This is a genomic window from Pseudomonas fluorescens (assembly GCF_018614775.1).
In the GTDB taxonomy this organism is placed as follows: Bacteria; Pseudomonadota; Gammaproteobacteria; order Pseudomonadales; family Pseudomonadaceae; genus Aquipseudomonas; species Aquipseudomonas fluorescens_BY.
In genome coordinates this window covers 1-42,217 of the sequence record NZ_JAGGOF010000039.1, presented here as the reverse complement: position 1 = coordinate 42,217, position 42,217 = coordinate 1, and the positions used below count along the sequence as shown (strand labels likewise).

At 62.5% G+C, this 42,217-nt stretch carries 34 protein-coding genes and 2 tRNA genes; 9 read left to right on the top strand and 27 right to left on the bottom strand.

The window, feature by feature from the left end:
* Nucleotides 1-33: 33 nt before the first annotated feature.
* The 11 genes from J7E36_RS10910 to rnr all read right to left on the bottom strand — a co-directional run bounded on the left by J7E36_RS10910 (nucleotide 34) and on the right by rnr (nucleotide 14,758).
* Complete coding sequence (locus J7E36_RS10910; RefSeq protein WP_215002684.1) at nucleotides 34-3,330, bottom strand: DUF2126 domain-containing protein; 3,297 nt, start codon at nucleotides 3,328-3,330, stop codon at nucleotides 34-36.
* 176 nt (nucleotides 3,331-3,506) lie between these two features.
* Nucleotides 3,507-3,965 (bottom strand): hypothetical protein, encoded by a 459-nt coding sequence (locus J7E36_RS10905; protein ID WP_215002682.1) that lies wholly within the window; start codon nucleotides 3,963-3,965, stop codon nucleotides 3,507-3,509.
* Nucleotides 3,965-4,885, bottom strand: coding sequence for an NAD synthetase (locus J7E36_RS10900; RefSeq protein ID WP_215002680.1), 921 nt, complete (start codon nucleotides 4,883-4,885; stop codon nucleotides 3,965-3,967). Before J7E36_RS10900 ends, J7E36_RS10905 begins: the two co-directional genes overlap by 1 nt.
* 131 nt (nucleotides 4,886-5,016) lie before the next feature.
* Nucleotides 5,017-7,317, bottom strand: coding sequence for a YgiQ family radical SAM protein (locus J7E36_RS10895; RefSeq protein ID WP_215002678.1), 2,301 nt, complete (start codon nucleotides 7,315-7,317; stop codon nucleotides 5,017-5,019).
* Nucleotides 7,318-7,547: 230 nt separating this feature from the next.
* Nucleotides 7,548-8,945, bottom strand: a complete 1,398-nt coding sequence (dnaB, locus tag J7E36_RS10890; RefSeq protein ID WP_135843431.1) for a replicative DNA helicase — start codon at nucleotides 8,943-8,945, stop codon at nucleotides 7,548-7,550.
* Between the two features lie 130 nt (nucleotides 8,946-9,075).
* Nucleotides 9,076-9,522 (bottom strand): 50S ribosomal protein L9, encoded by a 447-nt coding sequence (rplI, locus tag J7E36_RS10885; protein WP_215002676.1) that lies wholly within the window; start codon nucleotides 9,520-9,522, stop codon nucleotides 9,076-9,078.
* 18 nt (nucleotides 9,523-9,540) lie between these two features.
* Nucleotides 9,541-10,434, bottom strand: coding sequence for a hypothetical protein (locus J7E36_RS10880; protein WP_215002674.1), 894 nt, complete (start codon nucleotides 10,432-10,434; stop codon nucleotides 9,541-9,543).
* Nucleotides 10,435-10,471: 37 nt separating this feature from the next.
* Nucleotides 10,472-10,702: a 30S ribosomal protein S18 gene (rpsR, locus tag J7E36_RS10875; protein ID WP_002551829.1), complete on the bottom strand. Its 231-nt coding sequence runs from the start codon at nucleotides 10,700-10,702 to the stop codon at nucleotides 10,472-10,474.
* Between the two features lie 28 nt (nucleotides 10,703-10,730).
* Nucleotides 10,731-11,159 (bottom strand): 30S ribosomal protein S6, encoded by a 429-nt coding sequence (gene rpsF, locus J7E36_RS10870; RefSeq protein ID WP_003186395.1) that lies wholly within the window; start codon nucleotides 11,157-11,159, stop codon nucleotides 10,731-10,733.
* 237 nt (nucleotides 11,160-11,396) lie between these two features.
* Nucleotides 11,397-12,155: a 23S rRNA (guanosine(2251)-2'-O)-methyltransferase RlmB gene (gene rlmB, locus J7E36_RS10865; protein ID WP_215002672.1), complete on the bottom strand. Its 759-nt coding sequence runs from the start codon at nucleotides 12,153-12,155 to the stop codon at nucleotides 11,397-11,399.
* Complete coding sequence (gene rnr, locus J7E36_RS10860; protein WP_215002669.1) at nucleotides 12,152-14,758, bottom strand: ribonuclease R; 2,607 nt, start codon at nucleotides 14,756-14,758, stop codon at nucleotides 12,152-12,154. Before rnr ends, rlmB begins: the two co-directional genes overlap by 4 nt.
* Nucleotides 14,759-14,986: 228 nt before the next feature.
* Here rnr and J7E36_RS10855 point away from each other — a divergent pair.
* From J7E36_RS10855 to J7E36_RS10840, 4 genes are all read left to right on the top strand, one after another.
* Nucleotides 14,987-15,073 (top strand) — tRNA-Leu (locus J7E36_RS10855).
* 175 nt (nucleotides 15,074-15,248) lie between these two features.
* Nucleotides 15,249-15,335: transfer RNA gene (locus J7E36_RS10850), tRNA-Leu, on the top strand.
* A 195-nt stretch (nucleotides 15,336-15,530) separates the two neighbouring features.
* The gene (locus J7E36_RS10845) at nucleotides 15,531-16,541 is read left to right on the top strand and encodes an iron ABC transporter substrate-binding protein (protein ID WP_215002667.1); all 1,011 of its coding nucleotides are present in this window, start codon (nucleotides 15,531-15,533) and stop codon (nucleotides 16,539-16,541) included.
* Complete coding sequence (locus tag J7E36_RS10840; RefSeq protein WP_215002665.1) at nucleotides 16,541-18,106, top strand: ABC transporter permease; 1,566 nt, start codon at nucleotides 16,541-16,543, stop codon at nucleotides 18,104-18,106. The genes J7E36_RS10845 and J7E36_RS10840 overlap by 1 nt, the downstream gene beginning before the upstream one ends.
* A 91-nt stretch (nucleotides 18,107-18,197) precedes the next feature.
* Here J7E36_RS10840 and J7E36_RS10835 read toward each other — a convergent pair whose 3' ends face one another.
* The 12 genes from J7E36_RS10835 to J7E36_RS10780 all read right to left on the bottom strand — a co-directional run bounded on the left by J7E36_RS10835 (nucleotide 18,198) and on the right by J7E36_RS10780 (nucleotide 33,207).
* A complete protein-coding gene (locus tag J7E36_RS10835) occupies nucleotides 18,198-20,132 on the bottom strand; it encodes a methyl-accepting chemotaxis protein (protein ID WP_215002663.1) in 1,935 nt (644 codons plus the stop codon).
* Nucleotides 20,133-20,282: 150 nt separating this feature from the next.
* Nucleotides 20,283-21,575: an adenylosuccinate synthase gene (locus J7E36_RS10830; protein ID WP_215002661.1), complete on the bottom strand. Its 1,293-nt coding sequence runs from the start codon at nucleotides 21,573-21,575 to the stop codon at nucleotides 20,283-20,285.
* A gap of 54 nt (nucleotides 21,576-21,629) precedes the next feature.
* Nucleotides 21,630-22,817: an ATP phosphoribosyltransferase regulatory subunit gene (locus tag J7E36_RS10825; RefSeq protein ID WP_215002659.1), complete on the bottom strand. Its 1,188-nt coding sequence runs from the start codon at nucleotides 22,815-22,817 to the stop codon at nucleotides 21,630-21,632.
* Between the two features lie 324 nt (nucleotides 22,818-23,141).
* Nucleotides 23,142-24,011, bottom strand: coding sequence for a protease modulator HflC (gene hflC, locus J7E36_RS10820; RefSeq protein WP_215002657.1), 870 nt, complete (start codon nucleotides 24,009-24,011; stop codon nucleotides 23,142-23,144).
* Nucleotides 24,011-25,186 carry an FtsH protease activity modulator HflK gene (hflK, locus tag J7E36_RS10815; RefSeq protein ID WP_215002655.1) on the bottom strand — a complete coding sequence of 392 codons (1,176 nt, stop codon included), beginning with the start codon at nucleotides 25,184-25,186 and terminating at the stop codon, nucleotides 24,011-24,013. Before hflK ends, hflC begins: the two co-directional genes overlap by 1 nt.
* Nucleotides 25,187-25,271: 85 nt before the next feature.
* Nucleotides 25,272-26,573 carry a ribosome rescue GTPase HflX gene (hflX, locus tag J7E36_RS10810; RefSeq protein ID WP_215002653.1) on the bottom strand — a complete coding sequence of 434 codons (1,302 nt, stop codon included), beginning with the start codon at nucleotides 26,571-26,573 and terminating at the stop codon, nucleotides 25,272-25,274.
* 12 nt (nucleotides 26,574-26,585) lie between these two features.
* Nucleotides 26,586-26,846, bottom strand: coding sequence for an RNA chaperone Hfq (hfq, locus tag J7E36_RS10805; protein WP_003186419.1), 261 nt, complete (start codon nucleotides 26,844-26,846; stop codon nucleotides 26,586-26,588).
* Nucleotides 26,847-26,937: 91 nt separating this feature from the next.
* Nucleotides 26,938-27,909, bottom strand: coding sequence for a tRNA (adenosine(37)-N6)-dimethylallyltransferase MiaA (gene miaA, locus J7E36_RS10800; RefSeq protein WP_215002651.1), 972 nt, complete (start codon nucleotides 27,907-27,909; stop codon nucleotides 26,938-26,940).
* Nucleotides 27,909-29,822, bottom strand: coding sequence for a DNA mismatch repair endonuclease MutL (gene mutL, locus J7E36_RS10795; RefSeq protein ID WP_215002649.1), 1,914 nt, complete (start codon nucleotides 29,820-29,822; stop codon nucleotides 27,909-27,911). The genes miaA and mutL overlap by 1 nt, the downstream gene beginning before the upstream one ends.
* Nucleotides 29,819-31,249 carry an N-acetylmuramoyl-L-alanine amidase gene (locus J7E36_RS10790; RefSeq protein WP_269216543.1) on the bottom strand — a complete coding sequence of 477 codons (1,431 nt, stop codon included), beginning with the start codon at nucleotides 31,247-31,249 and terminating at the stop codon, nucleotides 29,819-29,821. Before J7E36_RS10790 ends, mutL begins: the two co-directional genes overlap by 4 nt.
* A 3-nt stretch (nucleotides 31,250-31,252) precedes the next feature.
* A complete protein-coding gene (gene tsaE / locus J7E36_RS10785) occupies nucleotides 31,253-31,720 on the bottom strand; it encodes a tRNA (adenosine(37)-N6)-threonylcarbamoyltransferase complex ATPase subunit type 1 TsaE (RefSeq protein WP_215002647.1) in 468 nt (155 codons plus the stop codon).
* Nucleotides 31,708-33,207, bottom strand: a complete 1,500-nt coding sequence (locus tag J7E36_RS10780; RefSeq protein WP_215002645.1) for an NAD(P)H-hydrate dehydratase — start codon at nucleotides 33,205-33,207, stop codon at nucleotides 31,708-31,710. The genes tsaE and J7E36_RS10780 overlap by 13 nt, the downstream gene beginning before the upstream one ends.
* A 63-nt stretch (nucleotides 33,208-33,270) precedes the next feature.
* On the opposite strand from J7E36_RS10780, the gene queG reads away from it, so the two are divergent.
* On the top strand, nucleotides 33,271-34,350 hold the full coding sequence (gene queG / locus J7E36_RS10775; RefSeq protein ID WP_215002643.1) for a tRNA epoxyqueuosine(34) reductase QueG: 1,080 nt from the start codon (nucleotides 33,271-33,273) through the stop codon (nucleotides 34,348-34,350).
* Here the strand turns inward: queG and J7E36_RS10770 are convergent.
* Nucleotides 34,332-34,946: a trimeric intracellular cation channel family protein gene (locus J7E36_RS10770; protein ID WP_215002686.1), complete on the bottom strand. Its 615-nt coding sequence runs from the start codon at nucleotides 34,944-34,946 to the stop codon at nucleotides 34,332-34,334. The two genes, queG and J7E36_RS10770, sit on opposite strands and share 19 nt — an antisense overlap.
* 214 nt (nucleotides 34,947-35,160) lie before the next feature.
* A complete protein-coding gene (gene orn, locus J7E36_RS10765; RefSeq protein ID WP_215002642.1) occupies nucleotides 35,161-35,703 on the bottom strand; it encodes an oligoribonuclease in 543 nt (180 codons plus the stop codon).
* 108 nt (nucleotides 35,704-35,811) lie between these two features.
* Here orn and rsgA point away from each other — a divergent pair, with 108 nt between their 5' ends.
* Nucleotides 35,812-36,843: a small ribosomal subunit biogenesis GTPase RsgA gene (rsgA, locus tag J7E36_RS10760; protein ID WP_215002640.1), complete on the top strand. Its 1,032-nt coding sequence runs from the start codon at nucleotides 35,812-35,814 to the stop codon at nucleotides 36,841-36,843.
* Nucleotides 36,844-36,853: 10 nt separating this feature from the next.
* Here rsgA and motB read toward each other — a convergent pair whose 3' ends face one another.
* Nucleotides 36,854-37,888 (bottom strand): flagellar motor protein MotB, encoded by a 1,035-nt coding sequence (gene motB / locus J7E36_RS10755; protein ID WP_215002638.1) that lies wholly within the window; start codon nucleotides 37,886-37,888, stop codon nucleotides 36,854-36,856.
* Nucleotides 37,889-37,891: 3 nt separating this feature from the next.
* Nucleotides 37,892-38,743 (bottom strand): flagellar motor stator protein MotA, encoded by an 852-nt coding sequence (motA, locus tag J7E36_RS10750; protein WP_215002636.1) that lies wholly within the window; start codon nucleotides 38,741-38,743, stop codon nucleotides 37,892-37,894.
* A gap of 166 nt (nucleotides 38,744-38,909) precedes the next feature.
* Here motA and J7E36_RS10745 point away from each other — a divergent pair, with 166 nt between their 5' ends.
* From J7E36_RS10745 to asd, 3 genes are read left to right on the top strand one after another with little or no spacing between them, the layout of a single operon-like run.
* On the top strand, nucleotides 38,910-40,448 hold the full coding sequence (locus tag J7E36_RS10745) for an HDOD domain-containing protein (protein WP_215002633.1): 1,539 nt from the start codon (nucleotides 38,910-38,912) through the stop codon (nucleotides 40,446-40,448).
* A gap of 42 nt (nucleotides 40,449-40,490) precedes the next feature.
* Entirely contained in the window at nucleotides 40,491-41,306 is an 816-nt protein-coding gene (locus J7E36_RS10740; RefSeq protein ID WP_215002631.1) for a rhodanese-like domain-containing protein, read from the top strand.
* A gap of 19 nt (nucleotides 41,307-41,325) precedes the next feature.
* On the top strand, nucleotides 41,326-42,186 hold the full coding sequence (gene asd / locus J7E36_RS10735) for an archaetidylserine decarboxylase (protein WP_215002629.1): 861 nt from the start codon (nucleotides 41,326-41,328) through the stop codon (nucleotides 42,184-42,186).
* Nucleotides 42,187-42,217 lie beyond the last annotated feature (31 nt).

The window sequence follows — 42,217 nt, the reverse complement described above, 5'->3', positions numbered from 1 at the left end:
GCAAGCCTTGCTCCCACAAGCTTTGTTCCAGGTTCAGCTACTGGTCGGGCGTCCCTGAAACCGCCGCAGGTCAAGGGTGAGCGGAAACTCGTCATTTACCGTCAAGACAGGCATCGGCAGTTTTCCTGGCGTGTGCCCGAGACGGAAGAAACGCGCCATTCGCCGGCTCTCGGCTTCGTTGGCATTCACCGGCAGGCTGTCGTAGTTGCGACCGCCCGGATGAGCCACATGATACTGGCAGCCCCCCACGGAACGTTGCGTCCAGGTGTCGAGCAGATCGAAGACCAGCGGCGCATGCACCGGGATGGTCGGTTGCAGACAGTTGGCCGGTTGCCAGGCGCGAAAACGCACGCCGGCGACGAACTCACCGACCCGCCCCGTCGGTTGCAACGGCACCGGCACGCCATTGCAGGTCAGCACATAGCGTTGCGGCGCCAGGCCACTGAGCTTGACCTGCAGGCGTTCCAGGGAGGAGTCCACATAGCGCACGGTGCCACCTACCGCACCCTCCTCCCCCAGTACGTGCCAAGGCTCAAGGGCCTGGCGCAACTGCAGTTCGATGCCGCTGACCGCATAATCGCCCACCTTGGGGAAGCGAAACTCCAGGTGAGCGGCGAACCACTCGGCCCGCAACGGATAACCGGCAACGTTCAGCTCACTGATAACGTCGGCAAAATCCTGCTCGATAAAGTGCGGCAGCAGGAAGCGGTCGTGTAGCTCGGTCCCCCAGCGCGCCAGTTTCGCCGGCGCGTAGGGTTCCCGCCAGAACCGCGCCACCAGCGCCCGCAGCAACAGTTGCTGGGCCAGGCTCATGCGGGCGTGGGGCGGCATCTCGAACGCACGCAACTCCAACAGGCCGAGCCGCCCCGTGGCACCGTCCGGTGAATAAAGCTTGTCGATGCAGAATTCGGCACGGTGCGTATTGCCCGTGACGTCGATCAACAGGTTGCGCAACAACCGGTCGACCAGCCAGGGGGGACATTCCTCGTCCGGCTGGGGCATCTGCGCAAACGCGATTTCCAGTTCATACAACGCATCGTTGCGCGCCTCGTCCACCCGGGGCGCCTGGGAGGTCGGGCCGATGAACAGTCCGGAAAACAGGTAGGACAACGACGGGTGGTTATGCCAGTAGCTGATCAGGCTGCGCAGCAGATCAGGACGTCGCAGGAACGGTGAGTCCGCTGGCGTCGCGCCTCCCAGTACGAAATGGTTGCCGCCACCGGTGCCGGTGTGCCGGCCATCGATCATGAATTTCTCAGTGGTCAGGCGCGTCTGTCGCGCCTCCTCGTAAAGAAACTCGGTGCGTTCGACCAGTTCATCCCAGGTCGCAGACGGCTGCACGTTAACCTCGATCACGCCCGGATCCGGGGTGATACGAAAGTTACTCAGGCGCGGGTCGCTCGGCGGCTCATAGCCTTCCAACAGCACCGGGCAATGCAGCGCCTCGGCCGTCTCTTCAATGGCGCTGACCAGCGCCAGATAATCCTCGACCCGCTCCAGAGGCGGCATGAACAGGTACAGGCGCCCCTCGCGAGCCTCGGCACAAAACGCCGTACGAGTCAGCCAGTCGGCGGATTCATCGATCTGCGGGGCACGGTCCTGCTCGACGGACGACTCGCCGTGATGCGCCAACTGCTCGGTGTCGGGCAGCTTGGGCAAGTCCTGGTTCGGGTCGGTGGGGTGGATGAACGGGTATTCGGCCGCCGTGACCCAAGGCTGGGACGCCAAGGGCAAGCGATAACCCAGCGGCGAATCCCCCGGCACCAGCCGGCAGTGACTATCCCGCAGGTACCAACGACCGCTTTGCCACTGATCGCCCTTGGCAGTGCGGGCCAGTGGCAAGACCTGGCCGATCACTTTGTCCAGGCCCTGGCTAAAGACTTTGCGCAGCCGCGCGCGCTCCAGGGCATCGTCCAGCCGTGGGTCCTGGGCGGTGACATTCGAAGGCAATGCACCTTCGCGCCAGAGGTAATAGAAGTTGTCTTCGTAGGCCGGAAACACGAATCGCGCAGGAATGTTCAGGCGCTCGGCGACGCGGGTCAGGAAACGCCCGGCCAGTTCGCCATCGGCACCATAGTCCTGCTGTTCGTCGGCGATCAAGGCGCTGTTGTGCCAGATCGGCACGCCGTCGCGCCGCCAATAGCAGTTCAGCGACCAGCGCGGCAGTTGTTCGCCGGGGTACCACTTGCCCTGGCCGAAATGCACCAGCCCCTTGGGCGCGTAGTGATTGCGCATGCGCTGGAACAACTCGGCGGAGAGCCGGCGCTTGTCCGGCCCGAGTGCCGCCGTGTTCCACTCGGCGCCGTCGGGGTCATCGATGGACACGAAGGTCGGTTCACCGCCCATGGTCAGGCGCACGTCGCCCTCCAGCAAGTCGACATCAATCTGCCGCCCCAGCGCCTGGATCGCCAGCCATTGTTCGTCGGTGTAGGGCCTGGTGACCCGCGGCGCTTCCCAGACCCGCTCGATGGACATTTCGTGGCTGAACGCACACTCGCATGGTTCCACCAAGCCGCTGATCGGCGCTGCCGAGGACGGATCGGGGCTGCACGCCAAGGGGATATGCCCTTCACCGGCGAACAACCCGGACGTCGCATCGAGGCCGATCCAGCCGGCGCCCGGCAGGTAGACCTCGCACCAGGCATGCAAGTCAGTGAAGTCCACTTCGGTGCCTGACGGGCCGTCGAGGCTTTTCACGTCGGCCGTCAACTGGATCAGGTAGCCGGACACAAACCGGGCCGCCAGGCCGAGGTTGCGCAACAATTGCACCAGCAGCCAGGCCGAGTCGCGGCAGGAGCCGGACGCATGCTCCAGGGTATGTTCCGGGCTCTGGACGCCGGGCTCCATACGGATCAGGTAGTTGATGTCTTCGCTCAGGCGCTGGTTGAGTGCCACGAGGAAATCCACTGCCGGCAGCGGCGTGCGGTCGATGCCGTCCAGGTACGCCTGGAGCCTCGGCGTCAGCGGCAAGGTTTCCAGGTACGGCGCGAGCTCCTTGCGTTCATCGGCGGCGTAGTCGAACGGGATTTTCTCGGCGTAGGGTTCGAGGAAGAAGTCGAACGGGTTGAACACTGCCATCTCCGCCAGCAGGTCGACCTCGATCCGCAGCTCCTCGGTTTTCTCCGGGAACACCAGTCGCGCCAGGTAATTGCCCTGGGGGTCCTGCTGCCAGTTGATGAAGTGCTGGTCGGGGGAAACCTTCAACGCATAGGAAAGAATCCGCGTACGGCTGTGGGGCGCCGGGCGCAGGCGAACGATCTGCGGACCGAGTTCGACAGCGCGGTCATAGCGGTAATGCGTGACGTGATGCAATGCGACATGTATCGACACAGCGTGCCTCCTGCGAGCCTGGGCGTTATTGAAAGCGGCGCAAGACTTATGCCATGCAGGCAGGCCGGACACTTTCTTCGTTTACTCCAGGCAGTAGAGCACTAAAAACGGACGTTGCCCGCTTTCGCGTGCAAAGGGGCGCACATAAATGTGGCGGGAGACGGTAGCGAATCGACTCAGCGACGCGGGCGTGAGGCCTTGGCCGCCTTGATGATGAGCTCGCGTTGGCGGCGGATTTCCACCAGTTGGCTGCGCATTTCGCGGTGGCGTTTGCTGTTGAGTAACAACAAGCCCAATAGCGGGAACAACACCGCCAACGTATAGATGACTTTATGCGGGCGATCCTCGACAGTGGGCAATACGCCCAGCAGGCATAAGACCAGCACCGCGACCAATCCCCAGACCCATTGCGGCCTGCCGCGCACTACCATGAAATTGCAATGCACCACGATCAACGTGACTGCCGCCCCCCCCAGCACCGACCAGGTCGCTTGCTCACCAATTGAGGCCCTGGGCAGATAAGACGTCACCAACAAGGGAGCTGCACAGCCCAGGGACAACAGTGCCGCGAAAATGCCGCCAATGAAGGTCGGGAAATAGCGCACCAGAAAACGCGGCAGACTCGGATCGTCCATTACTCCTCCAGTTCTTCGTACAAGCCGACGGCAATGGTTTTTATATTTCCCGACAAGCTGCTGCCAGTCAGGCCGATCGCAGCCCCCAAAGAATCTTTGATCTGGGTAACCGTAGCGTGCTTCATCTGGGTCGGGGTAAAACGCTTAGGCAACTCCCCGGCAAGCTGTTTGAGCTTGAGCATTTTCGGCGTCAGCCGCGGGTCATTGATGCTCAGCAACTCCTTGGTCAGTTTCGCCCGCTCCTGGCGATTCAGGCCACGCAGGACCTCACGTAGGCTTTTGCCGGTGCTGGCCTTCGCCGCCTTCACCAGTTTTATCGTGGTCAGGGCAGAAGCGCCCACTCCCAGCAAGGAGGCAGCATCGAGACCGATTGAGGCATATTGGTACCATTCCTCACTGTCCAGCTTGTCATTGAGTTGTGGATTGGCCACTTCGGCCGTCGTCCGGATAAGCCCGACAGCACACTGCACGGTACTCGCCGTCGCTGCGGTATAACCCAGAGCCACCACAACGGAACTGGCCCCCGCACTAAAGGGAACGGCAACCGTTCCACTGAACACGACAATCCAGCCCAATACCGCTCCGGCACACGACAAGGTGGTATTGATTGCCTCCCCAACCAGACGCGACTGTCGGGGATTGTCTTGCACCTGCTGGGCAAATTGCGCCGGCGCGATGTACTTCTGGGCCTCGTGCAAAATGACCCGCTTGGGCTTGATGCTGCAGATCGGCTTGAATTCACGCAGGGTCACCACGTTGAATTCGGCATCGACGTACACCACCCCCGCGCCAACGATACCGGGGTCGGCATCAATGGCGGCAAACAGCCGAGGCAGGTTGATCTGGCTTTCGATGCGTTGGCGGGCCATGAACTGGGAGAAAGTGTTGTCCATGCCGATGCCCGGCAGCGGGGTGCTCATGTGAGTCGTCCTTGAGGTCCAGGGGATCAACTGTGGGAGCAAGGCTTGCCCGCGATGAGCGCGCCTCGGCTCCAAGGTAAACCGCACGGCCCCCATCGCGGGCAAGCCTTGCCCCCACTGTCAGTTCAAAACTAGCGTGGCACGACCGGCTTGCGCGCAGGCTTCGGCCCCTTGCCCTTGGCGGCGTCCTTCCGGTCCTTGGCGGCCTGCTGGTTACGGGCGAACGCCGCAGCCTTGGCTTGCTCGCGCTTGTCCCACGCATTGCCGCCGTCGCTGGCGCGCGGCGGCAGGCCGGTGTGCTGGGTCAGGATCTTCGTGGTGTCCTTGCCCACCTTGTGACTGCCGGCCGGTGTCGAGTTCTTGCGCCGGGCACTCTGGTAGCTGTCGGTAGCCGGCTGGTGCAGCGGGATCAACTGGTGCTTGCCCGGCCCGATCAGGTCGGCACGGCCCATGCGGGTCAGTGCTTCACGCAGCATCGGCCAGCCCTTGGGGTCGTGGTAGCGCAGGAAGGCCTTGTGCAGGCGGCGCTGCTCTTCGCTCTTGACGATGGTCACCCCGTCGCTCTTGTAGGTGACCTTGCGCAACGGGTTCTTGCCCGAGTGATACATGGCCGTGGCCGTGGCCATCGGCGACGGGTAGAACGCCTGCACCTGGTCGGCCCGGAAGCCATTGCCCTTGAGCCACAGCGCCAGGTTCATCATGTCTTCATCGGTGGTGCCGGGGTGGGCGGCGATGAAGTACGGAATCAGGTACTGCTCTTTCCCGGCTTCCTTGGTGTACTTCTCGAACATCCGCTTGAACCGGTCATAGCTGCCGATGCCCGGTTTCATCATCTGGTTGAGCGGGCCTTCCTCGGTATGCTCCGGGGCAATCTTCAGGTAACCACCGACGTGGTGGGTCACTAGTTCCTTGACGTACTCCGGCGACTCGACCGCCAGGTCGTAACGCAGGCCGGAGGCAATGAGGATCTTCTTCACCCCAGGCAATGCCCGGGCGCTGCGATACAGCTGGATCAGCGCGGAATGGTCGGTGTTCAGGTTCGGGCAGATGCCGGGGAACACACAGGACGGCTTGCGGCACGCGGATTCGATTTCCGGGGTCTTGCAGGCAATGCGGTACATGTTCGCGGTCGGGCCGCCGAGGTCGGAAATCACCCCGGTGAAGCCGGGTACCTTGTCGCGGATCTCTTCGATCTCGCGAATGATCGACTCTTCGGAACGGTTCTGGATGATCCGGCCTTCGTGCTCGGTGATCGAGCAGAACGTGCAGCCGCCAAAACAGCCACGCATGATGTTCACCGAGAAACGGATCATCTCGTAGGCCGGAATCTTTTCCTTGCCGTAGGCCGGGTGCGGGACACGTGCGTAAGGCATGCCGAAGACGTAGTCCATTTCCTCGGTGGTCATCGGAATGGGCGGCGGGTTGAACCAGACATCGACTTCGCCGTGCTTCTGCACCAGGGCACGGGCGTTACCCGGGTTGGTTTCCAGGTGGAGCACGCGGTTGGCGTGGGCGTAGAGCACCGCGTCATTGCGCACCTTTTCCACCGAAGGCAGGCGGATCACCGTCTTGTCCCGGGTCATTTTCGGGCTCGCCAGAATCTGCACGACCTTGGCTTCGCTCGGGTCTTCGACCGGCCCCTTTTCCTGCTCGATGGCACAGGCGGCGGTGTCCTGGGTGTTCACATATGGATTGATGATCTTGTCGACCTTGCCCGGACGGTCGATGCGCGTGGAATCGACTTCGTACCAGTCCTTGGGCGTGTCACGGCGGATGAACGCGGTGCCGCGCACGTCGGTAATGTCTTCGATCTTATGGCCATAGGACAGGCGTTGGGCGACTTCGACGATCGCCCGCTCGGCATTGCCGTAGAGCAGAATGTCGGCGCAGGCGTCGATCAGGATCGAATTGCGCACCCGGTCCTGCCAGTAATCGTAGTGGGCGATGCGACGCAGGGACGCTTCGATGCCGCCGAGCACGATCGGCACATGCTTGTAGGCTTCCTTGCAGCGCTGGCTGTAGACCAGGCTCGCACGGTCCGGCCGCTTGCCCGCCAGGCCGCCCGGGGTATAGGCGTCATCGGAGCGGATTTTCTTGTCGGCGGTGTAGCGGTTGATCATCGAGTCCATGTTGCCGGCCGCGACACCGAAAAACAGGTTGGGCTCGCCGAGCTTCATGAAGTCGTCCTTGGACTGCCAGTTCGGCTGGGCGATGATCCCCACACGAAAACCCTGGGCTTCCAGCAGACGGCCGATGATCGCCATGCCAAAGGACGGGTGGTCGACGTAGGCATCCCCGGTCACGATGATGATGTCGCACGAATCCCAGCCGAGCTGATCCATCTCCTCCCTGCTCATGGGCAGGAACGGCGCCGGGCCGAAACATTCGGCCCAGTACTTGGGATAGTCAAATAATGGCTTGGCTGCTTGCATGTCGATGACCGGTATAAAGATGAAAAATCGCGGGCGCGGAATATAGCACAAAAAATGATCAAGTCCGACGGCTATGGTCGGAAATCGGCGGCGCTGCCATCGCGAGCAGGCTCGCTCCCACAGGGGAATGCATTCCAGGGTGGGAGCGGGCTTGCTCGCGAAGGCGGTGTGTCAGCCGACGCTAAGGTTGTCTGGCGCGCCGCTTTCGCGAGCAAGCCCGCTCCCACAGATCATTCGTCATCATCAAAGTTATAGCTGCCCGGCGCCAGGTTCTCGAAGCGCGTGTATTTGCCGATGAAGGCCAGGCGAATGAAGCCGATCGGGCCGTTACGCTGCTTGCCGATGATGATTTCGGCGATGCCCTTGTGTTCCGTCTCGGGGTGATACACCTCGTCGCGGTACACGAACATGATCACGTCGGCGTCCTGCTCGATCGCACCGGATTCCCGCAAGTCGGAGTTCACCGGGCGCTTGTTGGGGCGCTGTTCCAGGGAGCGGTTCAACTGGGAGAGCGCCACCACCGGGCAGTTGAATTCCTTGGCCAGGGCCTTGAGGGAACGGGAGATCTCGGAAATCTCGTTGGTCCGGTTATCGCCGCTGGAACCGGGGATCTGCATCAGTTGCAGGTAGTCGATCATGATCAGGCCGACTTCACCGTGCTCACGCACCAGGCGACGGGTCCGGGCGCGCATCTCCGACGGACTGATGCCGGCGGTGTCATCGATGAACAACTTGCGGTCATTGAGCAGGTTGACCGCCGACGTCAGGCGCGGCCAGTCGTCATCTTCCAACTGACCGGAACGGACCTTGGTCTGGTCAATGCGCCCCAGGGACGACAGCATACGCATGATCAACGATTCACCTGGCATCTCGAGGGAATACACCAGGACCGCCTTGTCACTGCGCAGCACGGCGTTTTCCACCAGGTTCATCGCGAAGGTGGTCTTGCCCATCGACGGACGACCGGCGACGATGATCAGGTCGGACGGTTGCAAACCGCTGGTCTTCTCGTCGAGGTCGGTATAGCCGGTGGACAGGCCGGTGATGGCGTTGTCGGTGTTGAACAAGGTGTCGATGCGGTCGATGGCCTTGGTCAGCAAGTCATTGACACTGACCGGGCCACCGGTTTTCGGCCGCGCCTCGGCGATCTGGAAGATCTGCCGCTCGGCTTCGTCGAGGATTTCGGCGGCGGTCCGGCCTTCCGGGTTGAAGGCACTGTCGGCGATTTCGGTGCTGATGCCGATCAACTGGCGCAACGTCGCCCGCTCGCGGACGATTTGCGCATAGGCCTTGATGTTGGCGACAGACGGCGTGTTTTTCGCCAGTTCGCCGAGGTAACCGAGGCCGCCGACCTGGGACGTCTGCCCCTCCTTGTCCAGTTGCTCGGACAGGGTCACGACGTCGATCGGCATGTTCTGATCGGCCAGCTTGGCGATCGCACGGAAAATCAGGCGGTGGTCATGTCGGTAGAAATCGCCGTCGGAGACCTGGTCCAGCACGCGTTCCCAGGCGTTGTTGTCCAGCATCAAGCCACCGAGCACGGCCTGTTCGGCCTCGATGGAATGCGGCGGCACCTTCAGGGCAGCAGTTTGCAGGTCGTATTGCTCGGGAGCGGTGATTTCGTTCATGGCCACTTGATTCTTTGGGAAACGCAGGGGGAAATCGGGAATTGCAGAAAGACAAAGGGCACGACCTGTAAACAGGATCGTGCCCGATGTTACCGACTAGTACCCGAGGGTGCCAGCCGACAGGTGTTGCTTAGGCTGCTACCACGACAACGCGTACGGTGGCTTCAACTTCGGCGTGCAGGTGCACGGCCACGTCGAATTCACCTACGTTGCGGATGGTGCCGTTCGGCAGACGAACTTCGCTTTTCGACACTTCAACGCCGGAGGCGGTCAGTGCGTCAGCGATGTCGTGAGTACCGATCGAACCGAACAGCTTGCCTTCGTCGCCAGCGGTGGCAGTGATGGTCACTTCCAGCTCGGCCAGTTGGGCAGCACGGCTTTCGGCCGAGATCTTGCGGTCTGCTGCAGCTTTTTCCAGCTCAGCGCGACGCTCTTCGAACGCAGCCAGGTTGGCAGCGGTCGCAGCGGTGGCTTTGCCGTAAGGCAGCAGGTAGTTACGACCGTAACCGGCCTTAACGTTTACTTTGTCACCCAGGTTGCCCAGGTTGGTGACTTTTTCCAGAAGGATCAGTTGCATGTGAAAATCCTCTAACTTTTAACCTTCACCGTTCGCGTTGTCGGCGTCTTTCGACGCCATACGACCGCGAAAATCAATCAGGCTGTCGACGATGGCCAGGACCACCAGCAACGGATAGATCAGCTGCATGAACAGCAACAACGTGACGTACAACCCCACCAGCCAGAACCTGGCCAGTCGCTTTTGCGCCACCAGCCCGTGAATCAGGGCCAACGCGGCGAATACCAGCGGTACGCTGCACAACGGCGTGAACATTGCCATCTGCACACCGAAGTTCGGTGCCAGAAGCATGCCTGCCAGCAGCAACATCGCCAGCCCAAGCGGGAAACGGATGGCGCGAAACTCGCGGCCAAAACCACCCGGGTTGTACAACAACGCTTGCCAGTAGCGCCCGATAATCAGGCTCAGCACACTGACGATTTGCAACAAGGCCGCAATCAGGCCAGTCAGGACCGGGGCAATCAGGGACGCGAAACGCGCCTGCTCCTCTACCGACATCTGCTGGTAGAGATCACCGAGGGCCTCGGGCAGGATTTTTATCAAAGCCTGCGAAAGCATCTCGATCTGGGGCGCGAAAGCCACCCCGAGCACCACTGAAAACCCCACTCCCAGCGCTATGCTGACCAGCAGCACGCGGTTCCAGGATTCGCTGGCGCGCAACACCAGCGCCAGCACCGAAGACCCCAGCAGCACCATGAGTGCCCGCGGGTCAGCGGAATACAACCACCAGAACAAGGCCGGCAGCAGTCCCAGAGCAAGAACGCCAAGGGCGTCCTGCAATCCGCGCCGCAGAAGTACAAGACTCCCCGCGGCAGCACCCAACCAATACAACAACGGCAATGCCGCGCATCCAGCCACTGCCAGAGTGGCCTGCATACGACCGCGCATGATGAACTCAGCTAAGGCGCGCATGCATTCAATCCCTTACTTACTCGTCGACGACCTGGTCTCAGCGGCCGTGGCTGTCGGTGTAGGCCAGCAGGGCCAGGAAGCGGGCGCGCTTGATAGCGGTGGCCAGCTGACGCTGATAACGAGCTTTGGTACCGGTGATACGGCTTGGAACGATTTTGCCGGTCTCGGATACGTAGGCTTTCAGAGTGTTGAGATCTTTGTAATCGATCTCTTTCACGTCTTCAGCGGTGAAGCGGCAGAATTTACGACGACGGAAGAAACGTGCCATGTGATTGGCTCCTTAAAAGGTCCGTGGATTACTCGTCAGCGTTATCGCTGTTGTCGCTGTCGCTATCGCTGTCATCGCCATCGGCGCTGTCAGAGTGCTCAGGACGGTCGCGACGCTCACGGCGCTCACTGCGGTTTTCTTCAGCCTTGAGCATCTCGGATTGGCCGGTAACGGCTTCTTCGCGACGGATGACCAGGTTACGGATCACTGCATCGTTGTAGCGGAAGTTGTCTTCCAGCTCGGCCAGGGCCTTGCCGGTGCACTCAACGTTCAGCATCACGTAGTGAGCCTTGTGAACATTGTTGATTGCATAGGCCAGTTGACGACGGCCCCAGTCTTCCAGACGGTGGATTTTGCCGCCGTCTTCTTCGATCAGCTTGGTGTAACGCTCAACCATGCCGCCGACTTGCTCGCTTTGATCCGGGTGGACCAAAAAGATGATTTCGTAATGACGCATGAATGCTCCTTACGGGTTGTAGCCTGCCGCTCAAAAACGGTCAGACAAGGAGTGAATGACACTTATGGACTTGAGGACGCTAGACACATAAGTGCCTGCCATCACAGCAAGGGGCGCAATTGTAGAGAAGGGTCGAGGGCGGCGCAAGGCAATTGGTGATTATTTGAACAACCGCTACAACACAAGACAATGTGGGAGCGAGCCTGNNGCTCGCTCCCACAGGGATTCGCGTACGCCTTATTTCTTCGCGGCAGCCTTGACGCTACGCTGGCGCAGCGCCTCGAACAGGCACACCCCGGTCGCGACCGAGACGTTGAGGCTGCTGACGCTACCAGCCATCGGCAGCTTGACCAGGTAGTCACAATGCTCGCGGGTCAGGCGACGCATGCCTTTGCCTTCGGCGCCCATGATCAGGATCGTCGGGCCGGTGAGGTCCTGTTGGTACAGGTCCTGTTCGGCTTCACCCGCCGTACCGACGACCCACAGACCGCGCTGCTGGAGTTTTTCCAGGGTACGCGCCAGGTTGGTCACGGCCACCAGCGGAATCACTTCCGCGGCACCGCAAGCGACTTTTCGTACCGCCGGCGTCAAGGTTGCCGACTTGTCCTTGGGAACGATTACCGCCAGTGCCCCGGCGGCGTCCGCCGAACGCAGGCAGGCGCCGAGGTTGTGAGGATCGGTCACGCCGTCGAGCACCAGCAGCAAGGGTGCGCCCTCGGTGCGATCGAGCAGCTCGTCGAGCATCGCCTCGCCCCAGACCTGACTCGGGCTGACCTCGGCTACGACGCCCTGGTGGACACCCTCGACCCAGGCATCCATCTCGCGCCGCTCGGCCTGGCCGACCGCCACGCGATTCTCGTTGGCCAGCGCGACCAGGGCCTGCACCCGTGGCTCACTGCGGCTTTCCGCCAGCCAGATCTGCTTGACCCGCTTGGGGTGGTGACGCAACAGCGCTTCCACGGCATGCACGCCGTAGATTTTTTCCAACTGACTCATGACTTGGCCTTGGGTTTACGTGCCCCACCGCTTTTGGCCGGAGCCGAGCCCGCTTTTGGCGGACCTTTACGGTGTTTGCCTGGCTTGCTGGCGCTGTCCGGGGCCGACTTTGACCCCGACGCCGCCTTACCACCTTTCTTGGCTTCCGCCAGCAACGCCTGCTTCATCTCACGGCTCTTGCGCACCTCGGCGTTTTTTGCCGCCGCGTCGCTCGGACGATAGGCTTCACCGGTTTTCTCTTTGGCCGGGCCACGACGCCCGGACTTGGACGAGGCCGGCTCGGCAGCTGGCTTGGCCGCTGGCGCAGGCGTTTCGGCACCGCGTTTCTTGCGACCAATCGGCGCACTGATGGTTTTCTCGGCCATCTCGAAGTCGATCTTGCGCTCGTCGAGGTCGACGCGCATGACCCGCACTTCAACGGTATCACCCAGACGGAAGCTACGACCGGTGCGTTCACCCGCCAGGCGGTGATGCACAGGGTCGAAGTGGTAGTAATCGCCCGGCAGCGCGGTGACATGCACCAGGCCCTCAACGTAGATATCGGTCAGTTCGACGAACAGGCCAAAACCGGTCACGGCAGTGATCACACCCGGGAACGACTCACCGACGCGGTCCTTCATGTATTCGCATTTGAGCCAGTTCACCACGTCACGAGTCGCTTCGTCGGCCCGCCGCTCACTCATCGAGCACTGTTCGCCGAGCTGCTCCAGGGCGGCCTCGTCGTACGGATAGATCCGCGCCTTCGGAATGGTCATCGCACCGGCACGCTTGACGTGCGGGGTGTCCATCTTCGAATGGATCACGCTACGGATGGCCCGGTGCGTGAGCAGGTCGGGATAGCGACGGATTGGCGACGTGAAGTGGGTATAGGCTTCGTAATTCAGGCCGAAGTGGCCCTGGTTATCGGCGCTGTACACCGCCTGGCTCAACGAACGCAGCATCACGGTCTGGATCAGGTGGAAATCCGGACGATCCTTGATGCTGGCCAGCAGGGCCTGGTAATCCTTGGGCGACGGACCTTCCTTGCCTTTGTGCAGGGACAGGCCGAGCTCACCGAGGAACGCGCGCAGTTTTTCCAGGCGCTCCGGCGGCGGACCGTCATGGACCCGGTACAACGCAGGGATCTCGTGTTTCTTCAGGAATTCAGCGGTGGCAACGTTGGCCGCCAGCATGCACTCCTCGATCAACTTGTGTGCATCGTTGCGCACGGTCGGCCGGATTTCGGCGATCTTGCGCTCGGTACCGAAAATGATCCGGGTTTCCTGGGTTTCAAAATCGATCGCACCGCGCACGTGGCGCGCCGCCAGCAGCACCTTGTACAACGCATAGAGCTGCTTGAGATCCGGCAACACTTCGTTGTACTCACCGCGCAGCTTGCGCGATTCGGCCAGCTTCGGTGTTTCCAGCATCGCGCTGACCTTGTTGTAGGTCAGGCGGGCATGGGAATGGATCACCGCTTCGTAGAAGCAGTAGTCGGTCATTTCGCCGGACTTGGAGATGGTCATCTCGCAAACCATGGCCAGGCGATCGACATGCGGGTTGAGCGAGCACAGGCCGTTGGACAATTGCTCGGGCAGCATCGGCACGACGCGCTCGGGGAAGTACACCGAGTTGCCACGCACCTGGGCTTCGGCGTCCAGCGCCGAACCGAGCTTCACGTAGCTGGAAACATCGGCGATCGCCACGTACAGCTTCCAGCCGCCGGAGAACAGGCGCAATTTGCCGGGCCGGGCTTCGCAGTAGACCGCGTCGTCGAAGTCCCGGGCGTCTTCGCCGTCGATGGTGACGAACGGCAGGTGACGCAGGTCGACGCGCTTCTCTTTGTCTTTCTCTTCGACTTCCGGCTTGAGCTTGGCGGCTTCTTTCATGACCGCTTCAGGCCAGACATGCGGAATGTCATAGGTGCGCAAGGCAATGTCGATTTCCATGCCCGGGGCCATGTAGTTGCCGACCACTTCCACCACATCCCCCTGCGGCTGGAAGCGCGGGGTTGGCCAGTGAGTGATCTTCACCTCGACGAACTGACCGACCCTGGCGTCGGCATTACGGCCCGGGGTCACCAGCACTTCCTGCTGGATCTTCGGGTTGTCGGCGACGACAAAGCCGATGCCGCCTTCTTCGAAATAACGACCAACGATGGTTTCGTGGGCGCGGGACACCACTTCGACGATCACGCCTTCACGGCGGCCGCGGCGGTCCAGACCGGAGACACGGGCCAGGGCGCGGTCACCGTCAAACACCAGGCGCATTTGCGCGGGGCTCATGAACAGGTCGTCGCTGCCGTCGTCCGGGATCAGGAAGCCGAAGCCATCGCGATGACCGGCGATGCGGCCCAGGATCAGGTCGAGCTTATCCACCGGCGCGTAGGTGCCACGGCGGGTGTAGATGAGCTGAGCGTCGCGCTCCATGGCGCGCAGGCGGCGGCGCAGGGCTTCGAGCTGGTCCTCGGTGGTCAGGCCGAATTCTTCAACCAGTTGCTCGCGGCTAGCAGGCGAACCCCGATCGGCGAGATGCGCCAGGATCAGTTCGCGGCTAGGAATAGGGTTTTCATATTTTTCCGCTTCACGAGCGGCCTCGGGATCGAGGGACTGCCAATCGGCCATTAGAGAGTTTTCACCTTGTCTATATGCGGGTTAGTTTGGCATAGGCTTAATGAAACGGGAAATTTCAGGCAGCTGAAATTACCTTTCCGAGGTGGTTCGACCGTCCTTTGAAGCCGAAGATCGCGCCGCCGGTGAAATTTCCAGGTTTTTTTGCTCCCAGGGGTTTACAGTTAAAAACACGCTCCGTATAGTGCGCGCCATCGACGACGCACACACGTTGCCGATGCTGCCCAGATGGTGAAATTGGTAGACACGCCAGCTTCAGGTGCTGGTGACCGCAAGGTCGTGGAAGTTCGAGTCTTCTTCTGGGCACCAATTCAAGCTTCAAGGTTCAAGACCTTGAGCTTCACAAAAACCCGCGAAAGCGGGTTTTTGCATTCCTGCCCCCTGCAATTCGGTTTGGCAATTAACAAAACAAAAACAGGGGTTTACAGATCAAAACACGCTCCGTATAGTGCGCCTCATCAACAGCGGCAACGCTGAAGATGCTGCCCAGATGGTGAAATTGGTAGACACGCCAGCTTCAGGTGCTGGTGACCGCAAGGTCGTGGAAGTTCGAGTCTTCTTCTGGGCACCAATTCAAGCTTCAAGGTTCAGACCTTGAGCCTCACAGAAACCCGCGAAAGCGGGTTTTTGCGTTTTCGGGATTGCTTACCAGTTCCCTCGCCCAGGGAACCGCATCTTCTCCACCGGTCATCAAGACGCACATGAGAAACAATATCGTTTATCCTTGTTGCACGTTTTTGCCACACGACAGTGAGGAACCCTGCGAATGCTGTTTCGAACCACCCTGCGCCGCGCACTGACCTGCACCCTGCTCGGCCTGACCCTCGCAACACCCCTCACCCACGCCACCGACAAGGTGGAACTGACCCTGTACAACGGCCAGCACAAGGAAGTCGGCGACGAACTGGCCAAGGCCTTCGAAGCCAAGACCGGTATCCACGTCAAGGTGCGCAAAGGCAGCAGCAACCAGCTTGCCAGCCAGGTGGTGGAAGAAGGCGACCGCTCCCCGGCCGATGTGATCTACACCGAAGAATCGCCGCCTTTGAACAAACTCGGCGAACAAGGCCTGCTGGCAAAAATCGATGACGCCACCTTGAATGTCCTGCCCAAGGACTACGTCGCCGGCAACGGCACCTGGATGGGCGTCACCGCCCGCGTGCGGGTGGTGGCCTACAACCCGAAACTGATCGACGAAAAAGACCTGCCCAAAACCGTCCTCGATTTTGCCCAGCCCCAATGGCAGGGCAAGGTCGGCTTCGTGCCGAGCAGCGGCGCCTTCCAGGAACAGGCCGTCGCCATCATCAAACTGCACGGGATGGAAGCGGCCGAGGAATGGCTCACCGGGCTGCGCGCTTTCGGCAAGGTCTACAGCAACAACATGGTCGCCCTCAAGGCGGTGGAAAACGGCGAAGTGGCGACGGTTCTGGTGAACAACTACTACTGGTTCGCCTTGCAACGGGAAAAAGGCCAGCTCGACTCCAAGCTGCACTATTTCACCGGCGGCGATGCCGGCGGCCTGGTGACCGTGTCCAGCGCCGCCGCGCTGAAGTCGAGCAAACACCCCAAGGAAGCCCAACAACTGCTCGCCTACATGGCCAGCGAAGAAGGCCAGCGGGTGATTACCCAGACCTCCGCCGAGTACCCGCTGCATAAAGGCATGGTGTCGGACCGCGGCCTCAAGCCATTCAGTGAGCTCGATCCGCCGAAAGTCACCCCCGCCGACCTCGGCAACGCCGAAGAGGCGCTGGACCTGGAACGTGAAGTCGGTCTGAACTGATGACACAGTCGCTCAGCGCACTGCGCGCAATCGGGAATAATGTCTCCCGGCGCAGGCGTCCGCCTATCGGCTTGCTGCTGCCCGTTGCGCTGCTGGTGCTACTGAGCGCGTTACCGCTGCTCTACGTCGTCGCCAAGGCTTGGCAGGCCGGCTGGGCCGAGGCGTTGCACCTGCTCTGGCGGCCCTATGTGTTCGGACTGCTGCGCAACACCCTGGCGCTGATGACCGGCGTCACGCTGGCTTGTGGGGTCATTGGCCTGTCCCTGGCTTGGCTGCTGGAGCGCAGCAACCTGCCGGGACGTCGGGTCTGGGGCGTCATTTTGTGCCTGCCGTTCGCGGTACCGGCCTTTGTCAGCAGCTTCACCTGGGTCTCCCTCAGCGCCCGGTTCGAAGGCCTGGGCGGGGCGATCCTGGTGATGACCCTGTCGAAATACCCGCTGATCTTTCTTCCGGTGGCAGCAACGCTGCGCAACCTGGACCCGTCCCTTGAAGAATCCGCTCGCACCCTGGGGCAAAACCGCTGGGGCGTGTTCTTTCGCGTCACCTTGCCGCTGCTCTGGCCGGCACTGTTGGCGGGCTCGTTGCTGATCGCCCTGCACATGCTGGTGGAATTCGGCGCATTGTCGATTATCGGCCTGCAAACCTTCACCACCGCGATCTATCAGCAATTCGAACTGGAATTCAGTAACGCCAATGCGGCCATGCTTTCGGCGGTACTGCTGGCGCTGTGCCTGGTCCTGCTATGGCTGGAGTTGCGGGTGCGCGGCAAGGGTCGGCACGTGCGCACCGGCCAAGGCGCGGCGCGACAGGCCGGACCAGTGCGACTGGGGCCTTGGACCCTGCTCGGCCAGGTGTATTGCCTGGCCCTGACCATCATCGGCAGCGGCATTCCCCTGGGCATGCTGGTGTATTGGCTGGCGGTGGGCTCTTCCGCCGCGTTCCCAGTGGGTGAGATCAGCGAGGCACTGCTGTCGTCGCTGGCGCTGTCACTCGGGGGCGCCGCGCTGTGCCTGGTGCTGGCGGTGCCGGTCGGCTTGCTGGTGGTGCGCCATAAAGGTCGCCTTGCCCTGTGGGCCGAACGCCTGCCGTACTTGCTGCACGCCCTGCCGGGATTGGTGATCGCCCTGAGCCTGGTGTACTTCGCCCTGCACTACGTGCCTGCGCTGTACCAGACTTCCGGCTTGCTGCTGATCGCTTATGCGCTGTTGTTCCTGCCGCTGGCCCAGGCGCCGGTGCGCACCGCGCTGAACAAGGCCGCGCCGCAGCTGGAAGAGGCGGCGCGAACGCTGGGCGCCTCCTCATTCAGTGCGTTTTGCCGGGTGACATTGCCGATCATCTTCCCGGCGCTGGGCGCGGCCTTCGCCCTGGTATTCCTGGATGCAATGAAGGAGCTGACGGCCACGCTGCTGCTGAGCCCCACCGGGCTCAATACGCTGGCAACGGCGGTCTGGGCTCATACGTCGAATGTGGAGTTTGCCGCGGCAGCGCCTTATGCGGCGCTACTGATCGTGGTGTCGGGGTTGCCGGTTTATTTGCTGACGACGCGGATGTATCTGAGTCGCTGAAATGGCTATCGCGAGCAGGCTCGCCCCCACATTGGCTCAAGGTCAGCGGTGGGAGCGAGCCTGCTCGCGATGAGGCCAGCCCAGGTACCGATCAAGCCCTGAACTGCCCCAGGCTCGCCTTCAACTGCGCCGCCAGACCGTCCAGTACCTTGCCGCTGGCGGTGGTCTCGACCACGGCCTGGGCGGCTTTCTCGGCCTGGACGTGGATGGTTTCCACCCGCCCACGCACCGCTTGCGCACCCTGGGCTTGATGGGCCGCCGCCTGGGTGGCCAGGCCAATCGCCGCATGCACCTGCTCCACGGACGTTTGCACCGATTGTTGCAAGCGCGCACTGTCACGCAAGACCAACAGGCCTTCGCTGGCCTGGCGCCCGGCCAGGCCAATCGCCGCCACGGCTTCGCGAGCCCCCTGCTGCAAGGCCACGATGTGCGCCTGAATATCGCCGGTCGAACTCTGGGTCTTGCTCGCCAGCGCCCGCACCTCATCCGCCACCACCGCAAAGCCGCGCCCGGTTTCCCCGGCCCGTGCCGCTTCGATGGCCGCGTTGAGGGCCAACAGGTTGGTCTGCTCGGCAATCCCGTGAATCACCGTCAGCACCACTTCGATCTGCTCGCTCTGCTGCGCCAGCCGCTCGATGACTTTAGCCCCGGTGTCTACCTGCCCGGCCAGCGCCTCGATCAAACTGCTGACTTTGGCCGACGTGCGGGTGTTTTCATCGGTGGCCTGGCGGATCTCCACCACTTGCTGCAGGGCCGCCTGCATCGCCTGGCTCTCGGACTGTGCCTCGTCAGCCATTTGCGACAGCGCGCGCAGGCTCTCGGCCACCTCGTCGCGCTGCATCCCGGCCGCCGCATCGGCGCCGGAGTTACGCAAGGTCATTGCACCGATTTCCACGCCGGTGCGCTGGGCAACGTCGCCCGCCTCGCGCACGATGGGTTGCAATTTATCCACAAAGCGATTGACGGCCGAGGCCATGTCGCCAATTTCGTCCTTGCTGTTGATTTGCACGCGCTTGGTCAGGTCACCCTCGCCTGCCGCCAGATCGTTCATTGCCGCAATCAACAGCTTCAGGCGATTGACCACCCGACGCCCCAGTACCACGGCCAATAGCAGCAGGACGCCGCAGCCAACCAGAGCCAGGCCGAGGCCGATGCGCCAACGTAAGGTACCCGCCGCTTCCTGCACGGTGCTGGCGGTGTTGGTCTGCATCTGCGTGGCCGTGGCTTGTGCCGATTGCAGCCGGTTGCGCATGGCGGTGGCGCTATCGGCCGCCGCGCCCTTCAGGCTGTCGCCAATCAACTGATCACTGCTGGCGATCAGCGCCGAAAAACGCTGGTCCAGCGCCTTCAGGTCGGTCTCGACGGAAGCCGTGGAAACGCCCATCAATATCTTGCCGATCTCTACGCCGTTGGGGTTGATCGAGGCCTCGAGGTAATACACCGACGGATCGTTCTTCGCCGCGTCCAGCACCTTATCCAATGCCCGCTCGCCCTTGCCTTTTTCCAGCAGGGCCTTGTTGATCGGGTTTTCCCGGTTCAGATAGCGGGTCAGGTGTTCGCCGGCTGCATCGTCATAGATGACGAACAGCACATTGGGGTTGCGCTGGGCCCGGCGGGCGAATTCGGAGAGCGTTGGTATGTCGCTGTCCCACATGGCGCGAGGTGCGACGGAGGCCAGGAGCTGCGCCATATCATTGGCGGAATCGCGCAGGTCTTTCTCCAATGTCCCACGCAACTGCGCCTGCTCGTCCTTCAGACGTGTCGACAGCCCGGCATTCAGCCGCTGTCGGGTATTGGCGGACAGACTGTCCAAACTCGACGTGACCTCACGCCCAGCCTGCTCCAGCTCGGCCGAGAGCTTCTGGCTGTCGGCCCCCAACCGCGTACCGAGATCGGCTTCCAGTGCCGTGACGGTGCTTCGGGTCAGCGCAACGGCGACCAGTACCTGCACCAAAAGGGCGATACCGAGGGTAACGAACACGGGCCGTAATAAACGGCTTTGTAACAGTGAGAGAACGGCCGACACGTGAAATCCCTCTACCAAACGCCATTAAATTGGTGGCACCTATCAAGAGGTGCCTGCAATGGACTTCCATAGCAAGTGTCGTGCCGCGCGAAGGGCAGAAACGACAAAGGACCCAAACGAGGGTCCTTTGCTTTTTACATCAAGGACTTATCAGCCGAAGGGATGACGCAGAACGATGGTTTCGTTGCGGTCAGGCCCCGTCGAAATAATGTCGATCGGCGCACCCACCAACTCTTCGACGCGCTTGATGTAGTTGCGGGCGGCCGCTGGCAGCTCCTCCAGGGTCTTGGCGCCCACGGTCGATTCAGCCCAGCCTGGCATCTGCTCGTACACCGGCTCCAGGCCGATGTAGCTGTCGGCATCGGTCGGTGCGTCAATGACCGCGCCGTTCTGATTCTTGTAGCCCACGCAGATGTTGATGGTTTCCAGGCCGTCCAGCACGTCCAGCTTGGTCAGGCACAGGCCTGAGATACTGTTGACGTCGATGGCGCGACGCAGGATGACCGCATCGAACCAGCCGCAACGACGGGCACGCCCGGTGGTTGCACCGAATTCGTGGCCACGCTTGGCCAGGAAGGCACCAACGTCGTCGAACAACTCAGTCGGGAACGGACCCGAACCGACGCGCGTGGTGTAGGCCTTGGTGATGCCCAGGATGTAGTCCAGGTACATCGGGCCGAAACCCGAACCGGTGGCAATGCCGCCGGCGGTGGTGTTGGAGCTGGTGACGTACGGGTAGGTACCGTGGTCGATGTCCAGCAGCGAACCCTGGGCACCTTCGAACATGATGTCCTTGCCGGCGCGACGCAGCTCGTGCAGTTCGGCAGTGACGTCGAGCATCATCGGCTTGAGTAGCCCGGCGTACTCCATGCACTCGTCCAGGGTTTTCTGGAAGTCGATGGCCGGCTCTTTGTAGTAATTGACCAGGACGAAGTTGTGGTAGTCCAGCAACTCACCCAGCTTGGCGGCGAAACGCTCGCGGTGGAACAGGTCACCGATGCGCAGGCCGCGGCGGGCCACCTTGTCTTCGTAGGCCGGGCCGATGCCGCGACCGGTGGTGCCGATCTTCAGCTCGCCACGGGCCTTTTCACGGGCCTGGTCCAGCGCCACGTGATAGGACAGGATCAGCGGGCAGGACGGGCTGATGCGCAGGCGTTCGCGCACCGGTACGCCCTTTTCTTCCAGCTTGATGATTTCCCGCAGCAGGGCGTCGGGAGCCACCACCACACCGTTGCCGATCAGGCACTGGACGCCTTCGCGCAGTACGCCCGACGGAATCAGGTGCAGGACGGTTTTTTCACCGTCGATCACCAGGGTGTGACCTGCGTTGTGGCCACCTTGGTAGCGCACTACGGCGGCAGCATGTTCGGTCAGCAGATCAACGATCTTGCCTTTGCCCTCATCACCCCATTGGGTGCCCAGGACTACGACATTCTTACCCATAACACTTGTCCTCATTCGCGCAAACTTGGTGCCGGCCACGGCCGGCAGGAAAACTCAAGAAGCCAGCGGCAATACTTGCCAAAGCCCATTCTGCTGAATCAATTGCCGGTCGCAGTCCGCTTCACGGGCGGCGGCCACAGGTTGCCCAGGCAAGGCCTGGACGACACGCTGACCCTCACTGCGCAACTGGCAGACCGCCTGCCAGAGTGCTGCATCCGTACTGTCAGGCATCCAGATACCGCCAGACGGTAGCTCGATTTCAGCACGCCCCAGGGTCACCAGGGTTTTCAAATCGGTAGAAAAGCCGGTCGCCGGACGGGCGCGACCGAAGTCGGCGCCGATATCGTCATAGCGACCGCCCTGGGCGATCGACTGGCCCATGCCCGGAACGAACACGGCGAACACAACGCCGGTGTGGTAGTGATAGCCGCGCAACTCACCCAGGTCAAAATACAGCGGCAAGTCAGGGAAACGCACCGACAGACGCTCGGCAATGGCCAGCAAATCGTCCAACGCCGCCAGCACGGGTGCCGGCGCAAGGGCCAGGCGTTCGCGGGCGGCGCTCAGCACTTCACGACCGCCACACAGGTCCACCAGCGCCCGCAGCATGCCCGACAGGTCCGTCGGCAAGCCTTCGGTCAGGCTGATGACTTCGTCGATGGCCTTGCGTTGCAGCGCATCGAACAGCTGTTGTTCCACTTCGCCAGACAAACCGGCCGCACGGGCCAGGCCGCGATAGATGCCGACATGCCCCAGGTCCATGTGGACATCCGGTACGTCAGCCAGTTGCAACATGGCCAACATCAGGCTGATGACTTCTACGTCGCTGCTCGGGCTGGCGTCGCCATACAACTCGGCGCCCAGTTGGATCGGACTGCGCGAGGACGACAAGGCGCGCGGCTGGGCATGCAGCACGCTGCCGGCGTAGCACAGGCGGCTCGGGCCTTCGCGGCGCAGGGTGTGGGCATCGATGCGCGCCACTTGCGGCGTAATGTCGGCACGGAAACCCATCTGCCGGCCCGACTGGGGGTCGATCACCTTGAAGGTGCGCAGATCCAGGTCCTGGCCCGCGCCGGTCAGCAGGGATTCCAGGTACTCGATATGCGGGGTGACGACGAACTCGTAACCCCAGCTCTGGAACAGATCCAACACCTGCCGACGCGCGACTTCGATACGCGCAGCTTCCGGTGGCAGTACTTCTTCGATGCCATCTGGCAGCAGCCAGCGGTCTACCGTTGCCATTACGCCATTCCCCTATGGTCCGGGTGGCCAACCCTCGGGCCGGCCTTGAGTGAAGCAGAAAATACCTGGGCCCTGCGCGCTACATGGGTGAAAAACGCGCAAGAGCGACGTGACGAATGGCCCGCAATCGGCCTCGCCCGGCACTTTCCTCGAAAAACCTGTCGGGTCATTCAACCCCACGCCTGCAACTGAAACCGCAATCGAACGTGCAGACGCAAAAAAGCCGGGAATTTCCCGGCTGCCGCATCATACACACGTTTTCCCAAAGGATCACCCCGCCCGACGCTTTAGCCGCCGGGCGGAGCACCTCAGGTCAACGCGGTATCAAGGCTTGGCCTTTTCCAGGTAATGGAAGAAGTCGCTGCTTGGGTCCAGGACCAAAACGTCGGATTTGTTCGCGAAGCTTTCACGGTAGGCGCGCAGGCTGCGGTAGAACGCGTAGAACTCCTGATCCTGGCCGTAGGCCTTGGCGTAGATCGCAGCGGACTGGGCGTCACCATCACCGCGAACCTCTTCCGATTCACGATAAGCTTCAGCCAGCAGCACACGGCGTTGGCGATCGGCGTCGGCACGAATGCCTTCGGCCAGCTCATTACCCTTGGCGCGGTGCTCGCGGGCTTCACGCTCGCGCTCGGTGCTCATCCGCTCGAACACGCTGCGGTTCACTTCCTTCGGCAAGTCGATGGCCTTGACCCGGACATCGATCACCTCGATACCCAGCTCTTTTTCCGCCATCGCGTTCAGCGAACGGGTGATGTCGGCCATGAGCGCATCACGCTCGCCGGACACCACCTCATGCAGCGTGCGCTTACCGAACTGGTCACGCAGGCCCGACTCCAGACGACGGGACAGACGCTCGTCGGCGATCTGCTTCAGGCCGGACGTCGCGGTGTAGAAGCGCTCGGCATCCTTCACGCGCCACTTGGCATAGGCATCCACCATCACGGCTTTCTTTTCCAGCGTCAGGAAGCGTTGCGTCGGCGCATCCAGCGTCATCAGGCGAGCGTCGAACTTGCGCACCTTGTTGACGTACGGCACCTTCACGTGCAACCCCGGCTGGACATCGGCCTGGACCACGCGACCGAATTGCAGCAACACCGCACGCTCGGTCTGAGCCACGATGTAGAAGCAGTTCCAGGCAGCGATCGCCACGACGACACCGACAATAAGGGCGATCAGCGATTTATTGCTCATCAGCGACTCTCCCTGGTACGTGCTTGCTGTTGCTGCAGATCCGCCGCCGCACGGGCGTTGGCTTCATTGCTGGCGGCCGACGCGCTGCCGGTCGGCGGCGTGCTGGTGTTGCGACCACCCTCGACCATCTTGTCCAGCGGCAGGTACAGCAGATTGCTCTGGCCGTTCTTGTTGCCGGTCACGAGGACCTTGCTGGTGTTGCTGAAGACTTCCTGCATGGTGTCCAGGTACAGGCGCTGACGCGTCACTTCAGGGGCCTTGCGATACTCTGCCACCAGCTTGGTGAAGCGATCGGCCTCACCCTTGGCACGGGAAACCACTTCGTCGCGGTAACCGTTGGCGTCCTCGATGATCCGCTGGGCCTGACCACGGGCTTCCGGCACGACGCCATTGGCATAGGTTTCGGCCTGGTTACGCGAACGCTGCTCGTCTTCACGGGCACGGATCACGTCGTCGAAGGCTTCCTGTACTTCACGCGGTGCCGCTGCGCTCTGCACGTTGACCTGGGTCACGGTGATACCGGTGCGATAGGTGTCGAGGAACCGTTGCAGGCGTTCCTTGATTTCGCTGGCCATCAGTTCACGACCTTCGGTCAGCACCTGGTCCATGGCGGTGGAACCCACCACATGGCGCAGGGCGCTTTCGGTCGCGTGCTGCAGGCTGACTTCCGGCTGGTCGACATTGAGTACGAAGTCTTGCAGGTTGGTGATCTTGTACTGCACGGTCAGCGGCACTTCGACGATGTTTTCGTCTTCGGTGAGCATCTGGCCCTGCTTGCTGTACGCACGTTCACGCGTGACGTTTTCCAGGTACTTCTGGTCGATCGGCGGGAAATAGATGTTCAGGCCCGGGCCGACGGTCTCGTAGTACTTGCCGAAGCGCAGCACCACGGCTTGCTCCTGCTCGTCCACGACATAGACCGCGCTGTACAGCCAGACCGCCGCGAGCACGACAAGACCGATGCCGAGCAGGCCGAAACCGCCGCCCTTGCCCGGACGTCCGCCGCCATCGTCACCGCGTTTTTTACCACCACCGAACAAACCGTTCAGGCTTTCCTGCAGCTTTCGGAAGGCCTCGTCGAGATCTGGCGGCCCCTTGCGGTCGCCGTTGTTACGACGCTTGCCACCCCAGGGATCCTGATTGTTCGAGTTGCCACCCGGCTCATTCCAAGCCATAGCGCTCTCCATCTGATAAAGCAAAGACGCACCCACGGCGCGCCGGCCAATGCTACAGAATGCCTGACACCGCTTTCTCAGGCTTTTATTGCAAAGTGTGTTGCTCGATGAATTCCATCGGTTGCAAGCCCTCGCGACTGACCAGACGGTTCAACTCCGATCGAGGCAGGCGCACGGCCAGCAGGCAGGTGCCTTCATCGTCATGTTCTTCTTTTTGCACGGCCCCCAGTTCAAAGAACTGGGCGCGCAGCCGGGCCAAACGTTGCGGCAACCTCAAGGTACCCACGAACAGATCGTTGCCGAGCAACTCGGCCACGGCCTGCTTGAGCAGGTCAAGGCCGGTACCGTCGCGGGCCGACAGCCAGACCCGTTGCGGCTTGCCGTCGGCATCGCGCTGGATCTGCGGCTCCACGCCTTCGAGCAAATCGAGTTTGTTGTATACCTCGAGGATCGGCAAGTCCTGGGCCCCGATCTCGCCCAGCACCACCATCACCTGCTCGATCTGCAGCATCCGGTCCGGCTCGGCGGCATCGATCACGTGCAGCAGCAGGTCGGAATTGCTCGACTCTTCGAGCGTAGCCCGGAAAGCCTCGACCAGTTTATGCGGCAGGTGGCGGATGAAACCCACGGTGTCGGCCAGCACGATCGGCCCGAGGTCGTCCAGGTCGAGCCGGCGCAAGGTCGGGTCGAGCGTCGCGAACAATTGGTCGGCGGCGTAGACGTCGGACTGGGTGACGTTGTTGAAGAGGGTCGATTTGCCGGCGTTGGTATAGCCCACCAGTGAAACCGTCGGGATATCGGCGCGCTTGCGTCCGCGACGCGATTGCTCGCGCTGGCTGCGGACCTTCTCCAGCCGCCCCTTGATCTGGCGCAGGCGAACCCGCAGCAGGCGCCGGTCGGTTTCCAGCTGGGTTTCACCCGGGCCGCGCAGACCGATACCGCCCTTCTGCCGCTCAAGGTGAGTCCAGCCACGCACCAGCCGCGTACTCATGTGTTCAAGCTGGGCCAGTTCAACCTGGAGCTTGCCTTCATGGGTGCGCGCGCGTTGGGCGAAGATATCGAGAATCAGCCCGGTACGGTCGATGACGCGACACTCGAAGACACGTTCGAGGTTGCGCTCCTGACTGGGCGTGAGGACGTGATTGAAAATCACCAGATCGACGTGCTCGGCCTTGACCAGGTCGCGCAACTCCTCGACCTTGCCACTGCCGATCAGGAACTTGGCGGTTGGCCGATGACGCGGCACGTTGAAAAACGCGACCGTCTCGGCGCCGGCCGACAATGCCAATTCCTGAAACTCCTGCGGATCTTCGCGCGCCTCAGGGTCCTGTCCATCCAAGTGAACGAGAATAGCCCGTTCACCACCACCGTGGCGCTCAAAGAACAAAGGAGACTCCTATCAGGCGTTACCCGGCTCAGCGTCGCCGCCTTCGGATTCGGTTGCGCTAGGCAGACGAATCGGACGAACTGGCACGACTGTCGAGATCGCGTGTTTGTAGACCATCTGGCTGACGGTGTTTTTCAGAAGGATGACGAACTGGTCGAAAGACTCGATCGTGCCTTGCAGTTTGATCCCGTTGACCAGATAGATGGACACCCCAACTTTTTCTTTACGTAAAGTGTTCAAGTAAGGGTCTTGTAGCGAATGCCCTTTTGACATGTGCCGCACTCCTTTAAGGATCAATAATAAAAATCGGAATCAGATGGCTTGGGCCGCCACACCCCCAAGGATAGACGGCAATTGCAAGGACTCATCTCAATATGGAGATGGTCCGAAGGTATTTCAAGGCGCGCGGCAGATTGTCGCAATCGAGACTGTCGAGCCAATGCAGGTCAGTCCAGCTGCGCAACCAGGTGAACTGGCGCTTCGCCAATTGGCGCGTGGCAATGATTCCACGCTCCTGCATCTCGGCTGACGTCAGCTTGCCGTCCAGGTAATCCCAGACCTGTCGATACCCCACAGCACGTATAGACGGCAACCCGGTATGCAGGTCACTTCGCTCACGCAGGGCTACGACCTCGTCGATGAATCCCTGTTCCAACATTAATGTGAATCTTTGTTCAATTCGCCGGTGCAGCACTTGCCGGTTCGCCGGAGCGATGGCCAGATTCGCGACAGTATAGGGCAATTGTTGCAGTCCCGAAGCGGCTGCTTCGGTACTTTGCGCAGATTGTTGCTGGCGCAGGGCCGTCATGCTCAGGCCGCTGACCCGATAAACCTCCAGCGCCCGGCTGAGCCGCTGCGGGTCGTTGGGGTGGATACGCGCCGCCGACTCCGGGTCGATCAGCGCCAATTGCGCGTGCAGGGTTTGCCAGCCCAGGCGCGCGGCCTCGTCTTCAATCTGCGCGCGAACCTCGGGATCAGCCGCCGGCATGTCTGCCAGGCCCTCGACCAGGGCCTTGTAGTACAGCATGGTGCCACCCACCAGCAGCGGGATCTTGCCGCGCGCGGTGATCTGGGCCATGGCCTGGAGGGCATCACGACGAAAATCCGCCGCCGAATAGGCTTCGGCCGGATCGAGAATATCGATCAACCGGTGGGGAAATTCGGCCAGCAGTGCCTTGGACGGCTTGGCCGTGCCGATGTCCATGCCCCGGTAGACCAGGGCCGAATCGACGCTGATCAGCTCGCAGGGCAAAACCTTGGTCAATTCGATGGCCAGGTCGGTCTTGCCGGCGGCCGTCGGGCCCATCAGGAAAATCGCGGGGGGCAACTGGCTCATCAGCGACCGCGCAGGAACAGTTTGTCCAGGTCGTCCAGACCCAATTGGGTCCAGGTCGGCCGGCCATGGTTGCATTGACCGCTGCGCTCGGTGTTTTCCATGTCCCGCAGCAGGCCGTTCATTTCCGGCAAGGCCAGCCGCCGGTTGGCGCGGATGGCGCCGTGGCAGGCCATGGTGCCGAGCAGCTCGTTCAGGTGTGCCTGGATCCGGTCGCTGGTGCCATATTCCATGAGGTCCGCCAGCACGTCGCTGACCAGCCGATTGGCCTCCGCCTGCTTCAACAAGGCCGGGATCTGGCGGATCGCCAGGGTTTCCGGGCCCAGGCGCTGCAATTCGAAGCCCAGGCGCTGGAACCAGCTCACGTGTTCTTCGGCGCAGTCGGCTTCACGCTGGCTGACGGCCAGGGACTCGGGCACCAGCAGCGGCTGGCCGCTGAGACCTTCGCTGGCCATGGCGATTTTCAGCCGCTCGTACATGATCCGCTCATGGGCGGCGTGCATGTCCACCAGGACCAGGCCCTGGGCGTTTTCCGAGAGGATATAAATGCCTTTGAGTTGTGCCAGGGCATAACCCAGCGGCGGGATGTCGCCCTGACCGTCAGGCAATGCCGTTGCGCCTGCTTCAGGCAGCGGTTTGAAAAACTCGCGATAGGCTGCCTGGGCCTCGGCCGCCGGCACGGTCGATTGCGGGCGTGGCGTGTATTGATATTGGTAGCCGCTGCCCGCGCCGGTCCCGGCCATGTTGTAGCTCGGCTGCGGCTGCGGCTGTTCCAGCAACGCGTTGGCTGCCAGGCGCATCTCGCCCTGGGGCCCGAACTCGCCGGCCTCCAGCCCGGTCGGCCGGACCATGCCGGCCACCGCTGCTGGCGCCGCCAACTGATCTTCCGGTCGCACATCGCCCAAGGCGCGGTGCAAGGTGCCGTAGAGGAAATCGTGGACCATGCGCCCGTCACGGAAGCGCACTTCATGCTTGGTCGGGTGTACGTTGACGTCCACCACCGCCGGGTCGACTTCGAAAAACAGCACGAACGTCGGATGCCGACCGTTGAACAGCACATCGCGATACGCCTGGCGCACGGCATGGGCCACCAGCTTGTCGCGTACCGCACGGCCGTTCACGTAGAAATATTGCAAGTCCGCCTGACTGCGGGAAAACGTCGGCAACCCGACCCAACCCCACAGATGCAGGCCGTTGCGTTCCACTTCGATGGGCAAGGCCTGCTCGAGGAACCCCGCACCACATACCGCGCCCACCCGCCGGGCGCGAGCCGCATCGTCATGGGCCTCGTGCAGGCTGAGGATGGTCTTGCCGTTGTGGCGCAAATGGAACGCCACATCAAAACGCGCCAGGGCCAGGCGCTTGATGACTTCTTGCAGGTGATCGAATTCGGTTTTCTCGGCCTTGAGAAACTTGCGCCGTGCCGGGGTGTTGAAGAACAGGTCGCGCACTTCCACCGAGGTGCCCACCGGATGGGCGGCAGGCTGGACCCGGGACGCCATGTCCCGGCCCTCGGTCTCGACCTGCCAGGCCTGGTCGGCGTCGCGGGTGCGAGAGGTGAGCGTCAGGCGCGACACCGAGCTGATGGAGGCCAGTGCTTCACCACGAAACCCCAGGCTCATGACCCGCTCGAGGTCTTCCAGGTCGCGGATCTTGCTGGTGGCGTGGCGCGCCAGGGCCAGCGGCAGGTCATCGGAGGAAATACCGCCGCCGTCATCACGCACCCGCAGCAGCTTGACGCCGCCCTGTTCGACATCCACATCGATACGCTTGGCCCCGGAGTCGAGGCTGTTTTCCAGCAACTCCTTGATGACCGACGCCGGACGCTCGACCACTTCACCGGCGGCGATCTGGTTCGCCAGCCGAGGGCTGAGCAGTTCGATGCGGGCGGTGCTGCCGATCACGTCATCGCTCATTGCTGGGCCGCCACTTCGTTGCCGGGAATGATCAGGGTCTGGCCGATCTTCAGTTCATCGCTCTTGAGGTTGTTGGCGCTGCGCAAGAGCGCGGGCGACACCTGGTAGCGCACGGCGATCATCGCCAGGGTTTCGCCGGGGCTGACCCGATGGTCCCGCGGGCCCTGGGCGATTTTGCCAGAGTCGCGCAGCCAGGCAATGTAGGTGCCGGGCGGTGGGTTCTGCTGGAAGAACTGCCGCACGCCGCTGCTGATGGAGCGGGCCAACGCCTGCTGGTGATTGGCGGACGCCAGCTTGGACGCTTCGTTGGCGTTGGAGATGAAGCCGGTTTCCACCAGAATCGACGGGATATCCGGCGACTTGAGCACCATGAACCCGGCCTGCTCGACGCGCTGCTTGTGCAGCGGCGTGACGCGGCCGATGTTGCTCAGGACTTTCTGGCCGACGTTCAGGCTGGAGGTCAACGAGGCGGTCATCGACAAATCGAGCAACACTCCGGCGAGCATGCGGTCCTTGTCATCGAGGCTGACATTGCCGGCACCACCGATCAAGTCGGAACGGTTTTCGCTGTCGGCCAGCCAGCGGGCGGTCTCGGACGTGGCTCCACGGTCGGACAGGGCAAACACCGAGGCACCGAACGCGGCGGCTGAAGGCGCAGCGTCGGCGTGAATGGAGACGAACAGGTCGGCGCCTTTCTTGCGGGCGATTTCGGTACGGCCGCGCAATGGAATGAAGTAGTCGCCGGTGCGGGTCAGTTCGGCGCGGAAGCCTTTCATGCCATTGACCTGGCGCTGCAGCTCACGGGCGATGGACAGCACCACGTCTTTTTCACGCTGCCCACGCGAACCCGAGGCGCCCGGGTCTTCGCCACCGTGGCCGGCGTCGATCACCACAATGATGTCGCGTTTGCCGGCCGGGGCCGGTGGCAGCTTGAGCGCAGGCTCGGCCGGAGACACCGGCACCGCTGGCACCGTGGCGACATTGGTCGGTGGCGGTGGAGGCGGCGCGGCGTCGGCCGGGTTGTCGAACAGGTCCACCACCAGCCGGTTGCCGTACTGGGCGTTGGGGGCCAGGGTGAAGCTCTTCGGGGTCACGGCTTTTTTCAGGTCGATGACCACCCGCAGGTCAGTCGGCGTACGCTGGGCCGAACGCATCGCGGTAATCGGCGTGTTGGCGGTGGCGACGTTCAGCGGCGCGCCCAGGGACGCACCGTTGATGTCGATCACCAAGCGGTCCGGGGCGGTCAGGGTGAACACGCTGTGCTGCACCGGTCCCGTCAGGTCGAACACCAGTCGAGTGTTATCCGGCGCCCGCCAGAGGCGAACGCTGTTGACCTTTGTCTCGGCCACAGCATCGACGGCCAGTGCCGTAAGCAACATTCCTACGACAGCAACCACCGCGCGAAAGCGCATACCAAACCCCATCATCAATTAGTTTTCCAAGGCCAAAGCGGCACACCACGACTCGCCACGCGAGCCTTGCGGCGTCAGTTTCAGCGAACGCCCGCCGTTCTGCGCGCCAATGGTAATGGTCAGGTCAGGCTTTGGCAAAAAGCCTGCACCCTTGTCGGGCCATTCGATCAGGCACAAGGCGTCATCTTCGAAATAATCACGGATCCCGAGAAACTCCAGTTCCTCCGGATCCACCAGGCGATACAGGTCGAAATGAAAGGCGCGGATGTCGCCGATCTCGTAGGGCTCGACCAAGGTGAACGTGGGACTTTTCACCGAGCCAACGTGGCCAAGGCCGCGAATGATGCCACGGGACAAGGTGGTTTTCCCCGCACCGAGGTCGCCTTCGAGAAAGATCAGGCCATGGCCCGCGGTGGTGCGCGCAATGCGCGCACCCAATTGCGTCATGGCGTGTTCGTCCGCCACGTACAGGGTTACTTCAGACACGGTGAATGCTCCTCCAACAACTGACGAATGACCGGGATCAGGTCGGTTGCGGCCAGCCCCCGGCCCGACTGGCCAGCCTGGGCACCGGCATTGGCGTGCAGCCAGACCGCCAGGCACGCGGCTTCGAACCCTTCCATGCCTTGGGCCAGCAGCGCGCCGACCACCCCGGCCAATACATCCCCCAGGCCGGCGGTAGCCATTGCGGGGTGGCCCTGGTTGCACACGGCCAGGCGACCGTCCGGGCTGGCGATCAGGCTGCCGGCGCCCTTGAGGATCACTGTAGCGGTGTACCTCTTGCTCAATGCATGGGCCGCCGCCGGACGATCAGCCTGCACTTGGGCGGTGGATATTTCCAACAGCCGCGCGGCCTCGCCCGGATGCGGGGTGATGACACAATCGCCCGGCAGACTGACCGCGCCGCTGCCCAGCAGGTTCAGCGCATCGGCGTCCCAGACTTGCGGCAGCGCTGCCGTGGCCGCCGCCGATAACAGGCTGCGCCCCCACGCGGCCTGGCCCAGGCCCGGCCCGACCACCACGACGCTGGCCTGTTCGAGCAGCCCCATCAATTGGTTGGCCGAGTGGCTTCCTTGCACCATGACTTCCGGCAAGCGCGTCAACGCCGCCGATACGTGCTCGCTGCGGGTCGCCAGGGACACCATCCCCGCGCCGCAGCGCAGGGCGCTTTCGGCGCTCATCTGGATCGCGCCGCCGAAACCCCGGTCGCCGCCGATCAACAGCACGTGGCCGAACTTGCCCTTGTGGGAGCTGGCAGCGCGAGGCGCCAGACGGGGCAGATTGTGCGGCGAGAGCAATCGGGCACTGGCCGGTGCGGCCTCAACGAGATCCGGATCGGCGTGCAGGTCGTTGAACACCAGCTCACCGACCCGGTCCGCCGCCTCCCCCGTGAACAACCCCAGCTTCAGGCCAATGAAGCTCACGGTCAGGTCGGCCGTCACCGCGGTGCCCAGCACCCGACCGGTGTCGGCGCATAACCCTGAGGGGATATCCACCGCCGCGACCGGCAGGCCGCTGACATTGATCGTATCGATGGCGCGCACATACGGCTCACGAACGTCGCCACTCAGGCCCGTGCCAAGCAACGCGTCCAGCAGCACGCCGCGCAATTGGGATTCATTCGACCACGGTTCAACTGGCACGCCCACGGCAATGGCCTCGGCGTGGGCATTGGCGGCGTCCCCCTGCAATCGGCGCGGCTCACCCACCGCCAGCACCCGCACCGACCAGCCGGCGCGGCGGGCCAGGGTTGCGACCAGGTAACCGTCGCCGGCATTGTTGCCGTGACCGGCGAGCACGGTCAGTTCACGGGCGTCCGGCCAACGGCGGACGATGGCTCGCCAGGTAGCGCGGGCCGCGCGCTGCATCAACTCGAAGCCGGTGGTGCCTGCCGCGATCATCTGCGCGTCGAGGGCCCGGACTTGCGCGGCACTGTACAGCGCGTCGGGAAAATCATCTTTAGTGTGCGGCATGCGTCTTCGGGCTCCGATGTCTGGCAGAATTATACGCATCTCAGCTCCGGTTTCTCTCGCCTCATGCCTGCCATCCCCACAGACCTCCCCGCCCTCGCCCAATCCATCAAGGAATGGGGCCGCGAGCTGGGTTTCCAGCAGGTCGGCATCAGCGGCCTGGACCTTGCCGAGCACGAGCAACACTTGCAGCGCTGGCTTGAGGCGGGTTACCACGGCGAAATGGACTACATGGGCGCCCACGGCAGCAAGCGCTCGCACCCCGAGGAACTGGTGCCAGGCACGTTGCGGGTGGTGTCCCTGCGCATGGATTACCTGCCGGGTGATACTCAAATGGCGCACAGGCTCGGCCAACCGGAAAAAGCCTATGTCTCGCGCTATGCGTTGGGCCGCGATTACCACAAATTGATCCGTAAACGCGTGCAACAACTGGCAGAAAAAATTCAGGCGCTCATCGGGCCGTTCGGCTATCGCGCCTTCGTCGACAGCGCGCCAGTGCTGGAGAAAGCCATCGCCGAACAGGCCGGGCTCGGCTGGATCGGCAAAAACACCCTGGTGTTGAACCGCAAGGCCGGCAGTTATTTCTTCCTGAGCGAACTGTTTGTCGACCTGCCGCTGCCGACGGACCCGCCCCACGCCAGCGAACACTGTGGAAAATGCACCGCGTGCCTGGACATCTGTCCGACGAACGCCTTCGTCGGGCCTTACGTGCTGGATGCCCGTCGCTGCATTTCCTACCTGACCATCGAGCTGAAAAGCGCCATCCCCGAGGAACTGCGCCCGCTGATCGGCAACCGGGTGTTCGGCTGCGATGACTGCCAGATCGTCTGCCCGTGGAATCGCTTCGCCCGTCCATCCGGGGAAAGCGACTTCAAGCCGCGACACAACCTCGACAATGCCGGACTGGCCGAGCTGTTCCTGTGGGATGAGGAAAAGTTTCTCAGCAGCACTGAAGGCTCACCGCTGCGTCGGGCCGGCTACGAACGCTGGTTGCGCAACCTGGCGGTGGGCTTGGGCAACGCACCGTCGACCATCCCGGTGCTACAGGCCCTGGAAGCGCGGCGCGACTATCCGTCGGAACTGGTGCGCGAACATGTCGAATGGGCGCTGCGCCGGCACGCCGAGCGTCAGACTTCGTCGTTATAGACGAACTTCGGCATTTCCCAGTGAAAGCGGATCGCCAGCAACCGCAGCAGGAAACCGCCGAACAAGGTGATGAGGATTGCCTGCCCGCCTGGCAATTGCAGGTAGACGCAGAGCAGATAACACCATGCAGCAGCAAACGAGACGCTGGCGTACAGCTCGCGCCGGAAGATCAGCGGAATATCGTTGCAGAAGATGTCTCGCAGGATGCCACCGAACACCCCGGTAATGACGCCACTGACCGAGGCCACGAGCATGCCGTGGCCCATTTCCAGAGCCGTCATGCAGCCGATCAGCGTGAACGCCACCAGGCCCACGGCGTCGAGCACCAGGAACAGCGAACGCAGATGGCGCATCCAGCGCGCCAGGAACACCGTCAGCATCGCTGCCGCCGTGGTCAGCACCAGGTATTCCGGGTGCTTGACCCAGGTGAGCGGGTAATGCCCGAGCAACACGTCACGCACCGAGCCGCCACCCAGCGCCGTGATGCACGCGATCAGCACCACGCCGAACCAGTCCATGCCGCGGCGCCCGGCAGACAGGGCGCCGGTCATAGCCTCGGCGGTGATGGCGATCAGATAAAGCATCAACAACATGATGGCGGTCCTTACAGGAAGGCGCGCAGTCTAGCCATTTCGGGTCGGCACCAAAAGAGGGCAACCGTTGGCCCTGCCAAACATGGAACCTGTGTCGAGGTAGACCTGGGGGAGCAAAGCTTGCTCGTGATGCAGGCAACACCATTCATTGCAGGACCGCGTCATCGTTCATCGCGGGCAAGCCATGCTCCCACAGCCCCCTCTCGCCACAACACGATCAGAACTTGATGAAATGCTTGCGGTAATGCTGCAGCTCGGCGATGGATTCGCGAATGTCGTCCAGGGCCAGGTGGCTGCCACCCTTCTGGAAGCTGTCACGCACATGTGGCGCCCAGCGAGCGGCCAGTTCCTTGAGGGTGGAGACGTCCAGGTTGCGGTAATGGAAGTAGCTTTCCAGGGACTTCATGTGGGTGTAGAGAAAGCGGCGGTCCTGGCAGATGCTGTTGCCACAGATCGGTGACTTGCCCTTCGGCACCCACTGTTCCAGGAAGGCAATGGTCTGGGCCTCGGCCTCGGCCATGTCGATCTTGCTGTCGCGCACCCGCTGGGTCAGGCCCGAGCCGCCGTGCTGGCGGGTGTTCCACTCGTCCATGCCGGCCAGAATCTCGTCGCTGTGGTGGATCGCGATCACCGGGCCTTCGGCCAGGGTATTGAGGTCACTGTCGGTGACAATGGTGGCCATCTCGATGATGACGTCGGTGTCAGGGTTCAGACCGGTCATTTCCAGGTCGATCCAGATCAGGTTCTGCGGATTTTGCATGGGGGAGGCTCCTCGGCGTAGCCACGCAGTTTAGCCTAGACAGCCCCTCGGCCGTGCTAAACTCGCGGCCGTTTTATCTAATCGCTGCATTCTTTATACGGAACACCCATGGCCAAACGCCAACTCAATCGTCGTCAAAACTGGCGCATCGAAAAGATCCAGGGCGAGCGCGCGGCCCGCGCCGCCAAACGAGAATCCAGTGCCGTCGAGGCCCTCGAGGGCGGCGACCTGGGCCCTGAACAGACGGGCCTGGTGATCGCGCACTTCGGTGTGCAAGTGGAGGTCGAGGCCCGCGAAGGCGAGTCGGCCGGCCAGGTGTTCCGCTGCCACTTGCGCGCCAACCTGCCGGCGCTGGTCACTGGCGACCAGGTGGTCTGGCGGGCCGGCAACCAGGGCATCGGTGTGATCGTCGCGCAGCTGCCACGCCACACCGAGCTGTGCCGCCCGGACAGCCGGGGCCAGCTCAAGCCGGTGGCCGCCAACGTCGACATGATCGTGATCGTGTTTGCGCCTCTGCCCGAGCCTCACGCCAACCTGATCGACCGCTACCTGGTGGCCGCCGAACACGCCGGCATCCGCCCGCTGTTGCTGCTCAACAAATTCGACCTGATCGACGAACACAACGCCCCGGCGCTGAACGCCTTGCTGTCGGTCTATCGGGACTTGGGTTATCCGGTGCTGGAAGTCTCGGCCCACCACGGCGACGGCATGGAACAGCTGCAACGGCAACTGGACGGGCGCATCAGCGTGTTCGTCGGCCAGTCCGGTGTCGGCAAGTCGTCGCTGGTCAACAGCCTGCTGCCGGAGGTCGAGACCCGCGTCGGGCCGCTGTCCGAACTGTCCGGCCAGGGCACCCACACCACCACGACCGCGCGGCTGTTCCACTTTCCCGGTGGCGGTGAACTGATCGACTCGCCGGGCATCCGCGAATTCGGCCTGGGCCACGTCAGCCGGGCCGATGTGGAAGCCGGGTTCATCGAGTTCAACGAGCTGATCGGCACCTGCCGCTTCCGCGACTGCAAGCACGATCGCGAACCCGGTTGCGCCCTGCTCATGGCTTTGGAAGAAGGTCGCGTGCATCAGCAACGGATGAACAGCTACCGCTCGATCATTGCCAGCTTGCCAGAAAGCAGTTACTGACCCGGGTTAGTCACTGTGCAGGCGTTCCGGGCGGCTTTGGCGCGGCGTCGTCGAACAGGTCCAGCCGCTCGCGCAACTCATGGGCCGGCACAGGCTGCTGGTCCGTCGGCAACGCGTTCGGGTCCGCTGCCGCGCCGGGCGTCGTGGCCGGCGCTTCGCCTGGGCCACCTTGGGCCGGATCTGGCGCCGGGTCGTTGGTTTGCGAACCTTCGATGGCTTGTTGGGCCTTCCGGGTCAGCACCACGATATCGATACGCCGGTTGACCGGGTTGAAGGGATCCTTGCGATCGAACAACGCCGAGGAGGCATACCCGACCACCCGCGCCACCTGCTCGTCCGGATAACTGCCGGCCACCAGGGCGCGCCGGGCCGCGTTGGCACGGTTGGCGGACAGCTCCCAGTTACCAAAATCGCCCTTGCCGATGTAAGGCTTGGCATCGGTATGACCGCTGATGCTGATCTTGTTCGGCACCGCCTTGATGGTGTCGGCCATGGCCAGCAGAATGTCTTCGAAATAGGGCTTCAGGCGTGCGCTGCCGGAATCGAACATCGGGCGGTTCTCGGCATCCGTGATCTGGATGCGCAAGCCGTTCGGCGTGATCTCGAACATGATCTGGTCCTTGAACTTCTGCAACTGCGGGTTCTCGTCGACCTTGTTCTGCAACTCCTGCAACAGCAATTCCAGGCGCTCGCGCTCGACCTGCTCGGCCATGCCTTCGACCTGTTCGGTATCCACCGTCACCTTGTCGGGCTGTGGCTGGGACTTGACCTCGGGGTTAAGCGTGGTGTCCGGCGCCAGGGTCGGTGAGCCGCCCAGGTCGATGATGTAGGGCGTGCCGCTTTCGGTGAAGCCGACCGGGTCCTTGAAGTAACCGGCGATGGCGATTTTCTGTTCCGGAGTCGCCGTGGACAGCAGCCACAGCACCAGGAAGAACGCCATCATCGCCGTCGCGAAGTCGGCGAAGGCGATTTTCCAGGCGCCTCCGTGATGCCCGCCTGCGATGCGCTTGACGCGCTTGATGATGATCGGCTGATTATTCTCCATGGTTTAACGACCGCGAACCGCTTGTTCCAGCTCGGCGAAGCTTGGACGGTGCGCCGGGTACAGAACCTTGCGGCCGAACTCCACCGCCAGCGACGGCGGCATGCCCGAGGCCGAGGCCACCAGGGAAGCCTTGATGGCCTCGTAGACGTTGAGTTCTTCCTTGGCGTCATGGGCCAGGGTATGGGCCAGTGGGCCGAAGAAACCGTACGCGGCCAGGATACCGAAGAAGGTACCGACCAGGGCCGCGCCCACGTGCAGGCCGATGGACTTCTGGTCGCCTTCGCCCAGGGACGCCATGGTCACCACGATGCCCAATACCGCCGCAACGATACCGAAGCCCGGCATGGCGTCAGCGATGCCGTTGACCGCATGGGACGGGTGCTCCAGGTCTTCCTTGAGACTGTACAGTTCCATGTCGAACAGGCCTTCGAGCTCGTGGGGAGCCATGTTGCCGGACGACATGATGCGCAGGTAATCACAGATGAACGCCGTCATGCGGGCGTCCTTGAGTACCGCGGGGTACTTGGCGAAAATCGGGCTGGCGGCGGCGTCTTCGATATCACCCTCGATCGCCATCATGCCTTCGCGGCGGCTCTTGTTGAGGATCTCGTAGATCAGCCCCAGCACCTCGAGGTAGAAGGTGTGGCTGAAACGCGAACTGAACATGCTCAAGGATTTCTTGAGCACATGCATCGTCATATAGCCGGGGTTGGCCTGCAAAAAGGCGCCAAGGGCCGCGCCACCGATGATCATCACCTCGAAAGGCTGGATCAGGGCGGCAATCTTGCCATGGGAGAGCACGTATCCGCCGAGCACGCTCGCGAACACGACGATGATGCCGATAATTTTAGCCATAGATAGAAAGTACTTATTTAAGTCGGGTTCAAGGTCATATTCGGAAGCTGAAAAATCTCTTCTTCTACTTATCGGCAAAACTGCGCCAGACTATAGCCAGTTCCGGCGAAAAGCCAATTTGCCCCGTTCCGGGCGTAGATAATTCATGTGATGATCACGTCCAATCATGGCTAATCAAACGCACGTCCCGACTCCAAGACCGACCACGCTCGACGGCTGGGTAAAGCTGCTCGAGGGCGTGCACCTGCCGGTGCCCCAGGCCAGTCACGACCTGGTCTGCAAGGCGATTGCCGACAGCCGCCGCTCGTTGCGCGACATCGCCGAACTGATGCAGGACAGCCCCGCCCTGGCCCTGAGCGTCATCCGCGAAGCCAACCACAATCCCCACGGCAGCCTCTCCGAACCTGCGGAAAATCTTGAAGTTGCCCTCAACCGCCTCGGCCTCAAGCGCACCGAAGAGCTGCTCGCACGCCTGCCGTCGCTGCCGGAGCACGAGATACCTCTCGCCCTGCGCCAGCTGCAATTGATCAGCCAGCACGCCACGCAACAGGCCAACGGCTTTTTTGCCAGCCGCCTGGCGCGGCTGTGGCAGGACATTCACTGGGGCAGCCTGCTGTTCCTGTCACCGCTCTGGCCACTGGCCCTGACTCACCCGCGCTTGCTCGGCGAGTGGGAGTTGCGGGTTATCCACAAAGGCCAGTCCGCCCGCGAGGTCGAGCGCGAGCTGTTTGGCGTCGGCCTGCTGGAGATCTGCCTGGCTGTCGCGGAAACCTGGCGCCTGCCGATCTGGATAGCGCAGGGCTATCGCCTGCTGCTCAACGAGCGCCGCGAGCTGGTAAAGGTGCTGCGCATCGCCCGGGACAGCGAGCACCCGTTGCGCCAGCAGAATCGCCTCGATGACGACCCGACCCTGCGGCGCTGGCTCAACCAGCCGGCCAATACCGTGCTACTGGCCAACGGCCTGGCGCTTGCTGCGCATGAGGCCTGGGACACCCCCCGCAGCGCCCGCTGGCAATACCTCACCAGTTTGTATCTGCAAATGTCGATGGATGACGTCCAGCAGCAACTGCACCAACAAGCCGCCAACAGCGCCCGCCATCACACCATGCCGGATCTCTGGCACCCAGCCGTGGCGCTGATCTGGCCCAGGAACAGCCGCCGCGTCCATCCCGGCCTGCTGCCGGCGGCACCGCCCAGTGCCCAGGACCTGAGCCAGTGGCGCAAACAATGCTCTGCGCTGCTGGTGGAACCGAGTCCGTTTCTCAATGCCATGCACCTGACCAACTCGGCCCGGGATGCCCTGGTGTCCTCCGGCATGCGCCGGGTGATGATCCTGATGGCTGACCGCAGCCAGACCAGCGTACGCGTGCATCAAACCGCCGGGCTGCCGAAAGAAGCGGCGGCGATGAGCTTCTCCATCAGCCAGAGCAAGGTCTTGCAGCGGCTGCTGGCGCAACAGGCCCAGGTTCGCCTCAACCCGGACAACAACGCGCAGTTTTCCGCCTTGCTGCCGCCAGGCCTGCGCGCGCTGTTCAAGGGCGAGCACCTGCTGCTGCGCTCACTGACCTGCAACGGCCGGGTGATCATGCTCGTCGCGGTGGACCAGGGTGGCGGGCCGTTCTCGGACGTAACCGTGCAGGCCTTCGGCAAAACCGTGCAATGCATTGAAAGGGCCCTGCATACCTTTACCAACCGCGGCCGCTGAACTTGCTACAATCCTTTCCCTTTGCGCCTCTGGAGACCTCACATGCCTGACTTCTCTGGCTTGCCGCTGGTGATCGAGCCGAGCGAGCTGCTGCCGCGCCTGGACACCCGCGAACTGATTCTGGTGGACCTGACCAGCGCCGCCCGCTACAGCACCGGCCATCTTCCGGGCGCCCGTTTCGTCGACCCCAAGCGCACGCAACTGGGCCAGCCACCGGCGCCAGGCCTGCTGCCGACGAAAGCCGACCTGGAGGCCCTGTTCGGTGAGCTCGGGCATCACCCGGACGCGGTGTACGTGGTCTATGACGATGAAGGCGGCGGTTGGGCCGGGCGGTTCATCTGGCTGCTGGATGTGATCGGCCACTCCCATTACCACTACCTCGACGGCGGCCTGCTGGCCTGGCTGGACGAAGGCTTGCCGGTGTCCGTCGAAGTGCCCGCACCCGTTGCAGGCCCAGTGAGCCTGACGCTGCACGAAGCACCCACCGCCACCCGCGAATACCTGCAAAGCCGTCTCGGGGCCGCCGATCTGGCCATCTGGGATGCACGCGGCCCGCTGGAATACTCTGGCGAGAAAGTCGTCGCTGCCAGGGGTGGGCACATCCCCGGCGCGGTCAATTTCGAATGGACGGCCGGCATGGATCAGGCGCGCAGCTTGCGCATCCGCCAGGACATGCCGCAAATCCTTGAACAACTGGGCATCACGCCTGACAAAGAAATCATCACCCACTGCCAGACCCACCACCGCTCTGGCTTCACCTATCTGGTGGCCAAGGCGCTCGGTTATCCGCGGGTCAAAGGCTATGCCGGCTCTTGGGGCGAATGGGGCAACCATCCCGACACGCCCATCGAACGTTGAAGGTTCTTAAGGACAGTTAATGAAAAACCGTTTGTTCATCCTCTCTCAGTACCTGCTGCCCCACCACCTGCTGTCGCGGCTGGCCGGCTGCATTGCCGAATGCCGCGTGCGCTGGTTCAAGAATGCCTTCACCGCATGGTTCGCCAAGCGCTATCAAGTGGACATGTCCCAGGCCCTGGTGGAAGACCTGAGCGCCTACGAACACTTCAATGCGTTCTTTACCCGCGCCTTGAAAGACGGCGCACGACCACTGGACCAGACCCCGGGCGCAATCCTCAGCCCTGCCGACGGCGCCGTCAGCCAGCTCGGCCCGATCGAGCACGGCCGGGTATTCCAGGCCAAGGGCCATAGCTTCAGCGTGCTGGAACTGCTGGGGGGTGACGCCGCCAATGCTGCGCCGTTCATGGGCGGTGACTTCGCCACCATTTACCTGTCCCCCAAGGATTATCACCGCGTGCACATGCCGCTGGCCGGCACTCTGCGGGAGATGGTCTACATCCCCGGGCGGATTTTCTCGGTGAACCAGACCACTGCCGAAAACGTTCCGGAACTGTTTGCCCGCAACGAGCGCGTGGCATGCATTTTCGACACCGAGCGCGGGCCAATGGCCGTGGTGCTGGTAGGCGCGATGATCGTGGCCTCCATCGAAACCGTCTGGGCCGGCCTGGTCACACCGCCCAAGCGCGAACTGAAGACCTTCCGCTACGACGAAGCCGCCCGTGCGCCGATCCATCTGGAAAAAGGCGCTGAACTGGGCCGTTTCAAGCTGGGTTCGACCGCCATCGTGCTGTTCGGGCCGGGCCAGGTGAAATGGGCTGAAGAACTGGTGGCCGGTTCGCCGGTGCAGATGGGCCAGGGGTTGGCACTGCCAAAAGCCTGAGCCACTGAACACAATGTGGGAGCGAGCCTGC

Coding starts and splice junctions, on each gene's coding strand:
- J7E36_RS10905 (WP_215002682.1), bottom strand. CDS start 3,965: ATGGACGATCCGAGTCTGCCGCGTTTTCTGGTGCGCTATTTCCCGACC.
- J7E36_RS10900 (WP_215002680.1), bottom strand. CDS start 4,885: ATGAGCACCCCGCTGCCGGGCATCGGCATGGACAACACTTTCTCCCAG.
- J7E36_RS10895 (WP_215002678.1), bottom strand. CDS start 7,317: ATGCAAGCAGCCAAGCCATTATTTGACTATCCCAAGTACTGGGCCGAA.
- dnaB (WP_135843431.1), bottom strand. CDS start 8,945: ATGAACGAAATCACCGCTCCCGAGCAATACGACCTGCAAACTGCTGCC.
- rplI (WP_215002676.1), bottom strand. CDS start 9,522: ATGCAACTGATCCTTCTGGAAAAAGTCACCAACCTGGGCAACCTGGGT.
- J7E36_RS10880 (WP_215002674.1), bottom strand. CDS start 10,434: ATGCGCGCCTTAGCTGAGTTCATCATGCGCGGTCGTATGCAGGCCACT.
- rpsR (WP_002551829.1), bottom strand. CDS start 10,702: ATGGCACGTTTCTTCCGTCGTCGTAAATTCTGCCGCTTCACCGCTGAA.
- rpsF (WP_003186395.1), bottom strand. CDS start 11,159: ATGCGTCATTACGAAATCATCTTTTTGGTCCACCCGGATCAAAGCGAG.
- rlmB (WP_215002672.1), bottom strand. CDS start 12,155: ATGAGTCAGTTGGAAAAAATCTACGGCGTGCATGCCGTGGAAGCGCTG.
- rnr (WP_215002669.1), bottom strand. CDS start 14,758: ATGGCCGATTGGCAGTCCCTCGATCCCGAGGCCGCTCGTGAAGCGGAA.
- J7E36_RS10845 (WP_215002667.1), top strand. CDS start 15,531: ATGCTGTTTCGAACCACCCTGCGCCGCGCACTGACCTGCACCCTGCTC.
- J7E36_RS10840 (WP_215002665.1), top strand. CDS start 16,541: ATGACACAGTCGCTCAGCGCACTGCGCGCAATCGGGAATAATGTCTCC.
- J7E36_RS10830 (WP_215002661.1), bottom strand. CDS start 21,575: ATGGGTAAGAATGTCGTAGTCCTGGGCACCCAATGGGGTGATGAGGGC.
- J7E36_RS10825 (WP_215002659.1), bottom strand. CDS start 22,817: ATGGCAACGGTAGACCGCTGGCTGCTGCCAGATGGCATCGAAGAAGTA.
- hflC (WP_215002657.1), bottom strand. CDS start 24,011: ATGAGCAATAAATCGCTGATCGCCCTTATTGTCGGTGTCGTCGTGGCG.
- hflK (WP_215002655.1), bottom strand. CDS start 25,186: ATGGCTTGGAATGAGCCGGGTGGCAACTCGAACAATCAGGATCCCTGG.
- hfq (WP_003186419.1), bottom strand. CDS start 26,846: ATGTCAAAAGGGCATTCGCTACAAGACCCTTACTTGAACACTTTACGT.
- miaA (WP_215002651.1), bottom strand. CDS start 27,909: ATGAGCCAGTTGCCCCCCGCGATTTTCCTGATGGGCCCGACGGCCGCC.
- mutL (WP_215002649.1), bottom strand. CDS start 29,822: ATGAGCGATGACGTGATCGGCAGCACCGCCCGCATCGAACTGCTCAGC.
- J7E36_RS10790 (WP_269216543.1), bottom strand. CDS start 31,249: ATGATGGGGTTTGGTATGCGCTTTCGCGCGGTGGTTGCTGTCGTAGGA.
- J7E36_RS10780 (WP_215002645.1), bottom strand. CDS start 33,207: ATGCCGCACACTAAAGATGATTTTCCCGACGCGCTGTACAGTGCCGCG.
- queG (WP_215002643.1), top strand. CDS start 33,271: ATGCCTGCCATCCCCACAGACCTCCCCGCCCTCGCCCAATCCATCAAG.
- orn (WP_215002642.1), bottom strand. CDS start 35,703: ATGCAAAATCCGCAGAACCTGATCTGGATCGACCTGGAAATGACCGGT.
- rsgA (WP_215002640.1), top strand. CDS start 35,812: ATGGCCAAACGCCAACTCAATCGTCGTCAAAACTGGCGCATCGAAAAG.
- motB (WP_215002638.1), bottom strand. CDS start 37,888: ATGGAGAATAATCAGCCGATCATCATCAAGCGCGTCAAGCGCATCGCA.
- motA (WP_215002636.1), bottom strand. CDS start 38,743: ATGGCTAAAATTATCGGCATCATCGTCGTGTTCGCGAGCGTGCTCGGC.
- J7E36_RS10745 (WP_215002633.1), top strand. CDS start 38,910: ATGGCTAATCAAACGCACGTCCCGACTCCAAGACCGACCACGCTCGAC.
- J7E36_RS10740 (WP_215002631.1), top strand. CDS start 40,491: ATGCCTGACTTCTCTGGCTTGCCGCTGGTGATCGAGCCGAGCGAGCTG.
- asd (WP_215002629.1), top strand. CDS start 41,326: ATGAAAAACCGTTTGTTCATCCTCTCTCAGTACCTGCTGCCCCACCAC.